Below are 54,538 nucleotides of genomic sequence, written 5' to 3'. Positions count from 1 at the left end.
CGCGCGGGCCTCGGGCCCGGCGTAGTCGTCATCGGAATCGACGCTAAAGAACTCGGCCAGGCGCAGAATCTGGTTGTTGCCCCGACGCGGCGGCAGGTTTGTGCCGGTCAGCCCGACACGCTCGCCGCCCCGGACCAGCAGGATCGCGATCGCCAAGGACAGCACGCGGGCGCGTTCGATCTTTTCCGGCAGCTCTTTGCCCGACGCGAACCGCATCGAGGCCGCCTGATCCACCCACAGCATGACGCTCTGCGCGATCTGCCATTCGCGTTCACGCACATATTGCGCATCACCGCGCGCAGACCGGCGCCAGTCGATCATCCGGCGGCTATCGCCCGGCTGCACCGGCCGGTATTGCCAGAAATCATCGCCCAGACCCGAACGACGTCGGCCATGTTCACCCAACAGCACGGTCCCCGCCAGATGCTCGGCCCGCGCCAAAAGCGGTGGCAGGCGCGCGGCCTGATCCTCGGCCCGCGCACGAAGATGCTGAGGCGTGCTCACGCAGCGGCCTCCACCCGGGTGATCCGGGTGGCGGTGGTGTCGATCAGATCGGCCAGGCTGTCGCCCCGCGCCCGCGAGGCAAAGTTCAGCGCCATCCGGTGGGACAGGACAGGGCGCGCCATGGCCCGCACATCCTCGATCGAGGGGGCAAGACGCCCTTGCAGCATCGCCCGCGCGCGCACCGTCAGCATCAGCGCCTGCGCTGCACGCGGCCCCGGACCCCAGGCGACGGTCTGCTTGACGCGCTCATCGGCGCTGTCGTCATCAGGGCGGAAGGCGCGCACCAGATCCAAAATCGCCTCGACCACGCTGTCGCCCACCGGCATCCGACGCAGCAGATCCTGCGCCTCCAGCAACTCGGCAGCGGTGAAAACCTCGTGCGCGGCGTCCTCGGACACCCCGGTGGTGGCCAGCAGGATATCGCGTTCGGTCTGACGATCCGGATAGCTCACATCGATCTGCACCAGGAACCGGTCCAGCTGAGCCTCGGGCAGCGGATAGGTGCCCTCTTGTTCAATCGGGTTCTGCGTGGCCAAAACGTGAAAGGGCGTGCCCAGCACACGATCCTCGCCTGCCACGGTAATGTGTTTTTCCTGCATCGCCTGCAACAGCGCCGATTGCGTCCGCGGGCTGGCACGGTTGATCTCGTCGGCCATCAAAAGCTGACAAAACACCGGCCCTGGCACAAACCGGAACGAGCGTTTGCCATCCTCATCCGAATCCAGCACCTCAGAGCCCAGAATATCCGCAGGCATCAGATCAGGCGTGAATTGAATGCGGTTGCCATGCAGCCCCATCACCGTGCTCAGCGTGTCTACCAGCCGTGTCTTGCCCAGCCCCGGCAGACCGATCAGCAACCCATGCCCGCCACACAACAGGGCCGACAGCGTCAGGTCCACCACCTGCTCTTGCCCGATGAACCGCCGCGTGATCGAGCCCTTGGCCTCGGCCAGCTTTTCCTCGACGCTTTCAATCTTGGCCACCAGCTCGGCGTGATCGGTCATGGCAAAACTCCTGCGCAAACTATATCGTTTAATCAGAGTGTATCGCGCTGACGGGAAATGGCAAAAACAATGAGCGAACAAATGATCGTGAAACCATCGGCAAATAGTCTTGTTGCATCCGCCAAGGCAGCCAGCAAGGGCAAGGGCCTGCCCCCCGTCCATTTGTGGAATCCCCCGTTTTGTGGCGATCTGGACATTCGTATCGCCCGCGATGGCACCTGGTACTACCTGGGCACCCCGTTTGGCCGCCCCGAACTGGTGCGCCTGTTCTCGACCATTCTGCGCAAGGATGATGACAAGTATTTCCTGGTCACCCCCGTGGAAAAAGTGGGCATCACCGTCGAGGACGCCCCTTTCCTGGCTGTCGACTTCGATGTCACAGGCGAGGGCGAGACACAGACCCTGACCTTTCACACCAATGTGGGCGATCAAACCACCGCCGGGCCCGACGCTCCCATCCGTGTCACCCGCGATCCTGAAACCGGCGAACCCTCCCCCTATGTCCTCGTTCGTGCCAACCTCGAGGCCCTGATCGACCGCAAAAGCTTCTACCGCCTGGTCGATCTGGGCGCACATAACCCTATCAACGGAACCGACTGGTTCGGCCTCTGGTCGGGCGGTCAGTTCTTCCCCATCATTCCATCCGCTGACCTGTCCTGACCGCCCATCGCCCCCCGAGGGCAGCAGGGTGGGCGGGCGGGCGCTGCCCGAGGGGGGCGATCCCCCACTTCCAAACATGCCGAACTTCGCCGCAAATCTGACCCTGCTCTTCACCGAACACCCGCTACTCGAGCGGTTCCAGGCCGCCCGCCGCGCCGGCTTCGACGCCGTCGAACTTCTGATCCCCTACGCGGCCCCCGCTCAAACCCTTGCCACAGCCCTCACCGAATCCGATCTCGAACTTGCGCTGATCAACACCCCGGCCCCCGACTGGGCCGCAGGTGATCGCGGCCTTGCTGCCTTGCCCAACCGCCAACAGGATTTCCAATCCTCCTTCGAAACCGCACTGCACTACGCCGCCCAGCTCAACCCGGACCACATCCATATCATGGCCGGCCTCGCCCAGGGTCCAGCCGCCCACGCCACCTATATCGAAAACCTGCGCTGGGCAGCCAAACGCGCCCCCGGCCAATCTCTGCTGATCGAGCCGATCAATTCGCAAGACATGCCCGGCTACTTCCTGAATGATTTCGACCAGGCCGCCGCCATTCTGGACCAGATCAACGCCCCCAACCTGGCCCTGCAATTTGACGCCTACCATGCCCACAAAATCACCGGGGATATGCCCGCCGCATGGGCGAAACATGGCCACCGCGCGCGTCATATTCAGGTCGCCAGCGCCGAAGGGCGGCACGAACCCAACAAGAGCGCCATCGACTATCCGGCCTTCTTCGCGCAGCTGGACGCCGAAGGCTATGACGGCCATGTCAGCGGTGAATATTTCCCCGCCCAGCGCACCGAGGACGGGCTGGACTGGATAAAATCGCCCACGCTCAAATCCTCCTGACAGTATGCTGTCAGCAGGGGTATGACATACCGGCTTCATCAACAAACTGATGGAGCATTTACAATGACCTTTACCCCCAAAGACGCCGTCGTCTGGTCTGAAATCCGCGTGAGCAATCTGGAAAAAGCCACCGCCTTTTATGCCGAGGTGCTGCAAAACGGCATGCAGATCACCACTGACATGGGCCCCGAACCAATGGCCGTGTTCGGCTATGCGGGCGATCCGGGCGTGGCGGGCCACCTGGTGCAGGGCACCCCTGCCGCCGCCGGAACCGGCAATGTCATCCACTTTCTCGTGCCCGATACGCTTGCGGCCACGCGCGCCCGTCTGACGGCTGCGGGCGGCACTGTCCAAAGCCCGGATATTGAAATTCCGACCGGCGCGTATTTCTATGCGACCGATCCCGACGGAAACACCATCGGGCTGTTTGCATTCAAGGACTAAGCCATGCGTCGCGCCGACCGCCTGTTTCAGATTGTTCAATATCTTCGGGGCGGTCGGCTGCTGACAGCCGCGCAACTGGCCGAACGGCTGGAGGTCACGCCACGCACGATCTATCGCGATATCGCGGATCTGATCGGCTCGGGCGTCCCGATCGAGGGCGAGGCCGGTGTCGGCTATCTGATGCGCGAAGGCTATGATCTGCCACCGCTGATGTTTACGCAGGATGAAATCGTGGCCCTTGTGGCCGGGGCCCGGATGATCAAGGCCTGGGGTGGGGCCAACATGGCCGCCGCCGCCGAAGAGGCGCTGGTCAAAATCAACGCCGTGCTGCCCGATGACGCTCGCGCCCGCGTGGACGAGGTCCATGTTCATGCGTTCGATTTGTCGCTGATGTCCGATCAAGAGCGCGCGCGGCTGGATCAGGTCGAACGTGCCACCAACGCCCATATTAGCCTGGATCTGACCTATTTGGACCTGTCAGACAAACTCAGCACCCGCCGCATCCGGCCCTTGGGCGCATGGTATTGGGGCAAGGTCTGGACGCTGACCGGTTGGTGCGAGCTGCGGCAGGATTTCCGATCTTTCCGGCTGGATCGGATCACGGAAATGGCCGAAGGGCCGCATTTCAAACCCCAGCGCGGCCAGACGCTGAGGGATTTCTACGCCGCGCGCAGACGCGAAGGGCTTTTGCCACCGGGGGCGGGCGGGCGCTAGGCTTTGAACTCGATATTGCGCACCAGGCCTTCTTGCGCGGTCGAGGCCACAAGCCGCCCATCCTGCGTGAAGACCTGACCCCGGTTGAACCCGCGCGCACCGCCCGACCAGGGTGAATCCATCACATAGAGCAGCCACTCATCCATGCGGAATTCATCATGGAACCAAACCGCGTGATCCAGGCTGGCGAATTGCATTTCAGGGTCCGTAAACGTTTTGCCAAAGGGCAACATACAGGTCGTCAGCAGCCCGTAATCCGAAGTATAGGCCAGAGCCGCGCGATGCATGGCCGGATCATCACCAAAACTGCCGCGCAAGCGCATCCACATCGCGTGCTCGGGCGCTCGTTTTTCCCGCGTAAAGGGCGGACGCAGCCCCACGGGACGCATCTCGATCGGGCGCGGAGAGCGCAGCCATTTCAGAAACTCGGGCGGCAGATCATCGGCCAATTCCTCGCCCACTTCGGCATCGGCCTTCAAATCGTCCGGGGCGGGGACATCGGGCATTTCATACTGGTGATGATGGCCGGGTTCCTTGCAATGAAAGCTGGCCGCAAGGTTCAGAATCGGTTTGCCCGCCTGTACCGCGATCACCCGACGGGTGGCAAAGCTGCGGCCATCGCGGTCACGTTCAACCTGATACAAAACCGGCTGGGTCGCGTCCCCGGGGCGCATAAAATAGGCGTGCAACGAGTGTACGGGTCGATCATCCCCAACGGTGCGGATCGCCGACATCAACGCCTGCCCGATCACCTGCCCGCCAAAGGACCGCCCCCGCCCCTGAGGCGTCGCGATCCCGCGGAAGTAATCTTGCTCGATCTGTTCAACATCCAGCACGTCGTCCAGCCACTGGCCGGGAAGGCGATCTTGCGCGTTGCTCATTTGGCGATCCTACTCTGTCCTTCGGCCCCTCAGTCAGAGCCAAATCGCGCCCAAGTGCAAGCGCAAACCGGTTCTAATGCCCCACGACCTTTTCATTGGCGCTTTGGAAGCCTTTGACTTCCAGCTCTAGAACCGAATGAGCAACCTCAAAGCGATCCCACAGCAGCGCTTTGACCGCGAGTTTCACGTCTTCTGGTTCAACGGTTCCGTCCATGACCACATGCGCCTCGAGCGCCGTTTCATGTTCCTGCATCCGCCACAGATGTACGTGGTGAACGCTGTCGACGCCGTTTGCCTGCTGCAAAGCCTCTATGACGTCGTTCAGATCAGTGTCTTCGGGCGCGCCCAGCATCAGGATGCGGATGACGGGCACCACGCCCTGCCACGACATCCACAGGATATAGCCCGCGATCATCAAAGTGACGATCGGATCCACCAAGCGCCAGTCATACAGCAGGATCAACGTGCCACCGATGATCACCGCGATCGATCCCATGGCATCCGCAAGGTTATGCAAGAACGCGGCGCGCATATTGGCGCTGTCCTTGCTCAGGCGCATGATCAACAGGGCGGTGACCGTATCAATCACCAAGGCCAATCCCGCAATGACCACGACGATCCAGCCCTCGACCTGCTGAGGGTTCAGCAGCCGTTCGACCCCCTCGGCGGCCAGGAAAAAAGCCACCACAATCAGCGTGGTATAATTCGCCAGCGCGGCGACCACCTCGGCGCGACCATAGCCAAAGGTCATGTGCTCATCCGCGGGGCGTCGCCCAATCCGGCGCGCGGCAAAGGCAATCACCAACGACAGCGCATCCGACAGGTTATGAATCGCATCCGCAATCAGCGCCAACGAGCCCGAGACAATTCCCGCCGCGATCTGCGCAATCGTCAGGGCGATATTCACGACCACGGCCCAAACAACGCGCTTGTCGCCGCTGTCCAGATTGGTCTGAGGGTGATCGTGCGGCATAATGCGGTTCTACCTGCTGCGGGTCAGTTCCAGGAACACGTCCTCCAGGTCGGCTTCTTCGGTTTTGACATCCCGGATTCGGATACCAGCCGAGCGAACGGCCTCGAGCACCTGTTCAGCGCTGGTTTGATTGGCATGATAGCTAAGCGCGATGGCGCCGTCAGCCCGTTTGCTGATCTCGATCCCGTCGGCCTGAGGCAAAGCATTTGGCGTGTCTTCGGGCTGAATCACCATGGTTTTGGCATCAATGCTGCCCAACAGATTGGCGGTGCTGTCGCGCGCCACCAACTCGCCCTGGTTGATGATGGCGATCTGGTCGCACATCTCTTCGGCCTCTTCCAGGTAATGCGTTGTCAGGATGATGGTCATGCCCTGCTGGTTCAGCTTGCGCACGTTTTCCCACAGCATCTGGCGCAGTTCGATATCCACACCGGCCGTGGGTTCATCCAGCACCAGAATATGCGGGTGATGGACCAGAGCCTTGCCCAGCAGCAACCGCCGCCGCATCCCGCCCGACAGGGTGCGGGCATAGGCCTCGGCCTTGTCCTCAAGCCCCACCAGTCTCAGAATTTCGTCGCTACGGCGCTGAGACTTGGGCACACCGTACAGGCCTGCCTGCACCTCCAATGCGCCGCGCGGGGTAAAGAACGGGTCCAGATTCAGCTCTTGCGGCATCACCCCGATCGACGCGCGACTTTGGCGCGGGTTCACGTCCTGATCAAAGCCCCAGATTTTCACTGACCCTTCGGTCTTAACCACCAGCCCAGCCAAAATGTTGATCATGGTGGATTTGCCAGCGCCATTCGGCCCCAACAGCCCGAACACAGACCCCTGCGGGATGTCCAGATCGACCCCCTTCAGCGCCTCTTTGCGCGGCTGCCCTTTGGCACCGCCATAAACCTTGCGCAAACCGCGGATTTCGATTGCGTTGCCACCCATGGTGCTCTTGCCCCTGCTCGCCCTATCGCTCATAACTGGACTAGTTGTTTTGCAGCCAAAAGGAAACAGCCCCAATGACGACGCAAGCGCCCGAAACCAAGATTGTCGAGACCACTAAGATCGCCTGCGATGGCGGCGAAGGTGCTTTGGGCCATCCCCGCGTCTGGCTGACCATTCCTGCCGATATCGGGTATGTCGAATGCCCCTATTGCGACGCAAAATACGTGCTGAAGGGCAGCAACGCCGCCTGATCCCAATAGCGCTGCGCCCGTTGAGGCGTGTGAATTTGGGTATTTTTCCAAGAAGAAGCCGAAGCCTGGGCGCTATCCAACCGGTATTGGGTTCGACCCGCGAGGCAGCTTGGCGCCTATGGTACCTTTGGGCGTCAGGTAGCGCAGCACGTTTTGCCCGCTCCAGATACGGATTGCGCGGCCGTCGCTGGTAGAGCCGCGGCCGATCGCCGTCCCTGTCAAATTGTCCATGTAGTAGTAGATCACCTTTGCAGTCACGCCGTCCTGGCAAATTAGTTTCGCAAGGCCAAATCCAAAAGGGCCACGCGCCGTCCATTGTCCGGAACAGGCCGTGCCATCGTCCAGTTGGCCTGCTACCGTCCCGGTGTCCCAGCCTTTGGCTCGCCCATCAAAATACGAACCTTTCTTACCGACGCAGGCCAATACTCTTGCGCAATTGTTTTGGTCTTGGGTCTGTAGGCAGGGGGGCTCGGCTTTCGCAGCGAAGGGGGCAAACAGACAAAGAGCAACTAGAAGACACCGGCGGAACATGGCACAACCTCATACAGAACAAACGCGACTGGTCGAGGGGTACAACATGAGCGCGAATTTTGGCAAGGGATGCCACCTCCACCTGATCGATGGCTCGGCCTTTATCTTTCGGGCCTATCACGCGCTGCCCCCGCTGACGCGTAAATCGGATGGATTGCCGATTGGAGCTGTCGCGGGTTTTTGCAACATGATCCACAAATATGTCGAGGCCAACACCGGCCCCGATGCCCCCACCCATGTGGCGGTGATCTTTGACTATTCCGGCAAAAGCTTTCGCAACGATCTGTATGATCAGTACAAGGCCAACCGCCCCCCTGCCCCCGAGGACCTGGTGCCTCAGTTCCCGCTGACACGCCGCGCCACCGAGGCCTTCAACATCGCCTGCAAGGAAATCGAAGGGTTCGAGGCCGATGACATCATCGCCACCTTGTCCTGTCAGGCCCGTGATGCTGGTGGGCGGGTGACCATCATCAGCAGCGACAAGGACCTGATGCAGCTGGTCGGCGGCGGCGTGGAAATGCTGGACGCGATGAAGAACAAGCGCATCGATTCTGACGGCGTGGTCGAAAAATTCGGGGTGGGCCCGGACCGCGTGGTGGACGTGCAAGCGCTGGCCGGGGACAGCGTGGATAACGTGCCCGGTGCGCCCGGCATCGGGATCAAAACCGCCGCATTACTGATCAACGAATACGGCGATCTGGAAACCCTGCTGGACCGCGCAGAAGAGATCAAGCAGCCCAAACGCCGCCAGACTCTGATCGAAAAACGCGACCAGATCGAGCTGTCCAAGCGCCTTGTGCAGCTGGAATGCGAGATGCAGCTGGATTTCACCCTGGATGATCTGGAGGTCCGCGCCCCCGAAGCCGACGTGCTGCTGCCCTTCCTGGCCGAAATGGAATTCCGCACGCTGGTCAAACGCGTGGCCGATCAACTGGGCGCCGAGGCACCTGTGATCGCCGACACTGATCCGGCCGGGGCTGAACCCGGCACGGCGGACACGCCCGCTGCCGTGCCCTTCAAACCCGAGGATTACGAATGCGTCAGCGACGCAGCGGCCCTGCAAAAATGGATTGATCGCGCTTATGAACGTGGCCATGTCGCCGTGGACACCGAAACCACCGGCCTCGATGAAATGCGCGTCGATCTGGTGGGAATCTCGCTGTGCGTCGATGCCGGGCAGGCGTGCTATATTCCCCTGACGCACAAGGATGGCTCGGACGATCTGTTCGGCTCTGACAACCTGGCCGAGGGGCAGATGCCCCTGCAACAGGCCCTGGACCTGCTGGGGCCGCTGCTGGCCGATCCCTCTGTGATCAAAATCGGCCAGAACATGAAATACGACGCCAAGATTTTCGCGCGCTATGGCGTCACCGTCACGCCCTATGACGACACGATGCTGATGTCCTATGCGATGAACGCGGGTCTGCACGGGCACGGGATGGACGCGCTGGCCGAACGGTATCTGTCGCACACGCCGATCTCGATCAAGTCGCTGCTCGGCACAGGAAAATCCGCGATCACCTTTGACCGCGTGCCTGTGGATGACGCGGTAAAATACGCGGCCGAAGACGCCGACATCACCCTGCGCCTGTGGCAGCTGTTCAAACCGCAGCTGCACCAGACCCAGGTGACCACCGTCTATGAAACGCTGGAACGGCCCCTGTCGCCCGTACTGGCCCGGATGGAGATGCACGGCATCAAGGTGGATCGCGATACGCTGTCGCGCATGTCCAACGCCTTTGCCCAGAAAATGGCCGGGTACGAGGCCGAGCTGTACGAACTGGCGGGCCACGAATTCAACGTCCAGTCCCCCGCTCAGGTCGGCAAAATCCTGTTCGAGGAAATGGGTCTGGAAGGCGGCAAAAAAACCAAGACCGGCCAATGGTCCACCCCCGCCAATGTCCTGGAGGACTTGGCAACCGAACACGATTTCGCCGCCCGCGTGCTGGATTATCGCCAGCTGCAAAAGCTGAAATCCACCTACACGGACGCGCTGCAGGATCATATCAACCCAGACACTGGCCGCGTGCACACGTCCTATGTGCAGACGGGTGCGAATACGGGGCGCTTGGCCTCGACCGATCCGAACCTACAAAACATCCCCGTCCGCACCGAGGAAGGGCGCCGCATCCGCGAGGCCTTTGTAGCCGACGAGGGCAAGGTGCTGCTGAGCCTGGACTATAGCCAGATCGAGCTGCGCATTCTGGCCGAAATGGCCGGGATCGACGCGCTGAAGCAGGCGTTCAAGGATGGGCTGGACATCCACGCGATGACGGCCAGCGAAATGTTCGACGTGCCGCTGGAGGACATGACCCCCGACATCCGCCGTCAGGCCAAGGCGATCAACTTTGGTGTGATCTACGGCATCTCGGGGTTTGGTCTGGCGCGTAACCTGCGCATTCCCCGATCCGAGGCGCAGGGCTTTATCGACCGGTATTTCGAACGCTTCCCCGGCATCCGCGCCTACATGGACGAAACCACGCAATTCGCCAAAGACAACGGCTATGTCCAGACGATGTTCGGCCGCAAGATCCACACGCCCGAGATCAACGCCAAGGGCCCCGGCGCCGGGTTCGCCAAACGTGCGGCGATCAACGCTCCGATCCAGGGCACGGCCGCGGATGTGATCCGTCGCGCGATGATCCGGATGGAGGATGCCATCGCCGATCTGCCCGCCAAAATGCTGCTACAAGTGCATGATGAATTGCTGTTCGAGGTCGACGCAGACCGCGCAGATGACGTGATCACCCGCGCCCGCGATGTGATGGAAAATGCAGCAGCCCCGGCCCTGCATTTGACGGTGCCGCTGACCGTGGACGCCGGCCAGGGCCAGAACTGGGCCGAGGCCCACTAGTCGTCAAACAACTGCCGGATCGAGGTGATTTCCTCGGCCAATTCGGGTGAGATGCTCAGAAATTCGGCCAGGACCAGGGCGTTTTCCTTTGGCTCAGAGCTTTGGCGCATGCGCCCATAGTTTTCAAACCCGGCATCCCTGATCCGATCGCTTTCGAACACGATATCGCTGCGGATGGTGGGCAACAGACGTTCCCAGGTTTCCTCGGACGTGTGATCCCCCGCCAGACCAATCCGCTTGGCATGACCGGTCAGATATTCGTCGGTCATGTCGCACTCGATTTCCAGCAAACGGGTGACCGAGCGATCCCCCGTCAGGTCCTTGAGCAGCTCGATATTGGCAGGATCAATGCACAGGATCATGCGATCTGTTGCGAAATAGTCAAACAACAGCCGCATCAAGGCCCGCCGGTGGCGCGTGCGCTTGGCAAGAGTGCTTTGAATACCGCCAAGATCAGGAAGGGGCGTGTCCTCTTCATTAAACATGTATTCAATCGTGGGGATGTTGGTTTTCTGTTGGACAAAGGCCAGCAACCGCTTGGCGACATGCCATTTTTTACAGATCACGATCAAAAGCTCGCGCTCGCGGCCCAGCGTTGTCTCGGTCTCCCAGAATTGCATTCCAAAGCGGCGCCCGATCCGCCCGCGTTCCGTCAGAAACTGGTACAGGCTGCGACCTTCATTCGAGATCTTGAACTCGGCCCCCTGAGCCGCATAGAGCTGGGCGAGGCGGTCCTTTAACTCATGAGCTTCGCTGCTGATCTTGCGCGCAAACAAGAAGTCCTGACTGAGCAGCAAATCGTAGTGATCATTATAAAAATTCACCGGCATCCCGTAATCCGAGAACATCAGGAAAGTCAGCGTTCGCGAACGAATCTCGGCCTCGGGCACCAGGTGGCGCACCAGAGTCTGAAAAAATGTCTCGTCTGGAATCCAGGTCGTTCGAAAAAAGCGCACCACGTCGGGGCGGTCCGCAACGAATTCACGAATCCACTCGATCGTCAGACGGCGCAGACACCACCATTGGCTGCCGATCTGCACCTGGATGTCCTCGGGGATGGCGCGTTTCAGGCCCAGTTTGCGTTGTGCCTGAAGCATCCAGTAAAACAGCTTCTTGTGCTTCCGTTCGTTCAGATAGTGGCGATAGATCAGCCGGTCTTCTTTCATCCCGGTTTTGATCCAGTTACTTTCGAAAAAGTCCAAGCTTTCGATATAGTCGCAATCGTCCGCCTCCAGAAAATCATGGGCGTACTCGGCCGACTTAATCGCCATGCAGTCCCCCGACACCATCATGAAATGGGTCGCGCGGGGGAACGCCTCGAGCGCGCTATCCAGCGCGTTCAGGGTCGCTTGCACAAGGCTCCATTCCCCCCAGCCACAGCGTACGCGCTTGGCAAAAACCACGTTGGGATTGCCGGCAAGCCCTTCCTTGATGCGGGCAAAATCCTTGTCACTGGCCGACCCGTCAAAATGGATCGCCATGTGATCACCAGCGGCGGTCAAGCTTTGTGCCTGTTGCACGACGGCGTCCGGGTCCTTGTGACACAGAAGAATGAAAGCGATGGTCGCCATTCGGAAAAGCGCCTGTCCAAACAAATACGATACGGGCACTTTAGGCCCCAACCGCCCCCAATGAAACAGGCCAGCGGGAATTTCACGCAACACGCGCGATCAAGATGCCCCGGGACGGATTGACCCTGCGTCCGATGTCTTATTATCTAAACATGTTGAAAACGAATGAATAAACTCGGGCATCGTTCCGGGATGGAGGCAGCAATATGGGTTTTCCCGGCACCTGGATGACCGAAACCGAAAGTGTGCTGTACCGCGTGGTGCCCAAATGTGCGTGCTCGTCCATTGGGCAGATCATGTTCTATTCGGACCATGGGGAATTCTACGACGGGGATATCCACGATGCCGAGTCCGGCATGCACAAATGGGCCTTTGAATACAGCCAGCCTCTGATTGAAAAAGCCGTTACCGGCCACACGACCTATGCGTTTACCTGCGTGCGCAACCCCTATACGCGGGTGCTGAGCTCGTTCTTTGATAAGATTTGCGGCATTCAGCGCAATGGGCGCCGGTATCGCGGCAATCTGGTGCCTCTGTTGATCCAGAAATACGGGATCGAGGTCGGCGGACCAGACGGCCAAGAGGACTTCGACCAAATCCGCAGTTTCCGCCGGTTCCTGTTGTTCGTGCGCGATACTATCCGGTTTGGAAAACCGATGGGGCCAGATATTCACTGGTCCTCGGTGTCTGGCCATGTGTCGACCTTCATCCGCAATGGCGGAAAATACGATCACATTTTCTGGACCGAGCAATTCAACGATGGCATGCAGACGGTGCTGGACAATATCGACACCCGCCACAAGGTCGATCTGTCACAAATTCCGCGTTTCAATGAATCCGAAGGCCACGGCCCAAAACGCGCGCACCCCGTCGCAGACTATTTCGACGATCTGTCCATGCATCTGATCTATGAGATCTTCAAACCCGATTTCAATCTGTTCCGGTACGATTTCGAAAACCCGGGAAACAAGCTGCCAATTGGCGAGATTGATCTGGACGAGGTCCATGCCAAACTGGGCGACTGACCCCGTCTGACAAAGATCCAGCCAGGGCAGCTGCCTTAGCGCATTCGCGTCACCTGGTAGGAGGCGCCAACGCTTAGCGGTCCCTGGATCGAGGTTTCCTCTCCATTCGGCCACAGGATATGCAGCGCTTTGGCCTGCGAGGCGCCTGCCAGCCCGATATGGGCGATTGGCGGATCAAAGGACATGAAGCCTCCGCCCAGTTGGATTTCCCGAACCTGTTTGTTCCCCTCCAAAGTCGTCAGGATCACAACCGCACCGATGCCGTCCGAGTTGCCGGCGTGGTCGACCAGCTTGGTGTCCCAGCTCCAACCGCCGATCTCGAGTCCCAAGGAACCGGCATGGTCCTGATAGCTCTGCCCATCCCATTGCAGCAAAACGTTCGACCGCAGAACCTGCTGAATTGACGCCTCGGCCTGAGTAAAGGTGCGGGCAGGCTGGAAATGGATGTCGCAATAGGCGCGCGGAACCGGTTGGCTGGCAGGGATCAACTCTCAAATCGAGGCATCGCGGCGCTGGATCGCCAGATCCTTGACCAACATCGCCTTGCATTCGGCCTGATACCGCCCGCTCAGCTGTTGGCAGTTCTTGGCATAGGTCGGATCAAAGTTGTTGCCGGACTTGTACCAGGACTTGATCTGCATGTTCTTTTGACACGCCGCCAGATCTTCGGATTCTGCACAACATCGCAGTATTTTTCCAGGGGCTGCATCTTCAGCGTCTTCGACACCCCAGACGAGCGACCAGCGCAACAAGGCGGCTTAGCTTACTGAGTGCCATTCTGCCGCCCCTGATCCTGGAGATGCGCGGGATCATTCTGACGGGCGGCCCTGGACTGACCGCTTGCGGCTGCAATGTTCGGCCAGGCATGGGCACGAACATAGTCTTGCTCCACCCCGACCCGAACAGAGGTAAAATCACCGCGCAACCAGGCCTGTTCGATCGCGGCCATGTCCGGCAGTTCTTGGGCCTGTTGCGCCAACGCCAATGGCGCTTGCAAAGACAAAAAGACAAGCGCCGCAGCACCTAAACAATGTTTTGGTCGAAAGGAGAGCATAGATGTGTTTCTGAAAAACCTGGGGCCAGTTCGCGGTTTGCGCGAGTGCACCCAAGGCGGATCACCGGACAAGATCAACGGAATCACATCATTGGCAGTGCGAAGGCCCGCATGACCCACAACACCGCCGCGGCGCCACAGAGTGCGGCCCCGAAAGGTAGTGCGCGGTATGCAACGGGCCCGCGACGGCGGGACGGTCGAACAATCTGAACGACCAGAGCCGCCAGCAACGCCCCTAGGGCCGCGATCAACACCAATAGCGGCAAATCCCAAGGTCCGGCCCAGGCCCCGAGACCGGCCATCAGCTTGACATCGCCCAGGCCCAACCCTTCGCGGCCGCGCAATGCGCGATACCCCCAACGCAGCGCCGCAAAGCTGCTTACGCCAGCGATCGCACCAACCAATGCCGACCACAGCCCAACGCCCCCGGGCAAAACCGCCAGGATCAGGGTGCATAGAAACAGCATCAGCGTCAGTGGATCAGGCAAGCGATAGCGTGTCAGGTCACAGGCGGCCAGCACCAGCAACACCCATAAAAAACCCGCCCAGATCCAAGCAGTTATCGGCCCAGGCGCTGCGAATATCGCCATCACGGCCGCGCCCGTTGCTGAGAGCTCGAGATACAGGATCCATGGTGCAATCGGCGCGTTGCAATGCCGGCAGGCACCACGCAGCCATATATAAGACAGAATGGGCACCAGATCGGGCACCCTCAGCGCGGTCTTGCATCGCGGGCATCTGGAGCGCCCCCAAACAACGCTTTCTCCTCGGGGCAGGCGGTCAGCCAGCACCCCCAGAAAAGACCCCACAAAGGGGCCGACAAGCAGCAAAAGCAGAAGAAGCGGATCAGACAAGTTCATCCCAGGCCAGTCAAAGGGTTTCCCGTTTTTATTGACCACCCCAATGGGTTTTGTCCATTGTATCGGCTCAGCGGCGTCGACAATGCATCGCTAGACGCGTTCTTGAACCGAGACTATCATTCCGATGCACAGTCAGGATTTTTTGATGACCCAAATTGATTGCCCCCCCAAAAAAGACCGTGACGCTGGCTTCTCTTTGCTTGAACTGATGGTTGTAGTTGTCATCCTATCGGTTTTGGCGCTTGTCATCGTTCCGCGTGTGATTGATCGCCCCGACCAGGCGCGCGTGGCCCGTGCACAATCGGACCTGGCTGCGATCGCCAGTGCAGTTCAGTTGTACCGGCTGGACAACTTTCGGTACCCGACAACCGAGCAGGGGCTGGCGGCTCTGGTCAGCAAGCCTTCTTTGGACCCAGCGCCCTCGAACTGGACTCAGTATATGGATCGCCTTCCGGTTGATCCCTGGGGGCAGCCCTATCAGTATCTTGTCCCCGGCGTGCACGGCGATTTCGACATCTTCACCTATGGTGCGGATGCTGCCCCCGGAGGAGAGGGCGCAAACGCGGATATCGGAACATGGAGCACCCAGTAATCGCGTCAGGCCCCTCGCGCGGCTTTACGATGATAGAACTTCTGGTGGTCATAGCGATTATCTCTGCGCTGTCTGTCGGGGCGCCCCTTGCTATTGGGCGTTCGGACCGGGCCGGAGTGTTAGACCGGGCGCTGTTCACCAATACGCATGACCGATTGCGCCGTCTGGCCGTGTCCGGCCAGCAGATCCGAGGCCTGCTGATCAAGCCTCGTGGAATGTTCACGGCCTAACACGCGCCGCAGGGCCGGAGCGTTACATAAAATCGTATCAGTTGGGCTGGACGCGTTGCGCTGGTCGAACTTGTGTCTTCCATGGCCATTTTCGCGCTGGTCCCAGTCATGGAGGTTCAGGCGATGTCGGGGATGCTGCGACAGCGGGATGGCTTGTTGACCCGCCCATAGCGCGCCCAGACCTTGGAATTTGCATCCAGCCTGTTGCGGGCCGATATCGCCGCTGCGATCCCCATGTTGTTTTACCCTCCGGGCCAGACCGCACCGCAATCCGCTGCGTTGCAGACCTCTGATGGGTTCGCCTTGTCTGTGGTTGGTCAACCGCGTCTGGATTTGCGCCCGGACCCGGGATTTCACCGTGTTCTCTATCGTCTGGACCAAAACACCGGCCAGCTTTGGCGTCGCAGCTGGCCCAGTTTGATGCCCGCGCGGCAGGCGGCCTTGCAGCCCGAAATTCTGGTGATCGAAGGCGTATCCGGCATCGATTTGCGCAGCCATTGGGGCCCCGAGGGATGGCGGCCCGGATTGTCGATTGCCCAATTGCCTGATGCCGCGGACAGCGCCGTGGATTCCGATGGCGGTATCGCCGCGCCTGAACTGTATTCCAGCGCGCTGCCGCTGGCCATCGAAGTCACGCTGCACCTGGACGGTTTGGGCTCGATCCGATTGCTGGAGAGCCTGCAATGACGCGATCAAACCACGGTTTCGTTCTGATCAACGCCTTGATTTTGATTGCGGCCCTGGCCTCGGTGGCAACGCTTTTGCTGACGGTGGCCGATGCGGGGCGACAACGTCTGACCCAAAGTCGGCTGGCGACGCAACTTGAGTTGAACCTTGATGCGTTCGAGGCCTTCGCCATCACCACCTTGATTGAGAGCGCCGATTCCGAGCTGCCGCCTCGCCAACAAAACCTGCCCCACGAGGTTCCGCTGGCGCGGTTCCGTGTCGGGACAGATCCTCGACCTGCAGGGGCATTTCAACATCAACTGGCTGACGTCACCGTCATTCAGCGCGTCCCACGCAGCCCTGGATCGCCTGCTGCAAAGATTGGGAGTGTCGGATCGGGATGAACAAATCCTGCGCGATTTCCTGCGCGTGGGTGGTCCGCTGAACAAACAACCCTTTCTTAGCCTTGATCCCCCCGAAAACCCGGTCGGCGGAGCACTGTTGATGATCGAGCAACTGGACCGCCTGCCCGGCCTGTCAGATCGCGGACGAGAGCGGATGCGCCCCTTTCTGACGGCCTTGCCGGGTGACAGCAAACTGAACGTGAACACCGCAAATCCTCAGGTTCTTGCGGCGTTTTTACCAGATCTTTCTGCCGCCGCGTTGGATCAGATCTTGGTCGCGCGCCGTCAACAGCCCTTTGGCTCGGTCCAGGCGTTTCTGGTGCTAGCGGGACTCAGCGCGGAAGACAGCCCCGTTCAGGACCCCGGCGCGCTCAACCCAAAAGGCATCTGTATGTCAGATCTGAATGGTTCGAGGCCCGGATTTCGGTGACCCTAAGGTCAGGCCTCATAGCCAGTAAATACCGAGTGCTGCGAGGGCGATTGCCGACAGGAAGACCTTTGGGCATCTGTCATATTGCGTTGCGATGCGCCTCCAGTCCTTGAGTTTGCCGAACATGATCTCGCATCACAGCCCGGCAGACCGGCCATCATCCGAGCAAAGATGCCCTTTTCACTCCACCGCTTCCAACGGTTATTGAGGGTCTGGTGTGGGCCATATTCCTTGGGTGCATCACGCCATCGTAACCCATTGCGATCAATGAAGATAATCCCGATTTGCACACGCCGGTCATCCCCTCTCGGGACATCGCTGCGCAATACCCTGCCGGGCAGTGAACGCGCGGCTTGCCGTGGGACTTGGGGAAGAAAGGCGCCAGACGGCCCATCTGCGGGTCCGTAAGCCAGAAAAGATCAGACATATTCACCGCCCGTTTTCGAACCGTGAATCACGACGAAACGCGGAAATCAATGGGTCCTGAGCCTAGCTCCAACACCGACAGGAACACTTCGTACAGTTCAGCATTGGTCAGTTCATCAGGCACCAAAACAGTGACCTGTCCGCGCACATCCGGATCCAGCACGAAGCGTCGGCCTGTGGCCTCTGACACGATTTCAACGAAAGCTTTCAGATCCGCGTCGCGTAAATTCAAAGAGACCTGGGCCTGAGCCGGGGATGGCGCAAGCATCAAACCGGGCCCGACCCCGAATGTCAGGACCAGCCCCACCACAGCCATCACGGGCCGAAGAGGGGAACGAAAAATCATGACCTGCTCTCTACCTTTGGACTGTCGAGCCGCCTGTTACCTGCGATCTCCGTCCTGCCTGTTTTTCGCGACCATACACGATACACGATCACGCAAAAAAGGCAGAGTTTTCCGCAATGCGCCCGTGTTTTGGTCGCTCAGACGTGCTTTCACCGCGACACTGACCAATTGGGCGGGCCGCTAGACCAGACCCGCCTGGCGAAACAGGTCCTTCAGATTGGATTCGGGACGCGCGCCCATATGGCTGATCACCTCGGCGGCGGCCACACATCCCATGCGCCCCGCGACATCCAAGGACGCGCCCGTGGCATAGCCGTACAAGAAGCCAGCGGCGAACTGATCGCCTGCGCCGGTCGCATCGACAGGCGTGATTTCGGTCACGGGCACCACGGCCTCTTCGTCGCCGCGCACCAGCACCACATCATGACCCGAGCGCGTACACACCACAGTCCCTGCATCCAGCGCCGCCTGTTCCAGCGCGCTGCTAAGGTCGGTCTGGTACAGCGATTCCCATTCGTGCTGGTTGCCGATCACATAGTCCAAGTCTTTGACCAGACGGCGGAAATCATCGCGGTGACGTTCCACGCAGAACGGATCGGACAGGGCGATGCCCGCCTTGCCCCCGGCGTCACGACACAGTTTGGCGGCGCGCTCGAAGGCCTCTTTGCCTTTGGGTTTGTCATACAGGTAACCCTCGAGGAACAGCACCTCGGCCTGGCCTGCCACGTCGTCGGACACATCATCCGGCCCCAGTTCCGAGGAAATCCCCAGATAGGTGTTCATGGACCGTTCACCATCCGGCGACACAAAGATCATCGAACGCGAGGTCGGCAGCTCGCCCCCCGGCACCGGGTCATTCACAAAATCAGTGCCACCGTCGGCCAGAGAATCTGCATAAAACCGGCCCAGCGCGTCGTCTTGCACACGTCCGATAAACCCGGTCTTCAGCCCCAGATTGCCCAGTCCCGCCAGCGTGTTCGCGACCGAGCCCCCCGGCGCCTGCACCCGGTTCGTCATCGCGCCATACAGCATTTCACCGCGCTCACGCTCGACCAGTTGCATGATGCCTTTTTGGATGCCCATCAGATCCAAAAAGCTGTCATCAGCCTGGCTCAGCACATCAACGACGGCGTTTCCGATGCCGACGACCTGGTATTTCTTCATGGTGTCTTTTCCTCGAACATGCACAGATCACGGATCAGGCAAGCGTTACATTTGGGTTTGCGGGCGACACAGGTATAGCGCCCGTGCAGGATCATCCAATGGTGGGCGTGCTGCTGGAAATCGACCGGGATGTGGTCCTCGATCGCGCGTTCCACGGCTACCACGTCCTTGCCCGGACACACGCCCGAGCGGTTGCCGAAGCGAAAGATATGGGTATCCACGGCCTGCGCGGGATAGTGCCACCACATGTTCAGCACCACGTTGGCGGTTTTGCGCCCCACACCGGGCAGAGATTCCAGGGCGGCACGCGAACAGGGCACCTCGCCGCCGTAATCCTCGACCAGAATGCGGGCCATTTTGATGACGTTCTTGGCCTTGTTGCGATACAGGCCAATGGTCTTGATATGTTCGATCAGCTGCTCTTCGCCCAGATCCAGCATTTTCTGCGGGGTGTCGGCGATTTTGAACAGCTCGGCCGTGGCCTTGTTCACGCCCTTATCTGTCGCTTGCGCCGACAGGGCCACCGCCACCACCAGCGTATAGGCGTTGACGTGGTCCAGCTCGCCCTTGGGTTCGGGTTCGCTGTCTTGAAAGCGGGTAAAGACCTCGCGGATCGTGTGATAATCAAGCTGCTTTGCCATGCGCCCACCTATGCCCCGACCTTGCGCGCCGCTCAACCCTTTCCCGCAAGTTTCGGGTCGATATGGGCCGGGCGCGGCGGTATCGTCACGCCAAAGGAAAGGGCACCACATGACGGATATGGAAGCGGGCTATCATTACCAGGTTATGCGTCGCGCGTTAGAGCTGATCGACGCCGAACCGGGCCTGTCGCTGGCCGATCTGGCCGCGCGGATGGATATGAGCCCCTCGCATTTTCAGCGCTTGTTTTCGCAATGGGTTGGCGTGTCGCCCAAGCGCTATCAGCAATATCTGACACTGGATCACGCAAAGGCGCTGTTGCAGCAGAATATGACCACGCTACAGGTCAGCCATTCCGTCGGGCTGTCGGGCAATGGCCGCCTGCATGACCTGTTCATCCGGTGGGAGGCCATGAGCCCCGGCGACTATGCCCGCGCGGGGGACGGGGTGACGGTATATTGGGGCTGGTATGACAGCCCGTTTGATTTGGCGCTGGTGATGGGCACCGACAAGGGCCTGTGCGGGCTGGCCTTTGCCGCTGAAACCGGAACCGAGGCCGCGATGCAAGACATGGTCAGCCGCTGGCCCAAGGCCACCTTTGTCGAAGACCCGATGCGCCTGAAGCCCTGGGTCGATGCGGCCTTTGCCCAGAAAGGCGAAACCCAGCTGCACATGATCGGCGCACCGTTCCAGATCAAAGTGTGGGAGGCGCTGCTGCAAATCCCCTCGGGGCACGTCACCACCTATTCCGAGATCGCGCAATCCATCGGCAATCCCAAGGCCGTCCGCGCGGTTGGCACCGCCGTGGGGCGCAACCCCGTTAGTTGGCTGATCCCTTGCCACCGGGCGCTGCGCAAATCGGGCGGATTGGGCGGCTATCACTGGGGTCTGCCGGTCAAGCGCGCGCTCCTGGCCTATGAATCCGCGCGGGCCGAGGCTGGCTGAACGGGGAATAACATGGGCGATTTCCCGCCCACCGTTACGCAAACGTGTCTTGGGCGTGGGCAAAGCGCCCCGTATACTGCCCTCAATCCGACTGATCGGAGACCAAGAACGAGGCATCGAAATATGATCCGAGCAAACAAAGCCGTGATGATCCTGTCCGGCACCGCCCTGTTGCTGACCACCGCCTGTACGGCACCGGCCCATCTGGGCGGCGAAGACCCGAACAAAAAAGCCAAAGAAGGCGCCCTGCTGGGCGGCATTCTGGGCGCTGTTTCTGGCGCTTTGGTCGCCAAGGACAAGAAAAAAGGCATCCTTTTGGGTGGTGCGGCGGGTGCTGCTGCGGGGGCCGCGATTGGCTCTAGCCTGGACAAACAAGAGGCCGAACTGCGCGAAAACCTGGATGGCCGCGTCCGTATTATCAACCAAGGTGATCGCCTAGTCGTGACCCTGCCCCAGGACATCCTGTTCGCCACCGACAGCACCTATGTCCAATCCGTTCTGCGCGACGATCTGCGAGCCGTTGCCGAAAGCCTGAACCGTTATCCTGACACCACGGTGCAGGTCATTGGCCACACCGACAACACCGGATCGGCCGCATATAACCAGGATCTCAGCCGGGGCCGCGCGGCCGCCGTTGCGGACATCCTGATCAGCAATGGCGTGTCGGGCGGTCGCGTTCTGACTGTAGGCCGGGGCGAGGACGATCCTGTTGCCTCGAACCTGACCGCAGAAGGGCGTGCACAAAACCGCCGGGTCGAGATTGTCATTCTGGCAAACTGATCCATTATTGGGCCAAGTCCACGAAACGCCCCGCGTCCCACCGGACCGGGGCGTTTTTCCATCTGATGAAAGGCCCCCATGTCTGACCCCAAATTGCTGACCATCTGCGGATCGCTGCGCGCCGGTTCGTTCAATCGCAAACTTCTGGCCGAGGCCGTCACTCAGTTTGGACCGGCAGACCTGTCCGACGCGAACCTGCGCCTGCCGCTGTTCGATGGCGATCTGCAAGCCGAGCACGGCATCCCTGACGAGGTCGAAACCCTGGCGCAACAAATCCGCGATGCCGATGGGATCATCATCTCGTCACCCGAATACAACAAAGGTATCACGGGCGTGCTGAAGAACGCTCTGGATTGGATCAGCCGCGTTGAAGGCGCTGTTTTCAAAGACAAACCGGTTGCGCTGATGTCTGCGGCGAATGGCCGATCGGGTGGCGAAACGGCGCAGTATATGACCCGCGCCTGCCTGATTCCGCTGCAACCGCGCTTGATCAACGGGAACTTCGTTCTGATCGCCGCTGCCTCGCGGGAATTCGAAAACGGCGCCTTGGAAAACGAGCGGTATCTGGCGAATGTCCAGGCCCTGATGCAGAGCCTGCGGACCGAAATCAACCGGACCTAAGACTGTTGTGACCGATCGCTTGGCGCGGTGTCAGGCGTTTTGCCGCTCTCGCCAGAATGTAAACAAACCCGCAGCAACGATCAGCGCTGCGCCCAGAACCACGTTCAACCGGATCGCCTCGTTGAACGCCACCACGCCCAGCGCCGAGGCAAACACCAGTTGCAAAAACGCAAAGGGCTGGACCGAGCTTGCCTCGGCCACCTCATAGCAGCGGATCAGCAGGAAATGCCCCAGCGCGCCGGTCACGCACAAAACGGCCATCCAAATCCAGTCCTGCCCCACCATGGGTTCCCAAAACCAGATGCCAACGACGGTCATAGCCACCATCCCCGTTGTCCCCGTCCAGAAAAAGCTGGTCGCCGCGCTGTCCTTGCGCGCCGCAAACCTGGTGGCCAAACCGTAAATGGCAAACATCAACGCCGAGACCAGCGGAATGATCGCCTTGGGGTCAAATACGCCGATACCCGGCCGCAGGATAATCAGGATGCCGATAAAACCAACCGAGATCGCCGCCCAGCGCCGCCAGCCCACACGCTCGCCCAGCACGGGGCCCGAGAGGGCCGCGATCAACAAAGGATAGCAGGCAAATATCGCGTGGCTTTCGACCAACCCCAACAGGGTGAAAGCCCAAATGGCCACGCAAATCTCGGCCACCAGCCACACCCCCCGAAAGGTTTGCAGCCAAGGCTGCGAGGTCGCCGCTGCCTGGCGTATTCCTCCGGCTTGCCGCGCGCCCACGGCCACCACGAATGCCGCAAAAAACCAGTAGCGGATCATCACGATCATCAGCGTGTTATATTCGCCCGCCAAATGACGCGAGATCCCGTCCTGCATCGCGAATACGAAGGTCGTCGCGACCATCAGCAGAATACCAAGACGGGTGTTGCGCTCCATCTAATCTGGCCTTTGCGCGCAGGTCATGTGGCGCTTGCGACCATAGCCCGAACGACGCTCGACCAGGAACCCGGCCTCGGACAACCCACGCCGCACAAAGCCCGCCGCCGTATAGGTCGCCGCCGTTCCCCCGGGGGCCGTGTGGTCATGGACCGCCTGCATCAGCTCTGACGACCAGAGTTCAGGGTTCTTGGCCGGCGAAAACCCATCCAGGAACCAAGCATCCGCTGCCCCCTGCCACATGGGCAAGGTCTGACGCGCGTCCCCGGTAATCATGCGAAAATCTAGCCCCGGCATAGACAGCCGGGTCGCGGGCCAATGAGGCGCGAATTCCTGCGGCAAACCTCCAAGCTCGACAAAGGCCTCTTGCGCCCGGATCATTTCGGGGCCGGTCATCGGATAGGCCTCGAACGTTGTGAAATGCAGCGTGCCACCCTGACCGCTGTCGCGCCACAGCTTGACCGCAGCCAACAGGTTCAGCCCCGTGCCAAAGCCCAGCTCGGCAATATGAAACCCGTCGCGAAACCGATCCGGCAGCCCATTGCCATCCAGAAAAACATGGTTGGTCTCGGCCAATCCGTTCTCGAGACTGAAATACGGATCGTCAAACCGGGTCGAGACGGGAATACCGCCCTCCCGCCATTCCAATTCGGCGCGCTGGTCTTGCATCCGCTGATCCCTTAGAAAGCCGGTGAAAACGCGCCGAGAATGCAGACAGCCGAAGGAAATGGCAATGGTGGATGTGACCGTATATGGGGCAGGAATTTTCGGGCTATCCATCGCCTGGTCCTGCGTTCAGCAAGGCGCCAAAGTCCAGGTGATCGACCCGAACGGCCCCGGCGCCGGCAGCAGCGGCGGCCTGGTCGGCGCATTGGCCCCTCATGTGCCGGAAAACTGGAACGACAAGAAACAGTTCCAGTTCGAAAGCCTGATGATGGCCGAAACCTTCTGGTCTGAAATCGAAACAGCCGGAGGGAAATCCGCCGGATATGCCCGCCTGGGACGATTGCAACCGATCGCGGACGATCGCACCCTGGATCTGGCCCGCGCTCGCTCCGAAACCGCCGCAAACCTGTGGCAAGGCCGCGCCGACTGGAAGGTTGTGCACGCCGACGCCTATGGCGACTGGGCACCACACAGCCCCTCTGGCTGGTTGATTCACGACACGCTTAGTGCACGGATGCATCCCCGAATGGCCTGCGCAGCGCTGGTCGCAGCGCTTGCAAGCCAAGGCGCTCCGATCCTGACCGACGCCCCTGCGCGCGGCCGCATCGTTTGGGCCACCGGCATCGCCGATCTAGAGCGCATCTCGGCCACCCGACCCCGCGCCTTTGGAAATGGCGTCAAGGGCCAGGCCGCCCTGCTGCACCTGGATCGGCGCGACCTGCCGCAGCTATATGCCGACTCGGTGCACATTGTTCCGCACGCCGATGGCACCGTCGCGATCGGATCTACCAGCGAGCGTGACTACACCGATCCAAGCTCCACCGACGACCAGTTGGACGATGTCCTGACCCGCGCCACTGCAGCTGTTCCCAGCCTCAGCGACGCCAGGATCATCGAACGCTGGGCCGGTGTCCGCCCTCGTGCCCGCTCGCGCGCACCAGTGCTGGGCTTTCATCCGCTAAACCCGGACCATTTCATTGCCAATGGCGGCTTCAAAATCGGGTTCGGCATGGCGCCCAAAATCGCACAGGTCATGACCGCCCTGATCCTGCACAATCGCGACACGATCCCCGAAGGATTTAAACCCAACGCCAGCTTCTGAGTCCGAAAGCGCCCCAACCCAAGGCCGGTCGAACACGCGTCGATGCTTACCTTTGGGCGGGGCGGCTTTTCCTTGGGCGGTCAACGGCTCCCCAGCCTGTACCGCTTCAATAAGAAACCCCGATTCTGGTTAACGAATCCTTGCTTTTTCTTGGTCCAAATACCCCCGCCGGAGGCTCCCTCCAGCGCGTCACGGTTTAACGCACAGGAATGCTCGCGCCGATCAATTCCGCGCTGAACGGCACCGGATGAGGATCCTTTCCCAACCGCGCGCGATAGACCGGCAGCGATTCCGCCACGCGCATCACATAGTTCTGGGTCTCGGTGAAGGGAATCTTCTCGATCCAGTCAACCACATCCACAGCGCCCGCGCGCGGATCCCCAAACCGCTCCATCCAGCGCTCGGGGCGACTGGGGCCAGCGTTGTACCCGGCCGAGATCATGACGATGTTCCCATCAAATGCCTGCGCCAGTTCTTGCAAATAGGCGCTGCCCAGCACGGCGTTATAGCCCCAATCGCTCAGCACTTTGGCGGGCTCGTGCTCGACTCCCAAACCCCGCGCAACCTGACGCGCGGTGCCGGGCATCAGACTGCATCAACCCCTGCGCTCCGGCACCACTGATCACGCTACTGTCGAATTCACTTTCCCGGCGGGCGATGGACAAGGCCAGCTCCATCGGAACAGGCAAATCCAGCCCCTGCATCGGGTGCAGCGCATAGTAAGGGCCTGGTAAGGTCACCCCCGATTGCGCCGCGGTTTTGGCAATCATGACCTGCAGATGCGGTTCCTTCAGGTCCATCGCCATCTGGCCCAGTTGCCCCAGGCCCTGCGCGTCCAGCCCCGCAGCCAAATGCCGGAAAAATTGCTCGGCCAGGGACAGCTCGCCCGCATTCAGCGCCAGAATTCCGGCCTTGAATACATCGGTTTGCGCAAAAGGTGCCTGCCGCCAATCGGGAAAACTTTGGGCCCCCGCCAAAGAGGCATCAAACGCCACGCCGCCCCGCTCCGCGGCCAGCAAACCATAGAAGCTGGTCTGATATTGCGCCCCCTCGGCATAGGCGATCTGTGCCGCCTCGACATCGCCCAGCGCCTCTTGCGCGCGGCCGATCCAATACCCGGCACGCCCCAGGGAAATCGGCGTGGCCACCGCCGCGCGGAAGCGTTGGAAATGATCCAGGGCGCGCTCGGGCGCGTTCAGATATCGCAGCGACAGATAGCCGGACAGCCACTCCAGATCGGCATAGCCATAGCCATCTTGCGCCGTCATGAAATGAGCATGTGCGACGCGATAGGCATCGTCATAAGCACCATCCCGCATCAAATCGCGCACCAGATACCGCCGCCACCCGGCCCAACGCGCGGGCTGCCCCAGTGCCTTGGCAGAGCGGCTTTGCGCGATGATCAGCTCGGTTGCGGCTGTCGTGCGCCCCTTGCGAACACGCCATTGGAACCTTTCATAGGCCAGCCCCGGATCATCCTGCAAACGCGCCGGAACCGCGGCGATCAGCGCGTCCACCCCTTTGGCCTGTTTGCGCAAGCCCATCCGCGCCTTGGCCAGCGCCTGCCATCCGCTGTCCACCAGCGGCAGCATCAACGTGGCATCGCCACGCAGGTTGCGCCACAGGGCCATGTCCAGCCGCGCGATGTGATGGGGGCGCAAAATATCACCATACGCGGCCACGAGCGCCTTGTGCGATTCCGCATCCAGATCCATGTCCTGCCAGGCACGCACTAACATCGCCTTGGCGGATTGCCCCTGGGCCTGTTGTGCCCGCGCCAAGGCCAGCACGCCCGCCCCGGTCTGAGGCGGCTGGGCCCCGAAGAACCGCAGGACTTCGCTGGCGGGCGCGTCCTTTAACCCCGCCTCGGCGCGTTTGCGCATCAGGGCCAGCCCCGGCCAGTCCGGATGGGCAGACAGAAAGCGCAAGACTTCGCTCAGATCACCCTCGCCCGCGCGCAATCTGGTCCAGGTGATCAGGGCCTCGGCAACGGGCCCGGCGCGCGCTGCGATTCCATCCGCGTTTTCCCAATTGCCCGCCCGCGCAGCCGACAAGGCGCTGGCGACCGGCTTGGGGCCAGTGGCAACAGCCGCCTTGGCTGACAGGCAAACGGCTAAAAACAGGGCGAAAACACGGAACATCTCTTGCCTTTGCAAAGGAACAGAGGATAGACAACCCAAGCTTAATCCCGCGCCACACCGCCTGCAAATCACGAAGATGGCAAATTCCCGGTAGAGGCGAGCGATTGCCTGTTTTTTCTCCGGGTCTCTACCCGCCTCAACGCGAAAGGAGCGTGTCATGTTTAAAGGGTCATTTCCTGCCCTGGTCACGCCGTTCAAGAACGGCGAGCTGGATCTGGAGACACTCAAGAAGCTGATCGAGTGGCATATCGGCGAGGGCACCAACGGATTCGTGCCCGTCGGCACCACCGGCGAAAGCCCCACCCTGACCCACCGCGAGCACGAGATCGTGGTCGAAGAAGTGGTCAAGGCCTCGGCTGGCCGCGTGCCCGTGATTGCCGGCGCTGGCAGCAACAACACGCTGGAAGGCATCCGCCTGATCCAGCACGCAGAAAAGGTTGGCGCTGACGCCGCCCTGGTCGTGACGCCCTATTACAACAAGCCCACGCAACGGGGTTTGATCGCGCATTACACCGCGCTGCATGACTGCTGCGCGCTGCCGATCGTGATCTACAACATCCCTGGGCGCTCGGTCATCGACATGACCCCGGAAACCATGGGCGAACTGGCCAAGCTGCCTCGGATCGTGGGGGTCAAAGATGCCACCGGTGATCTGAACCGCGTCAGTCAGCAGCGCCGCACCTGTGGCCCCGATTTTTGTCAGATGTCTGGCGAAGACGGCACCGCTCTGGGGTTCAACGCCCATGGCGGCGTCGGTTGTATCTCGGTGACCGCGAATGTCGCGCCGCGTCTGTGCGCAGAATTCCAGGCGGCTACTCTGGCGGGCGACTATACCAAAGCGCTGGAATATCAGGACAAACTGATGCCTCTGCACGAAGCGATCTTTGTCGAGCCCGGCCTGGTCGGCGTGAAATACGCCATGTCCAAGCTGGATCTGTGCAGCGAAGAGGTCCGCCTGCCGCTGACCGGATTGCTGGACAGCACCAAGGCGCAGATTGACGCCGCAATGGAACATGCCGGCCTGATCTAAGCTGGCGCATATCCCAAACAAAAAACGCGGCCCACTGGGCCGCGTTTTCGTTTCAGCACTGTGGCTGGATCACTCGGCCGACAGATTGATCGCCGATTCACGGCCGTCGCGGCCTTCTTGCAGATCAAAGCTGACTTTCTGTCCGTCTTGCAGACCGGTCAGACCCGAACGCTCGACTGCCGAGATGTGCACGAACACATCTTTGCTGCCGCCATCGGGTGCAATAAAGCCGTAGCCTTTGGTGGTGTTGAACCATTTTACGGTGCCAGTGGCCATTCCGTAGTCTCCTGTAATGATGCAGCCCGCGTAGGTGCGACTGCCCGGCGTAGTCGGTCTGTATCGAAGACTGAACGCCGCTGAAGCAGGAAACAGTAGGTCGAGATAGATAACGTAAGCCCAGCAGATATGGGGTCATCCCCTCATAACATCAAGCTTAAAGACAAAGAGCGGGCGCTATGGCCCGCTCTTTTCATAGAAGTTTTAAAAACTTAGGCGTTGGCTTCGTGCAGCGCCTTGGCCAGAATTGGCACCGTGTTGGTGTTCAGGCCCGCGATGTTGATACGAGAATCACCAACGGCATAGATCGCATGATCATCGCGCAGTTTGCCCACAACCTCGGGCGACACACCCAGACGCGAGAACATGCCACGGTGCTGCGCGATAAAGCCGAACTGGTCCGACCCGGTCAGTTTTTGCAGCTCGTCCGACAATTGCTGACGCAGACCCAGCATGGACAGGCGCACCTCTTCCAGCTCGGCGGCCCAATCGGCGCGCAGGGTTTCGTCGTTCAAGATCATGGTCACCAGACGCGCGCCGTGATCCGGCGGGAACGAGTAGTTCTGCCGGTTCAGATAGCTGAGCGTGCCCTGGGTCAGGGTGCTCAGGCTCTTGTCAGCGGTGATCGCCATCAGGATGCCGGTACGCTCGCGGTAGACACCGAAGTTTTTCGAGCAGCTGGCCGCGATCAGCATTTCGGGCACGGAGGCCGCCACCAAACGGGTTGCTGCGGCGTCTTCTTCCAGACCGTCGCCAAAACCCTGATAGGCGATATCGATCATCGGGGTCGCGCCGGTTTTCAGCAGCACATCCACCACGGCCTGCCATTGCGTCAGGTTCAGGTTGGCGCCCGTCGGGTTGTGACAGCAGCCATGCAGCAACACCAGATCGCCCGCTTTGGCTTGTGCCAGATCTTCCAGCATGCCTTCAAAGTCCACGCCACGCGATTCGTTATCGAAGTAGCGGTATGTGACGGTTTCGATACCCAGATGCTTGAGGATCGACAGGTGGTTCGGCCAGGTCGGATTCGACACGAACACACGCACATCGGGGTTGGCCATGCGGGCCATTTCGAACGCCTGACGGCAGGCACCGGTGCCGCCGGGGGTCGCCGCGGCGGAAACGTTCTCGCGTGCAACCGCATCGCCCAGAACCAGGTTGATCATCGCATCCGAAAAATCAGGGGCCCCGGCCAGCGCCACGTAGGACTTGCTGGTTTCCTGTTCCCACAGCTGTTTTTCCGCAGCTTTTACGGCACGCATGATGGGGGTGTGCCCCTCGGCGTTTTTGTACACACCAACGCCCAAGTCGATCTTGGTCGGGCGCGGGTCATCCTTGAACAGCTGCATCAGCATCAGGATTTTGTCAGCGGGTTGGGATTTCAGGTTGCCGAACATTTCAGGCCTCTCCGGTTGCGACGGGCAGAGTGGGGAACGCCCCCCATTCAGACCACGACCCGTCATAAATCGCGTAATCGCTTTTTCCCATGCGCTCCAGCGCAAGGCACAGCACGGCGGCAGTCACGCCGGACCCGCACGAGGTGATCACTGGTTTGCCCAGATCAACGCCAGCGGCCTGGAACAGGGCGCGGCATTCCTCGGGGGATTTCATGGTTTTGTCTTCGTTCAGAAGATCCGCGTAATAGACATTGCGCGCGCCGGGGATATGCCCCGACCGCAGACCGGCGCGGGGTTCTTCGGCCTCGCCCTTGAACCGGGCAGGCGAGCGCGCATCCACAATCACATAATCCCCCAGCTTCGAGGCCGAGGATACCTGCGTGACATCCTTCACCAGATGAGACTGGCGGCGCACGGTCATATGCCGATCACGGATCACAGGCGGCAAGTCTTCGATCTCGCGGCCCTCGGCGATCCATTTGGGCAGGCCACCGTCCAGCACGGCGATGTTTTCCTGCCCCATCAGCTTGAACATCCACCACACCCGCGGGGCCGAGAAAATGCCCTGGCTGTCATAGACAACAACCTGGTGGCCATCGCCCACACCCATCGCCCGCAGGCGCGACATGAACTTTTCCACGGGGGGCGCCATATGCGGCAGATCCGACCGATGGTCGCTGACATCATCAATGTCAAAGAAACGCGCGTTGGGGATATGCTGCTGGTCGTATTCCGCCTTGGCATCGCGATCCGTGCCGGGCAGGAACATCGAGGCATCCAGAATCCGCAGATCGGGATCCTTGTGATGCGCCGCCAGCCAGTCGGTCGAAACGAGTGTTTTGGGATCGTCCTGTGCCATTTGGCCCCCCATTTTCCGCTCTGACCTGCCTACAATGCAGGGGGGCCTTAGGCAAGCCCGGCACACCCCCTCAATAGGCCGCACCGGGCATGTTTTTCATAGAAATGTTGCGCGTTGATTGACGGGCGCGGATTACTTGGCCAGTGCCTTTTTCAGCAATCCGATCACGACCATCACCACACCGCCGCCGACACCGCCCGAGGCAACCTGTCCGATGATCGCGCCGATATCCAGCCCGCCTGCGCTGCCGGCCATTCCGGCCATGCTGCCAGCACCCAGCATCGACAGAATCTGCCCCCCCAGGCCACCGCCCAGGATACCTGCCAAAGAGTTGCCCAGCGTGCCCAGGCTCGCGTTTTTCATCACGCCGCCCGCGACATTGCCGCCAACTGCGCCGGCGATCAGGCTGATCAGAAGTTCCATGAGATTTCCTTCCATGCGGGCGGAATATGTTTTGGTTTCGGGCCACCCTTACCCAGATGGTCGAACGCTACCCGCAGCCGCAGGGCATTGGTCAGGGGAAAAATCGGCGAAAGACGTCAGTGATCTTTCAGCAGGCGCTGTTTCTGACGGTTCCAGTCGCGCTTGGCCTCGGTCGCACGTTTGTCGTGGTTCTTTTTACCCTTGGCGATGCCGATCTTCAGCTTGGCCAGACCCTTGTGGTTGAAATACAGCACCAGCGGCACCAAGGTCATGCCCTTGCGCTGGGTTGCGTTCCACAGGCGCGACAGCTCTTTCTTTGAGACCAGAAGCTTGCGCTTGCGGCGCTCTTCGTGTTTCCAGGTTTTGGCCTGCTCATAAGGAGCGATATAGCTGTTGATCAGCCACAGTTCGCCATCCTCGACCGAAGCATAGCTTTCCGCGATATTGGCCGAGTTTTCCCGCAGGGATTTGACCTCGGACCCCTTCAGGATAACGCCGCATTCCAGATCTTCATCAATGGCATAGTCAAAGCGCGCGCGCCGGTTTTCGGCGACGATCTTATAGTTGGGGTCTGATTTTTGCTTTTGCTTGGCCATGCGCTTCTCCTATCGCGCCAGCGGAGCACTGTCCATATTGGGGCGCACAGATTGGCCACACAGGATACGCCCCTTTTGCAGGCAGTTACAAACTGCACGCCCGCTGGATAGGCAACCCGTTGCCCGCATCGGCCCGTGAAAGTGTTTCAAAATTTTCTTGAAAATGGTCCGGCACTTTTCTGCCTTACAACAATTTGCATACGAACCAAGGGCCGTCACACTGCCCCCTATGGGGCTGCGCGCCCCGAAAATCCAGAGTCCCCGGCCAACAAGGGGACCGACCTGAACAAGGAGTGAGGGATGACCGACACTACACTAGGAACGCCGGATCAGTTGAAGGATCCGAATTATACGCCACCACTGGCCAAGGCCGTACCGTTGGGCATCCAGCACGTTCTGGCCATGTTCGCCAGCAACGTCACCCCCGCCATTATCGTGGCTGGCGCGGCCGGTTTCGGATTTGGCTCGAACAGCCCCGAGTTTCCAAACCTGATCTACATGATCCAGATGTCGATGCTGTTTGCGGGCATCGCAACGCTGTTCCAATCCATCGGCATGGGCCCCGTGGGGGCGCGTCTGCCGATTGTGCAAGGGACCTCGTTCGCGTTCCTGCCGGTGATGATCCCCGCCGTCGCGGGTCAGGGCACTGCCGGGCTGGCAGGCTTGATGACCGGTATCGTGATTGGCGGCATCTTCCATTTCCTGCTGGGGACGGTGATCGGCAAGATCCGTTTCGCCCTGCCTCCGCTGGTTACCGGCCTGATCGTGCTGATGATCGGCCTGTCGCTGGTCAAGGTTGGCATTCAATATGCTGCGGGCGGTGTGCCGCTGATGGGCAAGCCCGAGTTTGGATCGTTGGCGATGTGGATTCCCGCCTTGGTCGTTATCGCCGTGACGCTGGGCTTCAAGTTCTTCACCAAGGGCCTGACCTCGGTCGCGGCCGTTCTGATTGGTCTGATTGCAGGCTATCTGGTGGCAATGGCCATGGGTCAGGTGAACTTTGGCAACGTGGGCCGCGCGTCGATCTTTGCGCTGCCAATGCCCTTTAAATGGGGGATCGAGTTCAACTCGGCCATCATCATCGGCATGTTCTTCATGGCCTTCATCTCGGCTATCGAGACCGTGGGCGACGTCAGCGGTATCGCCAAGGGCGGCGCTGGCCGCGAGGCAACCGACAAGGAAATCGCTGGTGCGACCTATGCCGACGGTCTGGGCTCGGCCATTGCGGGTGTGTTTGGCGGGCTGCCCAACACCTCGTTCAGCCAGAACGTGGGCCTGATCAGCATCACCGGCGTCATGAGCCGCCACGTCGTGACCATCGGCGCGATCTTCCTGATCCTGTGTGGCCTGATCCCCAAGTTCGGCGCCATCGTGTCCACCGTGCCGATCAACGTGCTGGGCGGAGGCGTGATCGTCATGTTCGGCATGGTCGCCGCGGCCGGTATCAACATGCTGTCCGAGGTCAACTGGAACCGCCGCAACATGGTGATTTTCGCGATCTCTCTGTCGGTTGGGTTTGGCCTGCAACTGGTGCCGACGGCGCTGCAACACCTGCCTAAGACGGCTCAGATTTTGCTGACCAGCGGCTTGCTGCCCGCTGCTGCGATTTCGATCGTGCTGAACCTGGTGCTGCCGGAAGAGCTGGACTAAACACCCCCTCAATCCACAACGAAAGGGTCCGCTGTTCTGGCGGGCCCTTTTCTTTTGGGATTTTCTTCGCTGGCCGGGCTAGAATCTGGCACAGGGTCATTGAAATATACATTCACAATAATCTATATGTCTTTCAACGCGCCCTGATGCCCAAGAAGGACCCTGTCCCATGGACCCCAAGAAAATCTCTGACGAGCTTTCCGTCGCCCCGCAGATTCACCCCGAGGACATCCCCGCACTGGCTGAGGCGGGTTTTCGCTCGATCATCTGCAACCGCCCTGATGGCGAGGCCGCGGACCAACCCACCTTTGACGAGATCGACGCCGCCGCTCAGGCCGCCGGTTTGCAGACCCGCTATTTGCCGATCGTGTCCGGCAAGGTGCAGGACGAAGACGCCACCGATTTCGGCAAGGCGCTGATCGAGCTGCCCGGCCCGACGCTAGCCTATTGCCGCACGGGCACGCGTTCGACAACGTTGTGGTCACTGGCCGTGGCAAAGGACAAAACCGCCGCCGAGATTCTACAGGCCACCAAGGCCGCAGGCTATGACATGGCGGGTGTGGTGCGTCGCATCGTGAACGGGGGCAAGACCCCGACCGACACCGGGGACGCCAAGTTTGACGTGGTGATCGTGGGGGGCGGGGCTGCGGGCATTGCCGTGGCCGCCAGCCTCAAGGCGCGCAAATCCGATCTGGACATCGCTATTCTGGACCCGGCCGACATCCACTACTACCAGCCCGGCTGGACCATGGTTGGAGGCGGTGTATTCGACGCCCAGACCACCTCGAAAACCATGGGCAGCCTGATCCCCGCAGGCGTCCACTGGATCAAATCCGCCGTCGCCGCGTTCGAGCCTGCGGACAATGCCGTGGTTCTGGATGGCTGCCGCGTTGTGAAATACGACCGCCTTGTCGTTTGCCCCGGCCTGAAACTGGACTGGAACAAAGTCGAAGGCCTGGTGGAAACGCTGGGCAAGAATGGCGTGACCTCGAACTATCGCTATGATTTGGCGCCTTATACGTGGGAGCTGGTCAAAGGCCTGAAATCCGGCCGCGCTCTGTTCACGCAGCCCCCCATGCCGATCAAATGCGCCGGTGCCCCGCAAAAGGCGATGTACCTGTCCAGCGATCACTGGTTCAAGAACGGCGCGCTGGGCAATATCGACGTGAACTTCATGAATGCGGGGGGCGTTCTGTTCGGGGTCAAAGACTACGTCCCCGCGCTGGAGCAATACATTCAGAAATACGACGCCAAGCTGAACTTCTTTCACAATCTGGTCGCCGTGGATGGCCCTGCGAAAAAGGCCTGGTTCGACGTGGCCAAGCCGGACACCCCGGTGGAACGCATCGAGGTTGAGTTTGACATGATGCATGTCTGCCCGCCGCAGGTCGCGCCCGATTTCATCCGGGTCTCGCCGTTGGCTGACGCTGCCGGATGGGTGGATGTGGACCAGTCGACCCTGCGCCACACCGAATATGAAAACATCTGGTCGCTGGGCGATGTGATGAACGCTCCGAACGCGAAAACCGCCGCCGCCGCGCGGATGCAGGCGCCGATCGTGGCCGAAAACCTGATCGATGACATCGACGGCAAATCGCCTACCGCGATCTACAACGGTTATGGCTCGTGCCCGCTGACGGTCGAGCGCGGCAAGATCGTTCTGGCTGAATTTGGCTATGGTGGGGCACTGCTGCCCTCGTTCCCGAAATGGCTGCTGGACGGCACCAAACCGACCCGCGCCGCCTGGATGCTGAAAGAGCAAATCCTGCCACCCGTCTATTGGAAGGCCATGTTGCGCGGCAAGGAATGGCTGGCCAAACCCGAAAAAGTTCAGGCCCGCTAAGCGCCATACCAAAGGACACGCCCATGCGTCTGCCCAAGCTAACCCGCACCCAGATGGAACGGCACCTGCCGATCCTTCAATGGTCGAAAACCTATGACAAGGACACAGCCACCAGCGATCTGGTGGCCGCAGTCATCGTGACCATCATGTTGATCCCGCAGTCGCTGGCCTATGCGCTGCTGGCGGGGTTGCCAGCCGAGATGGGGCTCTATGCCTCGATCCTGCCGCTGGTGGCCTATGCCATTTTCGGCACCAGCCGTGCGCTGGCCGTTGGGCCGGTGGCCGTGGTGTCGCTGATGACCGCTGCCGCCGTGGGCAATCTGGCGCTGCAAGGCACGGCCGAGTATGCCATGGCCGCGATCACGCTGGCCTTTATCTCGGGTGTGATGCTGCTGGTGATGGGCGTGTTCCGGCTGGGGTTTTTGGCCAATTTCCTGTCGCATCCGGTGATTGCCGGGTTCATCACGGCCTCGGGCGTGCTGATCGCCAGTTCGCAGCTGAAACACGTGATCGGGGTCGAGGCCCATGGACACACGCTGATTTCCATCTGGGGCGACCTGTTCCGCAATCAAGATCTGGTGAATCCCTATACGCTGACCATCGGCCTTGGATCGGTCGCGTTCCTGTTCTGGGTGCGCAAGGGTCTGAAACCGCTGCTGCTGAGCCTGGGGCTAAAGCCGCGCCTGGCCGATATCCTGGCCAAAGCTGGCCCCGTCGGCGCCGTGGCCGTCACCATCCTGGTGACCTGGGGCTTCGGTTTGCAGGACAAGGGTGTCGCCATCGTAGGCGAGGTTCCCATGGGCGTGCCCCCGCTGACCCTGCCTTCGTTCAGCCCCGACCTGTGGTCACAGCTGTTCATGTCGGCCGTGCTGATATCCATCATCGGCTTTGTGGAATCCGTGTCCGTGGCGCAGACGCTGGCCGCCAAGAAACGTCAGCGCATCGTGCCTGATCAGGAACTTGTGGGGCTTGGCGCGTCGAACATCGCGGCGGCCATGTCGGGCGGGTATCCTGTAACGGGCGGGTTTGCGCGCTCGGTCGTGAACTTTGACGCCGGTGCCGAAACGCCTGCCGCCGGTGCCTTTACTGCCGTCGGCATCTTGCTGGCCGCGATGCTGCTGACGCCTTTGTTGTTCTTCCTGCCCAAGGCGACGCTGGCCGCCACCATCATCGTAGCCGTGCTGTCGTTGGTCGATTTCACCATCCTGCAAAAGACCTGGACCTATTCCAAGGTCGATTTCGTGGCCGTCGCCGCCACCATTTTCCTGACGCTGGGCTTTGGCGTGGAGATGGGTGTCTCGGCCGGGGTGATCCTGTCGATCGGGCTGTTCCTGTACAAAACCTCGCGCCCCCACGTGGCCGAGGTCGGGCTGGTCCCCGGCACGCAGCATTTCCGCAACATCCTGCGCCACGAGGTGACAACCCACCCTGAAATCGTGACCCTGCGCATCGACGAAAGCCTGTATTTCGCCAATGCCCGTTTCCTCGAGGATTACATTTTTGATCGCATCGCCTGCGAAGAGCCGATCAAACACGTGGTGCTGATGTGCTCGGCCGTGAACGAGATCGACATGTCCGCGTTGGAAAGCCTGGAAGAGATCAACCAGCGCCTGGATGATCTGGACATTACGCTGCACCTGACCGAGGTCAAAGGCCCTGTCATGGACCGCCTGAAGCGCAGCCATTTCCTGGATGCGCTGACCGGCGAGGTCTTCCTGGCGCAGTACGACGCCGTGGTGAAACTGACCAAGCCACAGCCGGTGGCCGCGCAATAATTGACCCCTTGCCCCGCACAGCGTATCTGCGGGGCATGAATGATTGGATCGGCATCATCGAAGACAAGACCGGCGCCCGTGGGTGGCGGTTTTCAACGGACAGCATCACCAAAGCCGAGGGCCCGACCTCCGAGTCGATCCTGACGCAACTGGGCGAGGCGGACGTGTTCATTGTCGGCCCAGCCAAGGCCACGCAGAAGGTGCCCGCCAAACTGCTGCCCGAAAGCGCTTTTCTGGACATCACAGATGGGCCCTCGCGCCTGCCCGCGCCTTTGCGGCTGCAATTGCTGGGGTTTCAGGACGAACACCCCGATTGGGATGGAGTCGTGCTGCTGCTGACGGGCTCGCATTCCTATTGGTGCCTGCTGTCCGCCCGCGAGCTGGTTGGGTTTCAGGCCTTTTTGACCCCGCGCTTGATCGCCGCCCTTGAGGCGCCCGCATCCGCAGACACCGACGCCATCGCTGAAACACTGTCACGTCCGGAACGGCTGGCGGCGCATCTGGCGGCCTCGGAAACCGCGCCCGCCGCCCAAACCGGCCACCTGATCGGCGCCGAATTGGGGGCCGCCCGCGCATGGTGGCTGGGCCAGCAGGTTGCCTTGATCGGACCGAAGGCCTTGGCGCACTCCTATGGCGCTGGCCTGTCTGCCCAAGCCGTGCCCTGTACCCATCACGACGATCCCAGCGCGCGGGGCCTGTACGTGTTGCGCGCGGCCCAAACCTGACCCAACGCGCCGCCTTGTCAGCGCCCTCGACCCGTGCCACCCTGCCCCGGAAACCGTAACGGGAGGCAACGGTGCAGACCGACACCCAGCTGATGCAAACGCACCTGCCGCAGGTGACCGAACCGCGCAATCCGGGCATGGATCTGGATCTGGAGTGGGTCCGGTCCGCGCAGGCCAATACCTCGGCCATCGAGCGCCGCGCCGCAACACTGGGCACCCGCCGCAGCGTAAAAAAAGACTTTCAGGCCGCGTGGCTGTGCAAGGCGATCACCTGCATCGACCTGACCACCCTGTCCGGCGATGATACCGAGGGCCGCGTGGCCCGCCTGTGCGCCAAAGCCCGCCAGCCCGTCCGCCCCGACCTGCTGAGCGCGCTGGGAATGCAGGGGCTGACCACCGGGGCCATCTGCGTTTACCACGAAATGGTCGCCCCCGCCGTCGCCGCACTGGAGGGGTCGGGCATCCCGGTCGCCGCTGTGTCCACCGGGTTTCCGGCTGGGCTGTCCCCACTGAACCTACGCATCGAAGAGATCAAGCAAAGCGTCGCCGCCGGCGCGCATGAAATCGACATCGTGATCTCGCGTCGCCATGTCCTGACCGGCAATTGGCAGGCGCTCTATGACGAGATGCAGGCCTTTCGCGCGGCCTGTGGGGACGCCCATGTCAAAGCCATTCTGGCCACCGGAGAGCTGGGCAGCCTGCGCAATGTCGCCCGCGCCAGTCTGGTCTGCATGATGGCGGGCGCTGATTTCATCAAGACCTCGACCGGCAAGGAAAGCGTCAATGCCACCCTCCCCGTCAGTCTGGTGATGATCCGCGCCATTCGCGACTATTACCAGCGCACCGGCATCCGCGTGGGGTACAAACCCGCGGGCGGAATCTCCAAGGCCAAGGACGCGCTGACCTACCTGTCGCTGATCAAAGAAGAGCTGGGCAATCGCTGGCTGCAACCCGATCTGTTCCGCTTTGGCGCCTCGTCCCTGCTGGGCGATATCGAGCGTCAGCTGGAACACCACGTCACTGGCGCCTACTCCGCCTCGTATCGTCATCCAATGGGCTAAGCACATGACCATCAAAGATATTTTCGAAAGCATGGATTATGGCCCCGCCCCCGAAAGAGCAGCCGACGCACTGGCGTGGTTGATTGATCAGGGCGACCGGTTTGGTCATTTCATTGACGGCGCTTTTACGGAACCGGGCGATGGTTTTCTGTCCAAGAACCCCGCCACGGGCGAAACGCTGGCCACGCTGACCCAGGCCACGCAGGCAGATGTGGATGCCGCCGTTTTCGCTGCCCGCAAGGCGCAGGGCAAATGGGCCAAACTGGGCGGGCATGGGCGCGCAAAGCACCTCTATGCTCTGGCCCGGCTGCTGCAAAAACACGCCCGCCTGTTCGCCGTGCTGGAAACCCTGGACAACGGCAAACCGATCCGCGAGGCACGCGATATCGACATCCCTCTGGCGCAGCGGCATTTCTATTACCACGCGGGCATGGCCCAGCTGATGGAGGACGAGCTGCCCGACCGTCAGGCGCTGGGTGTGTGCGGCCAGATCATCCCGTGGAATTTCCCCTTGCTGATGCTGGCATGGAAGGTCGCGCCCGCGCTGGCCATGGGCAACACGGTGGTGCTGAAACCGGCCGAGTACACCTCTTTGACCGCACTTTTGTTCGCCGACATCTGCCGTCAAGCGGGGCTGCCCAAGGGCGTGGTGAATATCGTCACCGGCGACGGCGCGGTTGGGCAGATGATCACCGCGCATCCCGATATCGACAAAATCGCCTTCACCGGCTCGACCGAGGTAGGTCGCCAGATTCGCACCGCCACGGCGGGCAGCGGCAAGGCCCTGACGTTGGAACTGGGTGGGAAGTCCCCCTATATCGTGTTCGATGACGCGGATATCGACTCGGCGATCGAGGGGTTGGTGGACGCGATCTGGTTCAATCAGGGTCAGGTCTGCTGTGCGGGCTCGCGCCTGCTGGTCCAGGAAGGCATCGCCGAGCGGTTCCACGTCAAACTCCGCGCCCGCATGGCCACGCTGCGCATCGGCAACCCGCTGGACAAATCCATCGACGTGGGCGCCGTGGTGGACCCCGTGCAGTTGCAAACAATCACGGACATGGTGGACAGCTGCGAGGGCGGAGAGATTTTCCGCGCCGACTCGGACCTGCCCGAGGGCTGCTTCTATCCGCCGACGCTGATCACCGGCCTGACCCCTGCGCATCCGCTGATGCAGGACGAGATTTTCGGCCCGGTTCTGGTGTCTTGCACCTTCCGCACCCCGTCCGAAGCTGTGCAACTGGCCAACAACACGCGCTATGGGCTGGCCGCGACGGTCTGGACGGAAAACGTGAACCTGGCACTGGATATCGCGCCCAAGCTGGCCGCTGGCGTGGTCTGGGTGAACGCCACCAACCTGTTCGATGCGGCGGCCGGTTTTGGTGGGGTCCGTGAAAGCGGCTTTGGCCGTGAAGGCGGCTGGGAGGGTCTGCGCGCCTACACCAAACCTGTCCGCAAACCCAAGGTGCTGGTCCCTATTCTGCCGCACGAAGGCAGCGCTGGCCCCGAGGGGCTGGACCGCACGCCTAAGCTCTATATCGGGGGCAAACAGGCGAGGCCCGATGGGGGCTATTCCAAGTCAGTGTACGCGAAATCCGGGAAACTGCTGGGTCAGGTTCCGATTGCCAGCCGCAAGGACGTGCGCAACGCGGTCGAGGCCGCGCGCGGGGCCGCTGGTTGGGCCAAGGCTACGGCGCATCTGCGCGCTCAGTTTCTGTACTATATCGGCGAAAACCTCAGCGCCCGTGCCGATGAGTTCGCCGCCCGGATCGACGCGATGGTCGGCGGGCGCCAGGGCCACAAAGAGGTCGACGCGGCCATCGACCGCCTGTTCACCTATGCCGCCTGGGCCGACAAATTCGATGGGGCCGTCAAGCCCGTACCGATGCGAGGCGCGGCCATGGCGATGCGTGAATTTGTGAGTGTGATCGGGGTGATCTGCCCGGACGAGGCCCCGCTGCTGGGGTTGGTATCCACCATGGCACCGGCAATTGCGATGGGCAACCGCGTGGTACTGTGCGCCAGCAACGCCTATCCACTGTCCGCGACCGATTTCTATCAGGTGCTGGACACGTCGGATGTGCCTGCCGGCGTGGTCAACATCCTGACCGGGCCCGCCGAAGAGCTGGCGGACACGCTGGCGAAACACATGGATGTAGATGCGGTGTGGAGTTTTTCTTCGGCCGATCTGTCCGCCCAGATCGAGGCCGCGAGCGCCGGAAACCTAAAACGCACCTGGGTCAATAACGGCCAGGCGCGGGATTGGGGCCAGGCTGAGGCGCGCACCTTCCTGAACGCCGCGACCGAGATCAAAACCATCTGGGTGCCCTACGGCGAAGGATAAAGCCAGCCCGTTTCGGGGCTGGCTTCGGTGTTCGTAGCAACGGCGCTTAGACGTCGGACAGTTCTTTTTTGTGCATCCAATCGGCGTGTTTGGGGGCCTTTTTGGTCTTGGACCATTCTTCCAGCATCTCCCATTTCACCTCGTTCAGGCGCTCCAGCATCGCGTCTTCTTCGGGATCGGGGCAGGCCAGTTCAATGCGGTGACCGTTGGGATCGAAGAAATAGATCGAGTGGAAGATCGAGTGGTCGGTCACGCCCAGAACCTCGACGCCTTTGGCCTCCAGGTTTTCTTTGAAGGCGACCAGCTCTTCGCGGTCTTTCACCTTAAAGGCAATGTGCTGCACCCAGATCGGGGTGTTCTCGTCACGGCCCATTTCGGGCTTGGTGGGCAGTTCAAAGAACGCCAGAACGTTGCCCTTACCGGCATCAAGAAAGACGTGCATGTACGGATCGGGTTCGTGGGTCGAGGGCACGTGATCCTCGGCGATTGCCAGGATGAAATCCATGTTCAGCATATCGCGATACCATTCGACGGTCTCTTTTGCGTCCTTGCAGCGATACGCGACGTGGTGGATTTGTTCGATTTTCATGTGGCCTCTCCTCGGGGTCTGGTGACTGTTGAGGACGGGGATAATTGTTACATTTGTAACCATCAACGCATTTTTTTAGATTCCCCGGAAACGGAAAAAATGCCCTAGAGCGGATCTGTGCGGAAAAGACGGACCTTCAGACCCCCATGCGCGATTGGCGGACCGGGGGGCACAAAGGGCAGCGCCGTCGCCTTGGCCAGAGCATTATCCGAGGTCACAATGCCCACGCGCCAGCCTTTGAACCGCTCTTTCAGCACCGCACCCATCGCCCCATACAGGCCAAACAGAGGCTTCTTATTTCCGATCCGCGCGCCATAGGGCGGGTTCACGATCACCAGCCCCGCTGGCCCGTCAGGCGGTGTGATGTCGCCGATCGGCTTCATCTGGAAATCGGTCCAGTCAGCCACCCCGGCGCGGTCTGCATTGGCCTGGCTCATACGAATCGCGCCGGCATCCCGGTCAGAGCCGTGATAGCGCAGCAATGGATCGGTGGGGTCAGACGTGGCCTGCGCCTTCATCCGGGTCCAGGCCGATGCGTCAAAGCTGGCCAGCTGTTCAAAAGCAAAGCTGCGCGTGCGCCCCGGGGCCAGACCGGCGGCCATCTCGGCGGCCTCGATCACGAACGTGCCCGACCCACACATCGGGTCCAGCACGGGTTCGCCTTCGGAATAGCCGCATTCGCGCAGGATCATCGCCGCCATGGTTTCGCGCATAGGGGCCTTGTTCACCGCTTCCTTGTGGCCGCGTTTGTGCAGACTATCGCCCGAGGTATCGACGCTGAAGGTCACCAGGTTGTCGTCAATCCGGGTTTTGATCACCATCTTCGCGTCCGGCGCCACGGTCAGGCCAGCGGCGCTCAACCCGCCCTCGATCCGCTGAGCCGCGGCCCCCGCGTGGTAGATCTTGGACTTCTTGCAGGTTACCTCGACCCGCACCGGCACGTCCGGGCGCAGCACTGCGGCCCAATCGAATTTCTTGGACCGTTTGTCCAGCTGCGCCAAATGGAACGCCCGAAACGAGCCGATCCGCGCCAGCACCCGTGTGGCCCCGCGCAACATCAGGTTCGCCCGCCATACCTCGGGCCAGCCGCCATGCAAAGTCACGCCGCCGGGCACGATGCTGGCATCGGCGAACCCCAGCTCTTGGGCTTCGGCACAAAGCGGCGCCTCCAATCCCGGGGTGGCGACAAGGAAAATCTCGAAACGGTCAGTCATGGCCCAGCCATAGACCATTCCCCCAGCCGCAGCGACCGGTTTTTGCCCCGTTAGTTCGCCATCAAGCCTTTGGGCTGCCCCACCACGACAAAGGTCAGCGCTTCGGGGTCCAGCAAACGCTTGGCGACGCGGTTCACGTCCTCAAGCGTTACGGCGTTCACCTTTTCGTTCCGCGTGGCGATGTAATCAATCGGCATCCCATCAGTCTGCATCGCGACCATGATGTTGGCGATGGTGCCATTGCCATCAAACCGCAAGGGATAGGCCCCGGTCAGATAGGTTTTGGCGTCTTTCAGCTCTTGCGCGCTGACGCCATCATCGACCAGTTTCTGCCATTCGCCCTGAATGACCTCGATCGCCTGCGCAATCCGGTCATTGCCCGAGGCAACAGACCCCATCCACAGCTGCGCGGCCTCTTTGTCGACCAGATAGCTGTAAACGCCATAGGTCAGGCCCCGTTTCTCGCGCACTTCGGTCATCAGACGGCTGTCGAACGACCCGCCACCCAGGATCAGGTCCAAAATAAAGGCCGGGAAAAAATCGGGGTCTTCACGATCCAACCCCGGTTGCACGAAAAGGGCCACAGATTGAGGGGTCTCAAAGGGTTCGACATGGGCGCCACCGGGAAAATTCAGTTGCGCTGCTTTCGGCAGGGCAGGTCCGGTTTTGGGCAAATCCATGAACAGTTCGTCCATCAGCGCCGACAGCTGCTCAGGCGTGATATCCCCGACCGCCGACACATACAGCCGATCCTGAACCAAGGCGTTCTGGTGGGCGGTCAGCATGTCATCGCGGCTGAGCGCGCTGACACTGTCGATGGTCCCATCCTTGACCTGCCCATAGGGATGATCGCCATAGATCAGACGCCGTAGCGCCTGACTGGCCAGATCGCTTGGGCTTTTCTGATCCGAGCGGATACCGGACAGCACCTGCTGGCGGACCCGTTCAACGGCGTCCTCGTCAAACCGAGGGGAGATCAGGCTGTCGCGCAAAAGCGCCAGCGCCTGATCCTTGTTTTCGCTCAGAAACTTGGCCGAGACACTGACGAAATCATCCGACACGCTATAGGAAAAACGCGCGGCCAGGCGTTCGGTTGCGGCCGCAAATTCGCGCGCGTCCAGATCCCCGGCGCCTTCCTCGAGCAGGCCAACCATCAGGTTGGTTGCGCCTTTCTTACCGGGTTCATCCAGCACGGCACCACCGCGAAACCGCAGCTCCAGTGCGGTGAAGGGGATTGAATGATCTTCGACCAGCCAGGCGGTAAAACCCCCATCAGAGCGCACCTCTTGGATATCCACTTCGGCCCATGCGGGCAGGGCTATCACACTGACAACAAGGGTGAAAATCGCGCGCAGGATCATTGACCCACCTCCTCGTTCATCAGCCAGCCGGTGACGGATTGTTTGCGATCAAAAACCATGCGGGCGGCCGACAGCACGTCCTTGGAGGTGACCTCTTGCAGGATATGTGGCCAATCCTGCACGTCCTGAATGGTCAGCCCCTGGCTGATCGCACGACCATAGCGGTTGGCCAGACCTTCGGTATTGTCCAACGCATAGATTTGCGAGGCCCGGATCTGCATTTTCACGCGCTCCAGTCGTTCTTCGTCGATCCCGTTTTCCATCAGCTCCACCAGCACCTCGTCCAGAGCATCCTCGGCCTGTTGCAGGGTGACACCGGGGGCCGGGACAACGATCAAATCAAAGGTCGTGTCATCCAGCGATCCACCCCGATAATAGGCGGCCGTGTAGATCGCCGTTTTGGCGTCGTGTTGCAGTTTTTCCGTCAGGATCGAGGTCGTCGACCCGCCCAGAACCTCGGACAGAATGGTCAGAGCCGCCGCGTCGTATTGCGCATCAGCGTCCCGTTCGGGGGCCATGTAGGACCGGCTGACATAGGGTTGCGCGACGCGTGGATCCCGAAAGGTCAGGCGCCGTTCCGCGATCTGCGGGGGCTCGGCGGTGCGGTCCCGGGGCGTCAGCGCGGGATTGGCGGGGATGGCTCCATAGTATTCCTGGGCCAGGGCCAGAACCTCTTGGGGCTGCACGTCACCGGCCACGACCAGAGTGGCGTTATTGGGCGCATAAAAGGTTTCGTAAAAGGACAGCGCGTCCTGCAGGCTGAGCTGTTCCATCTCGTGCATCCAGCCGATCACCGGGATCCCATAGTGATGGTTCAGATACTGCGCCGCGTCCTTTTGTTCGCGAAACAAGGCTGCGGGGTTGTTTTCGACCCTTTGGTTGCGCTCTTCCAGGATCACGTCGCGCTCGGTCAGGACTTCGGCGTCAGTCAGACGCAGGTTTTGCATCCGGTCGGCCTCCATTCGCATCATCAGGGGCAGACGATCCGCTGCGACGCGCTGGTAATAAGCCGTATAGTCATAGCTGGTGAAGGCATTGTCCGTACCGCCATTGCGCGCCACAGTGGACGAGAATTCCCCGGGTTCCAGCGTTTCGGTGCCTTTGAACATCAGGTGTTCCAGGAAATGCGCGATGCCCGATTTGCCTGCTGGCTCGTCTGCCGATCCAACCCGATACCAGACCATATGGACCACGACGGGCGCGCGATGATCCTCGATCACCACCACCTGCATTCCATTGTCCAGCATATAGTCCGTCACCTGTCCTGCTGCGCGCAGGGGGGACGTCATTACCAGGGTTGCCAGAACGGCAACGGCAAGACGGATCATGAGCGTTCTCCTGTTGGTTTCACAGCAAGATACGCCCCTTCTGATGGGCTTCAAGCCCTATGACGGGCTCAATGACAGGGATGTGAGGCTTAGCGACTGCTATAGGGGGCCGAGGGCGTGGGAACGCCGACGGCTCGCCAGCGCGCGGCCTCTTTCTGAGCATCCAAACGATGACGGCGATAGGCTTGGTTATAGCGGTCAACACGCACCAGACGAATATTGGTGAAACGGGCCTGCCGCTTGCGGAACGCAGCGTCTTCCTCGGCCAGATCCGTCCGAATCGTCGCGGAAACACCGTTGCGGCTGACATGGTTCACCAAAGCACCATCCGCCGCAGGAACACCGCTTGCGTTCAAAGCCGAGCGTTTGCCACCAAGCGCGGCCACGGCATCGGCCTGGGGCTTCTGATCGGTCAGATTGGACCCGCCGGGGGTTGGGGCGGGCAGATCGGTATAGCTTTTGGGCTGGGTCAGCTCTTTGCCAGGGACCACGCTAAATTCATCGGGGCCACCGGTAAACGAGCGCAGGTCGCGCAGCTTGCCATCGTTGCTGCAGCCCGCAAGGCCCAGAATTGCCACCAAGATCACCGCGCGCGACAGTCGCATCGCCACCCTCCAGTTCGTTCCGCCTCAGCATTAGCCGATCCTGGCGCCAAGGTCACGAGGGCTTTTTCGACCCGCCCCACAGGATCAGCCCAAAAGCGCCGATAAAGATCGCGATATCGGCCACGTTGAACGCATAGGGGTTTTCAAACCCACAGCACGACATGTTCAGGAAATCCGCAACAGCGCCATACAGGAACCGATCCACGACGTTGCCCAAGGCCCCGCCGATCAGCAGCCCGGCCGCGATCATGCCCTTTTTGTTCGGCGGATCGCGAAACACCCACCAGACAACCGAGACCGAGATCACCAGCGCCAGCGCGATCAGCACCCAGCGCACCGCGTCCGCATTGCCCGAAAACAGGCCAAAGTTGATGCCGGTGTTCCACGCCATCCGCAGGTTCAACAGCGGCGGGATCACGTCCAGCTCGCCCAGCGTGCGCAGGTCCAGCATGTGCACGACCAGGTATTTGCTGGCCTGATCCAATAGAAATGTCCAGAAGCCTGCCCAGAAAACCAGCCTCATATGCCTGCCCTATTCTGCCCCGTTGCGGGCCCGTTTATCGGACCTCGGAAACGTATTTCCGGCGAGCCTAGCATGAACTCGCCGGAATAGTTAGTGTGGATACGCTTTCGTGAAATCCGCTTAGTGGCGGAAGTGGCGCATGCCGGTAAAGACCATCGCCAAACCACGTTCGTTGGCGGCGTCGATGACCTCTTGGTCGCGCATCGAGCCACCGGGCTGGATGATGGCGGTGGCGCCAGCCTCGGCCGCGGTGATCAGACCATCGGCAAATGGGAAGAACGCATCCGATGCCACAACCGAGCCCTTGGTCAGCGGGGCGTCCAGGCCCATGGCTTCGGCCATATCCTCGGCTTTGCGGGCGGCGATACGGGTGCTGTCAACGCGGCTCATCTGGCCTGCGCCGACACCCACGGTGGCGCCGTCTTTGACATAGATGATGGCGTTGGATTTGACGTGCTTGGCCACTTTCCAGGCGAACAGCAGGTCGGTCAGTTCCTGTTGGGTGGGCTGGCGTTCGGTCACGACCTTGAGATCATCCAGGGTGATCGCGCCGTTATCCTTGCCTTGCACCAGGAAACCGCCCGCGACCTGACGATAGGTGGTGATCACCGACTTCGGCTCGGGCAGTGCGCCGGTGGTCAGCAGACGCAGGTTTTTCTTGGCGGCGAAGACGGCCTTGGCCTCGTCCGTGGCCTCGGGGGCGATGACGACCTCGGTGAAGATCTTGCTGATCTCCTCGGCGGTGGCGCCATCCAGGGTCTGGTTCAGCGCGATGATGCCACCGAAGGCCGAGGTGCGGTCACAGTCAAACGCACGGCTGTATGCTTCGGCCAGGGTCGCGCCGGAGGCCACGCCGCAGGGGTTGGCGTGCTTGATGATCGCACAGGCGGGCGCATCAGCGCCGAATTCCGCGACCAGTTCGAACGCCGCGTCGGTGTCGTTGATGTTGTTGTAGGACAGTTCCTTGCCCTGATGCTGCTGCGCGGTGGACACGCCGGCGCGGCTGCTGCCGTCCTTGTAGAACGAGGCCGACTGGTGGGGGTTCTCACCATAGCGCAGGGTCTGGGCCAGCTCGCCAGCAAAGACGCGACGGCGCGGGGTGTCCTGACCGATGGCACCGGCCATCCAGGTGGACACAGCCGCGTCATAGGCACCGGTGCGGGCATAGGCGATTTGCGCCATCTTCTGACGGAACGCATAAGAGGTCTGGCCGTCGTTGGCGTCCAGTTCGGCCAGCAGAGCGTCGTAATCCTCGACATCCACGACGGTGGTGACGAAGCCGTGGTTTTTGGCCGAGGCGCGGATCATGGCAGGGCCACCAATGTCGATGTTTTCGATCATCTCGGCGTAATCAGCGCCACGGGCCAGCGCGGCCTCGAACGGGTAAAGGTTCACAACCAGCAGGTCGATGCCGCCGATGTCATGTTCGTCCATTGCGGCGACGTGATCGTCATTGTCGCGCAGCGCCAGCAGGCCGCCGTGCACTTTGGGGTGCAGGGTCTTTACGCGCCCGTCCATCATTTCGGGGAAGCCGGTGACATCCGCCACATCACGCACCTCAAGCCCGGCATCGCGCAGCGCCTTGGCCGAGCCGCCGGTCGACAGCAGTTCCACACCGCGCGCGGCCAGCGCCTGGCCCAGCTCGGTCAGGCCGGTCTTGTCGGAAACGGAAATCAACGCGCGGCGCACGGGATAGAGGTCGGTCATGGGGCAGCTCTTTGGTTCAGTTCAGGTCAGGTCCGGGTCGTCCCGGTTCAGGTCACGGATACTGATCGGGGTATCCTGTGCCTTGGCCAGGGACCAACGGATGCGCGTCGCATAGTCCATCGCGCGCCCAGATAAAACGATTTGTTTGGTCGCACGGGGCCGTAAACGGCCTTTTTCCAGATAAACCGAGGGTTCCAGCGTCATTTCGGCCACGCCTTCGTGCCGAAACAGCCAAAGCTCGCCGCTTTTTAGCGCCAACGAGATGGACGCACCACCCATGTCGACAGTGGCGTCCACCTCGGGGTGCAGGTGGAATCGGATCTGAAACGGGATGCCTTTCAGCGCGACGATCTGTGGGGACTTGTCGAACTTGCGCTTGGCGGCTTCGTTCACCGTCAGCAGCAGATCCTCGCCTGCCATGCCCCGACCATCAAACGTCAGTTCCAGTTTGCGGGCATGGGTCAGGCCGTAGGGTTTCAGGTATCCATCATGCCCGCCTTCGAACCGCACCCCATCCGGCGCCTGGCTGACCTCGATGGGAACATCTTTGGGGATATCGGTCAGCAGATCGGATTTGCCGCGCCGCCCGCCCAAACGCGCGCTGGAAAAACCATCCAGGCACAGGGTCGAATGGCTGGGCGTCGCGCGCCCGGCCCGTCGCCACTTGGCCCCGAATATGGCCCCTGACCCGCAATTCACGATCAACGGACGCCGGCCCGAAGTCAGCTCGAACGCCAGGGTCGAGGCATGAGCATTATACGACGCACGCCCGGCGGGCGGGGCGCTGGCATCCACAACAACCGAAGTCCGCCCCGCCGACAGCCGTGCATAGCCCATCGCCAACCCGTCCGCCGAGCGGGTTTTCACACCCGAGGCCGCAAGCGCCGTGTCCAGACGCCCTTCTAGACCGCGGCCACCACCGTGGAACCGGGCCAACCCGCCATCCGCGTGGCGCAGGGTGCGCAAAGTCGGCGCAATCCGCTCGATCGCGGATTGCAATTCCGGGGGCACCGCGCGCCCCGCCTCAAGCAGCGCAGCCGCTGCCCAGGTCAGCAGCGTGAATACCTCTAACAGCTCTTCGGGATTGCGCGTGAGGATGCCGCCTTGTGCATCCACCTGCGCAACACAATCTTTGGCCAGTGTCCGCACGGCCGTATCCACGTGCTTGTGCATGCCCTCCAGCGACAGGCTGGCATAGATCAGACCGGTCAGGGCCTCGAATCTGGGCAATCCGGGCGAACAGGTGTGCCAGCGCCGCGACAGAAAGACCGTTTGGCGCGAGAGCGAGCGGAAAAACCCGTCAGATTGGTCCTTATCCGCGCCGCGCAGCACGAACAATGCATGGTGAATCCATCGAATGATGCGCCGCCCGGTCAGATCGGGGCTCCAACCGGCGCCTTTGCCGGTGCCATAGCGATCAATCCATTCAAACAACCAGGTCTGCGCCCGTTCGCGCGTGGTGTGATCGGCAACGGCGGCCAGATCGTCCAGCCAGACGAACCCGTGCAGCTCTTCTTCGAACGGAAGGTCTGGCAGCTCGATTTCCCACAACATTGTATTCGGGGCTTCGACCAGATGACCGGCGAACAGGAAGTTCCCGGCGACAAGCTGACGGCCACGGGCAAAGCTGCCAATGGTGCGGGGTTCCGGCTGGCTGACAAAGCCGGTGGCAGGACGCGAAAACCCGCCCAGCCGCGCGTGCAGCCGGTGCATCCAGCGCGTGGTGCGCGCTGTCATCCGATCGGGTTTGAACATGCTCTGCCTCTCTCGCTCTGACGGCGGGATGGGGGCAGGATAGCTTTAGGAACGCGCCCTGTCACCGATGAATGGCGGCGCTGGCGTGAAATCGCAATACCAGGTCACGCTTTGCGCAGACAGGCGACATAGAACCCATCCATGCCCCCCAGTTTGCGCCAGTATCCGGGCAACAGACGCAGGCCGCCCTCGGGGGTTTTCCATTCAGGTTCAATTCCCGGCAAATCAAGAGCTTCTGTATCGATGGTCAGGCCTTCATAACGGCCTAGAACATCCTCGATCTGGCACTCACCTTCGTCAGGCAGCAGGGAACAGGTTGCGTAAACCAAACGCCCACCGGGCTTCAGAAGGCTAAGCGCGTGGTCCAGCATTTGCGCCTGCAGCTGGAACAATTGCCAGAAATCCGAGCCATCCTTGGCGTGGGGCAGGTCGGGATGGCGGCGAATCGTTCCGGTGGCGGAACAGGGCGCATCCAGCAGGATGGCGTTGTATTGACCGGTATGTTCCAGCGCGTCGCCAGTGACCAAGCTCGCCTGCAATCCGGTGCGGATCAGGTTTTCCTGAACACGCTCCATCCGGCTGGCGGACACGTCCAGCGCCGTCACATCCGCCCCGGCCGCAGCCAGCTGCATGGTTTTGCCACCGGGGGCCGCGCACATATCCAGAACCGATTCACCAGGCTGCGCGTTTAGCACCTTCGCGGGGATCGCGGCGGCGGCATCCTGCACCCACCAATCCCCGGCCTCGAAGCCAGCCAAGGCGGACACCTGCCCGGCCTCGGACAAACGAATGGAGCCTGTCGGCAGCAGCTCTCCATTCACAGCATCGCACACGGCCTGCGGGTCGGATTTGGCGGTGATGTCCAGCGGGGCGCCAGCGAAATGGGCCTGTTCCATCCGGGCGACATCATCGGGGCCGTAGCCTTCGACCAGCGGATCGCGCAGCCAACGCGGCAAGCGAGGCGCGCGCAGTTTATTCCAATCCTCGGGCGCGGTGTCGGCCACTTTGCGCAACACGGCGTTCACCATGCCTTTCATCGACTGGATTCGCTTGTTGCGGGCGGTCATGTTGACGGCCTCGTTCACCACACCATGCGCGTCCCCGCCCAGCGACAGCTCAACCGCGCCCAGCCGCAGAATGTTACGCACCGCCATTGGCGGGTTTTTCTTCAGGTGGCGCGACAGCAGTTTGTCCGCGCGTTCCAGCCCGCGCAACGTGTCCACGGCCAGCCGCTGCGCACGCGCGCGATCTGCCGGATCCAGTTTGGCCAGGGTGTGGCCCACCACCTCGGAAATCATCCGGTGTTCGATCAGAACCTGGTTCAGCAGGCTCAAAGCGGCCATGCGCGGGGTCTGTTTGGGCCGAGACGTCATCCGAATTCCTTGCGATTGGGCTGCGGGGGCGTATATCAACAGGCAGCCGCATAAGGAAGAGACCATGAGCGAGCCCGAAAAAGACCTGCCCCCTGCCGCCATCCGCGCCCTGGCCGAAGCCGAAGAGCGCCGCAAGAAGGCGGAGGCCGAGGCAAAAGCCCTGCCCAAGGAATTGGGCGGCCGTGATGGCCCCGAACCCGTCCGCTATGGCGATTGGGAAAAGAAGGGCATCGCGATCGATTTTTGATCGCTAGCGCAGTTTCAGATCCGCTGAATCTCCGTGTCCCCGGTCCGAGGTGAACCGCAAGGCATCTCCGTTCTGGCGCACAGTCTGGCAGTTGTAGGCCAGCGCCAAGTCCCTCCACTGCATGTCGCGACAAAAAAACTGGTCCTGCCAAATCCAGTTCCCTGTAACAGGGCGGCCCATCGCGCTGCCTATGATTCGGCCGTCCGAATGAACATTCAGCCGAATCCCCAGGCGCCGCAGCTCTTTGCCTTCGATCAGGGCAAGAAAGGTCGCGCGCTCTGTGATCGGCCGCAGATCCTGCGCCAGGACCAGCGCAGGCGTGACAGCTGCTAGCAGAAAAACCAAAGCCCGAAACATTGTCGCCACCTCGTATCCAATGAGATGGATACGAGGCCGGGACTTGGTTGGATCACTAGGGGTTTACAGCCCCAGCACGTCCATCATGTCGTATTCACCGGGCTTCTGGCCCTGTCCCCACAGCGCGGCCTTCACCGCCCCTCGGGCAAAGATCGCGCGATCCGTGGCCAGGTGGCGCAGCACGATCCGTTCACCAGCGGCAGCGAACAGCACGTCATGTTCACCCACGATGTCGCCACCCCGAATGGCGCTGAACCCGATATCACCCTGTTTGCGCGCGCCGGTGATGCCATCGCGTCCCCGATCCGAGGCGGCCTCCAGCGACACACCGCGCCCTTCGGCGGCGGCCTCGCCCAGCATCAGCGCGGTGCCCGAGGGCGCATCGACCTTTTTGTTGTGATGCGCCTCGATGATCTCGATGTCGAAATCTTCGTCCAGCGCGGCGGCGACCTGTTTGGTCAGCTGCACCAACAGGTTCACACCCAGCGACATGTTCCCGGCCCGTACCACGGTGGCATGGCGGGCCGCGGCGGCGACCTTGGCCAGATCCGCGTCCGTCATGCCGGTGGTGCCGATCACATGCACGATCCGCGCCTGCGCGGCGATGGCGGCAAATTCAACGGTGGCGGCGGGGGCGGTGAAGTCAATCACGGCCTGCGCGTGCAGGAACGTCTCCAGAGGGTCATCGGACACAACCACACCAACAGCAGTGCCACCCATACATTCGCCCACATCGCGGCCGACCCAATCGTGGCCCTTGCGTTCGACCGCGCCCACAAGCTTGCACTTGTCGCTGTCCAAAATGGTGCGCATCAGCATCTGGCCCATACGGCCCGAGGCTCCGGTCACGACAATTCCGGGCAGGTTGGTCATCGGTCTTACTCCAAGAAAACTGCGGTCCCGCCCTCTTAGCCCGTCGCGTTGCGCTTGGCAAAGCCCTTACGAAGGCGTAGATGCAGGCCATGGCCAAAGGTAACAACTCTTTCGGTTCCGGACCCGGTATGCGTCAGCTGCGGGTGGGGGAACAAATCCGCCGGACGATGTCCGAAATCCTGATGCGTGGGGAAATCCACGATCCGGACCTGAACCGCATGTCGATCACCGTGGGCGAGGTGCGCCTGTCCGCCGATCTGCGCGTCGCCACCGTGTTCGTGCTGCCGCTAGGCGGCGAGGGCAAAGACGAGGCGGTCAAGCTGCTGGCCAAGCACCAGTGGGAACTGCGCCGCATGATCGGCAAGAAATGCGGGCTGAAACACGCGCCCGAGCTGCGGTTCCGCCTGGACGACACCTTTGACCGGATGGAAGAAACCCGCCGTCTGCTGAATCAGGACGAGGTACGCCGCGACCTGGACCGCGATCCAAACCAGGACGACGAATGATCCGCCATTGGGTCAATCTATGGGTCAGCCTGTGCCTGTTGGCCCTGCTGCCCGGCGCAGCGCAGGCGGTCGAGTGCCGCAACCTACAGCTGGACTACAACCGGTTCACGATTTGCGAGGTCAATGCCGCCGAAGACCTGCGCCTGTTCCTGCGTGATTCCTCGGGCGAGGTTCTGGGCCAGTTCTCGGCCGTTCAGGACAGCCTGCCCGACGGGCAAACCCTGCAATTCGCCATGAACGCAGGGATGTATCACGATGATCGCGCGCCTGTGGGTCTGTACATTCAGGACGGCCAGCAGGAAATGCGCGTGGTATCAAATGCTGGTCCCGGGAACTTCGGCCTGCTGCCCAACGGGGTGTTTTGCATCCGTCCGGGCCGCGCGGATGTGATCGAGACCCTGCGGTTCATCAAGGAAAAACCCACCTGCCGCGACGCGACCCAATCCGGGCCAATGCTGGTGATTGATGGAGAATTGCATCCGCGTTTCCTGCCCGACAGCAGCTCGCGGTATGTGCGAAACGGGGTGGGCACGTCCGCCGATGGCAAGCGCGTGGTCTTTGCGATCTCGCGCAACCCGGTGACGTTTCACGAATTTGGCAGCCTGTTCCGCGATACGCTGGACCTGCCCAACGCGCTGTACTTTGATGGCAAGGTCTCGCGGATGTACGCGCCTGCGATTGGGCGGGACGATCCGGGGTTTCGGCTGGGGCCGATCGTGGGCGTGGTTGCGCCCGCAAATTGACAGCGCGCGCCGCATGTTCTAACCCGCGCGCTCGGATTGCTATAGGATCAGTAAATCATGGGACGTAGACGCAAGGGACGCGACATTTCCGGCTGGCTGGTGGTGGACAAGCCTGCGGGCATGACCTCGACCGCCGTTGTGAACAAGGTGAAATGGGCGTTCAACGCGAATAAGGCGGGCCATGCGGGCACGCTGGACCCTGATGCCACCGGTGTTCTGGCCG

The 54,538-nt window shown here is 61.2% G+C and carries 60 protein-coding genes and 2 pseudogenes (2 of these 62 only partly in view); 27 read left to right on the top strand and 35 right to left on the bottom strand.

Annotated features, from left to right (window positions below):
• Both ACXADQ_RS07610 and ACXADQ_RS07605 read right to left on the bottom strand, forming a co-directional pair.
• Positions 1–504 carry the 5' portion of a DUF58 domain-containing protein gene (locus ACXADQ_RS07610; protein ID WP_475318066.1) on the bottom strand. 372 nt of this gene lie to the left of the window's left edge, so the window shows 504 of its 876 coding nt (coding positions 1–504); its start codon is at positions 502–504; its stop codon lies beyond the left edge, outside the window.
• A complete protein-coding gene (locus ACXADQ_RS07605) occupies positions 501–1,508 on the bottom strand; it encodes an AAA family ATPase (RefSeq protein ID WP_475318062.1) in 1,008 nt (335 codons plus the stop codon). The genes ACXADQ_RS07610 and ACXADQ_RS07605 overlap by 4 nt, the downstream gene beginning before the upstream one ends.
• 69 nt (positions 1,509–1,577) lie before the next feature.
• Here ACXADQ_RS07605 and ACXADQ_RS07600 point away from each other — a divergent pair, with 69 nt between their 5' ends.
• From ACXADQ_RS07600 to ACXADQ_RS07585, 4 genes are all read left to right on the top strand, one after another.
• On the top strand, positions 1,578–2,168 hold the full coding sequence (locus ACXADQ_RS07600; RefSeq protein WP_475318056.1) for a DUF1285 domain-containing protein: 591 nt from the start codon (positions 1,578–1,580) through the stop codon (positions 2,166–2,168).
• A 28-nt stretch (positions 2,169–2,196) separates the two neighbouring features.
• Complete coding sequence (locus ACXADQ_RS07595; protein ID WP_475318051.1) at positions 2,197–3,015, top strand: hydroxypyruvate isomerase family protein; 819 nt, start codon at positions 2,197–2,199, stop codon at positions 3,013–3,015.
• 63 nt (positions 3,016–3,078) lie between these two features.
• Positions 3,079–3,459: a VOC family protein gene (locus tag ACXADQ_RS07590; protein ID WP_475318047.1), complete on the top strand. Its 381-nt coding sequence runs from the start codon at positions 3,079–3,081 to the stop codon at positions 3,457–3,459.
• A gap of 3 nt (positions 3,460–3,462) precedes the next feature.
• Positions 3,463–4,173, top strand: a complete 711-nt coding sequence (locus ACXADQ_RS07585; RefSeq protein ID WP_475318042.1) for a helix-turn-helix transcriptional regulator — start codon at positions 3,463–3,465, stop codon at positions 4,171–4,173.
• Here the strand turns inward: ACXADQ_RS07585 and ACXADQ_RS07580 are convergent.
• The 3 genes from ACXADQ_RS07580 to ACXADQ_RS07570 form a co-directional block, all read right to left on the bottom strand.
• Entirely contained in the window at positions 4,170–5,054 is an 885-nt protein-coding gene (locus ACXADQ_RS07580; protein ID WP_475318036.1) for an acyl-CoA thioesterase, read from the bottom strand. The two genes, ACXADQ_RS07585 and ACXADQ_RS07580, sit on opposite strands and share 4 nt — an antisense overlap.
• Positions 5,055–5,127: 73 nt before the next feature.
• Positions 5,128–6,027 (bottom strand): cation diffusion facilitator family transporter, encoded by a 900-nt coding sequence (locus tag ACXADQ_RS07575; protein ID WP_475318032.1) that lies wholly within the window; start codon positions 6,025–6,027, stop codon positions 5,128–5,130.
• A 9-nt stretch (positions 6,028–6,036) separates the two neighbouring features.
• Positions 6,037–6,966: an ABC transporter ATP-binding protein gene (locus ACXADQ_RS07570; protein ID WP_475318028.1), complete on the bottom strand. Its 930-nt coding sequence runs from the start codon at positions 6,964–6,966 to the stop codon at positions 6,037–6,039.
• Positions 6,967–7,040: 74 nt separating this feature from the next.
• Between ACXADQ_RS07570 and ACXADQ_RS07565 the strand changes: the two genes are divergently transcribed.
• Positions 7,041–7,217, top strand: a complete 177-nt coding sequence (locus tag ACXADQ_RS07565) for a zinc-finger domain-containing protein (protein WP_475318021.1) — start codon at positions 7,041–7,043, stop codon at positions 7,215–7,217.
• Positions 7,218–7,794: 577 nt separating this feature from the next.
• Entirely contained in the window at positions 7,795–10,602 is a 2,808-nt protein-coding gene (gene polA, locus ACXADQ_RS07560) for a DNA polymerase I (protein ID WP_475318016.1), read from the top strand.
• Here the strand turns inward: polA and ACXADQ_RS07555 are convergent.
• On the bottom strand, positions 10,599–12,173 hold the full coding sequence (locus ACXADQ_RS07555; RefSeq protein WP_475318013.1) for a DUF5928 domain-containing protein: 1,575 nt from the start codon (positions 12,171–12,173) through the stop codon (positions 10,599–10,601). The two genes, polA and ACXADQ_RS07555, sit on opposite strands and share 4 nt — an antisense overlap.
• A gap of 206 nt (positions 12,174–12,379) precedes the next feature.
• Between ACXADQ_RS07555 and ACXADQ_RS07550 the strand changes: the two genes are divergently transcribed.
• Positions 12,380–13,198 (top strand): sulfotransferase family protein, encoded by an 819-nt coding sequence (locus ACXADQ_RS07550; RefSeq protein ID WP_475318009.1) that lies wholly within the window; start codon positions 12,380–12,382, stop codon positions 13,196–13,198.
• A gap of 35 nt (positions 13,199–13,233) precedes the next feature.
• Here the strand turns inward: ACXADQ_RS07550 and ACXADQ_RS07545 are convergent, their stop codons facing one another.
• From ACXADQ_RS07545 to ACXADQ_RS07525, 5 genes and pseudogenes are all read right to left on the bottom strand, one after another.
• Positions 13,234–13,686 (bottom strand): ASPIC/UnbV domain-containing protein, encoded by a 453-nt coding sequence (locus ACXADQ_RS07545; protein WP_475318006.1) that lies wholly within the window; start codon positions 13,684–13,686, stop codon positions 13,234–13,236.
• 3 nt (positions 13,687–13,689) lie between these two features.
• Positions 13,690–13,839: a hypothetical protein gene (locus tag ACXADQ_RS07540; RefSeq protein ID WP_475318004.1), complete on the bottom strand. Its 150-nt coding sequence runs from the start codon at positions 13,837–13,839 to the stop codon at positions 13,690–13,692.
• Positions 13,840–13,961: 122 nt separating this feature from the next.
• The gene (locus ACXADQ_RS07535; protein WP_475317999.1) at positions 13,962–14,201 is read right to left on the bottom strand and encodes a hypothetical protein; all 240 of its coding nucleotides are present in this window, start codon (positions 14,199–14,201) and stop codon (positions 13,962–13,964) included.
• A gap of 134 nt (positions 14,202–14,335) precedes the next feature.
• On the bottom strand, positions 14,336–14,842 hold the full coding sequence (locus tag ACXADQ_RS07530; RefSeq protein WP_475326047.1) for a prepilin peptidase: 507 nt from the start codon (positions 14,840–14,842) through the stop codon (positions 14,336–14,338).
• 6 nt (positions 14,843–14,848) lie between these two features.
• A pseudogene (locus ACXADQ_RS07525) lies at positions 14,849–15,112 on the bottom strand (prepilin peptidase); the annotation flags it as partial.
• Positions 15,113–15,257: 145 nt separating this feature from the next.
• On the opposite strand from ACXADQ_RS07525, the gene gspG reads away from it, so the two are divergent.
• The 5 genes from gspG to ACXADQ_RS07500 all read left to right on the top strand — a co-directional run bounded on the left by gspG (position 15,258) and on the right by ACXADQ_RS07500 (position 17,434).
• Positions 15,258–15,704, top strand: a complete 447-nt coding sequence (gene gspG / locus ACXADQ_RS07520) for a type II secretion system major pseudopilin GspG (RefSeq protein ID WP_475317995.1) — start codon at positions 15,258–15,260, stop codon at positions 15,702–15,704.
• Positions 15,689–15,934 carry a prepilin-type N-terminal cleavage/methylation domain-containing protein gene (locus ACXADQ_RS07515; protein ID WP_475317991.1) on the top strand — a complete coding sequence of 82 codons (246 nt, stop codon included), beginning with the start codon at positions 15,689–15,691 and terminating at the stop codon, positions 15,932–15,934. Before gspG ends, ACXADQ_RS07515 begins: the two co-directional genes overlap by 16 nt.
• A gap of 183 nt (positions 15,935–16,117) precedes the next feature.
• Positions 16,118–16,621 carry a type II secretion system protein GspJ gene (locus ACXADQ_RS07510; protein ID WP_475317989.1) on the top strand — a complete coding sequence of 168 codons (504 nt, stop codon included), beginning with the start codon at positions 16,118–16,120 and terminating at the stop codon, positions 16,619–16,621.
• The gene (locus tag ACXADQ_RS07505) at positions 16,618–17,004 is read left to right on the top strand and encodes a hypothetical protein (RefSeq protein WP_475326117.1); all 387 of its coding nucleotides are present in this window, start codon (positions 16,618–16,620) and stop codon (positions 17,002–17,004) included. Before ACXADQ_RS07510 ends, ACXADQ_RS07505 begins: the two co-directional genes overlap by 4 nt.
• Entirely contained in the window at positions 16,889–17,434 is a 546-nt protein-coding gene (locus ACXADQ_RS07500; RefSeq protein ID WP_475326046.1) for a type II secretion system minor pseudopilin, read from the top strand. Before ACXADQ_RS07505 ends, ACXADQ_RS07500 begins: the two co-directional genes overlap by 116 nt.
• Positions 17,435–17,580: 146 nt before the next feature.
• Here ACXADQ_RS07500 and ACXADQ_RS07495 read toward each other — a convergent pair.
• The 4 genes and pseudogenes from ACXADQ_RS07495 to nth form a co-directional block, all read right to left on the bottom strand.
• A pseudogene (locus ACXADQ_RS07495) lies at positions 17,581–17,861 on the bottom strand (transposase); the annotation flags it as partial.
• Positions 17,862–17,888: 27 nt separating this feature from the next.
• Complete coding sequence (locus tag ACXADQ_RS07490) at positions 17,889–18,206, bottom strand: hypothetical protein (RefSeq protein ID WP_475317986.1); 318 nt, start codon at positions 18,204–18,206, stop codon at positions 17,889–17,891.
• A 180-nt stretch (positions 18,207–18,386) separates the two neighbouring features.
• Positions 18,387–19,370, bottom strand: a complete 984-nt coding sequence (locus tag ACXADQ_RS07485; protein WP_475317983.1) for an adenosine kinase — start codon at positions 19,368–19,370, stop codon at positions 18,387–18,389.
• On the bottom strand, positions 19,367–20,011 hold the full coding sequence (nth, locus tag ACXADQ_RS07480; RefSeq protein WP_475317981.1) for an endonuclease III: 645 nt from the start codon (positions 20,009–20,011) through the stop codon (positions 19,367–19,369). Before nth ends, ACXADQ_RS07485 begins: the two co-directional genes overlap by 4 nt.
• A 109-nt stretch (positions 20,012–20,120) precedes the next feature.
• On the opposite strand from nth, the gene ACXADQ_RS07475 reads away from it, so the two are divergent.
• The 3 genes from ACXADQ_RS07475 (at position 20,121) to ACXADQ_RS07465 (ending at position 22,355) form a co-directional block, all read left to right on the top strand.
• Positions 20,121–20,954 carry a bifunctional helix-turn-helix domain-containing protein/methylated-DNA--[protein]-cysteine S-methyltransferase gene (locus ACXADQ_RS07475; protein WP_475317979.1) on the top strand — a complete coding sequence of 278 codons (834 nt, stop codon included), beginning with the start codon at positions 20,121–20,123 and terminating at the stop codon, positions 20,952–20,954.
• A gap of 123 nt (positions 20,955–21,077) precedes the next feature.
• The gene (locus ACXADQ_RS07470) at positions 21,078–21,734 is read left to right on the top strand and encodes a YiaD family glycine zipper/OmpA-like lipoprotein (RefSeq protein ID WP_475317972.1); all 657 of its coding nucleotides are present in this window, start codon (positions 21,078–21,080) and stop codon (positions 21,732–21,734) included.
• Between the two features lie 78 nt (positions 21,735–21,812).
• Positions 21,813–22,355 carry an NADPH-dependent FMN reductase gene (locus ACXADQ_RS07465; protein ID WP_475317967.1) on the top strand — a complete coding sequence of 181 codons (543 nt, stop codon included), beginning with the start codon at positions 21,813–21,815 and terminating at the stop codon, positions 22,353–22,355.
• 30 nt (positions 22,356–22,385) lie between these two features.
• Here the strand turns inward: ACXADQ_RS07465 and ACXADQ_RS07460 are convergent, their stop codons facing one another.
• Together ACXADQ_RS07460 and mnmC2 are read right to left on the bottom strand one after the other, a co-directional pair.
• The gene (locus ACXADQ_RS07460) at positions 22,386–23,249 is read right to left on the bottom strand and encodes a DMT family transporter (protein ID WP_475317963.1); all 864 of its coding nucleotides are present in this window, start codon (positions 23,247–23,249) and stop codon (positions 22,386–22,388) included.
• Positions 23,250–23,918, bottom strand: a complete 669-nt coding sequence (mnmC2, locus tag ACXADQ_RS07455; RefSeq protein ID WP_475317957.1) for a tRNA (5-methylaminomethyl-2-thiouridine)(34)-methyltransferase MnmC2 — start codon at positions 23,916–23,918, stop codon at positions 23,250–23,252. It lies immediately after the preceding gene.
• Positions 23,919–23,982: 64 nt separating this feature from the next.
• Between mnmC2 and ACXADQ_RS07450 the strand changes: the two genes are divergently transcribed.
• Positions 23,983–25,017 carry an NAD(P)/FAD-dependent oxidoreductase gene (locus ACXADQ_RS07450; RefSeq protein ID WP_475317952.1) on the top strand — a complete coding sequence of 345 codons (1,035 nt, stop codon included), beginning with the start codon at positions 23,983–23,985 and terminating at the stop codon, positions 25,015–25,017.
• A 196-nt stretch (positions 25,018–25,213) separates the two neighbouring features.
• Here ACXADQ_RS07450 and ACXADQ_RS07445 read toward each other — a convergent pair whose 3' ends face one another.
• Both ACXADQ_RS07445 and ACXADQ_RS07440 read right to left on the bottom strand, forming a co-directional pair.
• A complete protein-coding gene (locus ACXADQ_RS07445; protein WP_475317947.1) occupies positions 25,214–25,603 on the bottom strand; it encodes a lytic transglycosylase domain-containing protein in 390 nt (129 codons plus the stop codon).
• The gene (locus tag ACXADQ_RS07440) at positions 25,521–27,158 is read right to left on the bottom strand and encodes a transglycosylase SLT domain-containing protein (protein ID WP_475317941.1); all 1,638 of its coding nucleotides are present in this window, start codon (positions 27,156–27,158) and stop codon (positions 25,521–25,523) included. The genes ACXADQ_RS07445 and ACXADQ_RS07440 overlap by 83 nt, the downstream gene beginning before the upstream one ends.
• A gap of 157 nt (positions 27,159–27,315) precedes the next feature.
• Between ACXADQ_RS07440 and dapA the strand changes: the two genes are divergently transcribed.
• Positions 27,316–28,188, top strand: a complete 873-nt coding sequence (gene dapA / locus ACXADQ_RS07435) for a 4-hydroxy-tetrahydrodipicolinate synthase (protein ID WP_475317936.1) — start codon at positions 27,316–27,318, stop codon at positions 28,186–28,188.
• A gap of 69 nt (positions 28,189–28,257) precedes the next feature.
• Here dapA and ACXADQ_RS07430 read toward each other — a convergent pair whose 3' ends face one another.
• The 5 genes from ACXADQ_RS07430 to smpB all read right to left on the bottom strand — a co-directional run bounded on the left by ACXADQ_RS07430 (position 28,258) and on the right by smpB (position 31,739).
• On the bottom strand, positions 28,258–28,464 hold the full coding sequence (locus ACXADQ_RS07430) for a cold-shock protein (protein ID WP_475317932.1): 207 nt from the start codon (positions 28,462–28,464) through the stop codon (positions 28,258–28,260).
• Positions 28,465–28,676: 212 nt separating this feature from the next.
• Positions 28,677–29,861, bottom strand: a complete 1,185-nt coding sequence (locus tag ACXADQ_RS07425) for an amino acid aminotransferase (protein WP_475317930.1) — start codon at positions 29,859–29,861, stop codon at positions 28,677–28,679.
• Between the two features lies 1 nt (position 29,862).
• Complete coding sequence (gene sseA / locus ACXADQ_RS07420; protein WP_475317928.1) at positions 29,863–30,720, bottom strand: 3-mercaptopyruvate sulfurtransferase; 858 nt, start codon at positions 30,718–30,720, stop codon at positions 29,863–29,865.
• Between the two features lie 132 nt (positions 30,721–30,852).
• On the bottom strand, positions 30,853–31,143 hold the full coding sequence (locus ACXADQ_RS07415) for a hypothetical protein (RefSeq protein WP_425095045.1): 291 nt from the start codon (positions 31,141–31,143) through the stop codon (positions 30,853–30,855).
• Positions 31,144–31,259: 116 nt separating this feature from the next.
• Entirely contained in the window at positions 31,260–31,739 is a 480-nt protein-coding gene (gene smpB, locus ACXADQ_RS07410; protein ID WP_475317916.1) for an SsrA-binding protein SmpB, read from the bottom strand.
• A gap of 300 nt (positions 31,740–32,039) precedes the next feature.
• On the opposite strand from smpB, the gene ACXADQ_RS07405 reads away from it, so the two are divergent.
• The 6 genes from ACXADQ_RS07405 to ACXADQ_RS07380 all read left to right on the top strand — a co-directional run bounded on the left by ACXADQ_RS07405 (position 32,040) and on the right by ACXADQ_RS07380 (position 41,134).
• The gene (locus ACXADQ_RS07405) at positions 32,040–33,389 is read left to right on the top strand and encodes a uracil-xanthine permease family protein (protein ID WP_475317909.1); all 1,350 of its coding nucleotides are present in this window, start codon (positions 32,040–32,042) and stop codon (positions 33,387–33,389) included.
• A gap of 169 nt (positions 33,390–33,558) precedes the next feature.
• Positions 33,559–35,232, top strand: coding sequence for a bifunctional protein tyrosine phosphatase family protein/NAD(P)/FAD-dependent oxidoreductase (locus ACXADQ_RS07400; protein ID WP_475317902.1), 1,674 nt, complete (start codon positions 33,559–33,561; stop codon positions 35,230–35,232).
• 23 nt (positions 35,233–35,255) lie between these two features.
• A complete protein-coding gene (locus ACXADQ_RS07395) occupies positions 35,256–37,007 on the top strand; it encodes a SulP family inorganic anion transporter (RefSeq protein ID WP_475317894.1) in 1,752 nt (583 codons plus the stop codon).
• 35 nt (positions 37,008–37,042) lie between these two features.
• Positions 37,043–37,732, top strand: a complete 690-nt coding sequence (locus ACXADQ_RS07390) for a 2-dehydro-3-deoxygalactonokinase (RefSeq protein WP_475317887.1) — start codon at positions 37,043–37,045, stop codon at positions 37,730–37,732.
• A gap of 92 nt (positions 37,733–37,824) precedes the next feature.
• Entirely contained in the window at positions 37,825–38,793 is a 969-nt protein-coding gene (gene deoC, locus ACXADQ_RS07385; RefSeq protein ID WP_475326045.1) for a deoxyribose-phosphate aldolase, read from the top strand.
• A 4-nt stretch (positions 38,794–38,797) separates the two neighbouring features.
• Entirely contained in the window at positions 38,798–41,134 is a 2,337-nt protein-coding gene (locus ACXADQ_RS07380; RefSeq protein ID WP_475317883.1) for an aldehyde dehydrogenase family protein, read from the top strand.
• A 46-nt stretch (positions 41,135–41,180) separates the two neighbouring features.
• Here ACXADQ_RS07380 and ACXADQ_RS07375 read toward each other — a convergent pair whose 3' ends face one another.
• The 9 genes from ACXADQ_RS07375 to ACXADQ_RS07335 all read right to left on the bottom strand — a co-directional run bounded on the left by ACXADQ_RS07375 (position 41,181) and on the right by ACXADQ_RS07335 (position 51,589).
• Positions 41,181–41,723 carry a VOC family protein gene (locus ACXADQ_RS07375; protein WP_475317880.1) on the bottom strand — a complete coding sequence of 181 codons (543 nt, stop codon included), beginning with the start codon at positions 41,721–41,723 and terminating at the stop codon, positions 41,181–41,183.
• Positions 41,724–41,827: 104 nt separating this feature from the next.
• Entirely contained in the window at positions 41,828–42,937 is a 1,110-nt protein-coding gene (locus ACXADQ_RS07370) for a THUMP domain-containing class I SAM-dependent RNA methyltransferase (protein ID WP_475317875.1), read from the bottom strand.
• 50 nt (positions 42,938–42,987) lie between these two features.
• Positions 42,988–44,298: a M16 family metallopeptidase gene (locus ACXADQ_RS07365; RefSeq protein ID WP_475317867.1), complete on the bottom strand. Its 1,311-nt coding sequence runs from the start codon at positions 44,296–44,298 to the stop codon at positions 42,988–42,990.
• Complete coding sequence (locus tag ACXADQ_RS07360; RefSeq protein ID WP_475317861.1) at positions 44,295–45,626, bottom strand: M16 family metallopeptidase; 1,332 nt, start codon at positions 45,624–45,626, stop codon at positions 44,295–44,297. The genes ACXADQ_RS07365 and ACXADQ_RS07360 overlap by 4 nt, the downstream gene beginning before the upstream one ends.
• A gap of 89 nt (positions 45,627–45,715) precedes the next feature.
• Complete coding sequence (locus ACXADQ_RS07355) at positions 45,716–46,231, bottom strand: DUF3035 domain-containing protein (protein WP_475317858.1); 516 nt, start codon at positions 46,229–46,231, stop codon at positions 45,716–45,718.
• 52 nt (positions 46,232–46,283) lie between these two features.
• Entirely contained in the window at positions 46,284–46,754 is a 471-nt protein-coding gene (gene lspA, locus ACXADQ_RS07350) for a signal peptidase II (RefSeq protein ID WP_475317854.1), read from the bottom strand.
• Between the two features lie 120 nt (positions 46,755–46,874).
• Positions 46,875–48,461, bottom strand: coding sequence for a bifunctional phosphoribosylaminoimidazolecarboxamide formyltransferase/IMP cyclohydrolase (gene purH / locus ACXADQ_RS07345; RefSeq protein WP_475317851.1), 1,587 nt, complete (start codon positions 48,459–48,461; stop codon positions 46,875–46,877).
• A gap of 21 nt (positions 48,462–48,482) precedes the next feature.
• Positions 48,483–50,216, bottom strand: coding sequence for a heparinase II/III family protein (locus ACXADQ_RS07340; protein ID WP_475317847.1), 1,734 nt, complete (start codon positions 50,214–50,216; stop codon positions 48,483–48,485).
• A gap of 104 nt (positions 50,217–50,320) precedes the next feature.
• Positions 50,321–51,589, bottom strand: a complete 1,269-nt coding sequence (locus ACXADQ_RS07335; protein WP_475317844.1) for an RsmB/NOP family class I SAM-dependent RNA methyltransferase — start codon at positions 51,587–51,589, stop codon at positions 50,321–50,323.
• 64 nt (positions 51,590–51,653) lie between these two features.
• Here ACXADQ_RS07335 and ACXADQ_RS07330 point away from each other — a divergent pair, with 64 nt between their 5' ends.
• Positions 51,654–51,836 carry a DUF1674 domain-containing protein gene (locus tag ACXADQ_RS07330; protein ID WP_475317841.1) on the top strand — a complete coding sequence of 61 codons (183 nt, stop codon included), beginning with the start codon at positions 51,654–51,656 and terminating at the stop codon, positions 51,834–51,836.
• 3 nt (positions 51,837–51,839) lie between these two features.
• Here the strand turns inward: ACXADQ_RS07330 and ACXADQ_RS07325 are convergent, their stop codons facing one another.
• Both ACXADQ_RS07325 and dapB read right to left on the bottom strand, forming a co-directional pair.
• Entirely contained in the window at positions 51,840–52,193 is a 354-nt protein-coding gene (locus tag ACXADQ_RS07325) for a dihydrodipicolinate reductase (protein ID WP_475317839.1), read from the bottom strand.
• A 63-nt stretch (positions 52,194–52,256) separates the two neighbouring features.
• Positions 52,257–53,066 (bottom strand): 4-hydroxy-tetrahydrodipicolinate reductase, encoded by an 810-nt coding sequence (gene dapB / locus ACXADQ_RS07320; protein ID WP_475317836.1) that lies wholly within the window; start codon positions 53,064–53,066, stop codon positions 52,257–52,259.
• An 89-nt stretch (positions 53,067–53,155) separates the two neighbouring features.
• On the opposite strand from dapB, the gene rbfA reads away from it, so the two are divergent.
• The 3 genes in view from rbfA to truB are tightly spaced (at most 57 nt apart) and all read left to right on the top strand, a layout consistent with a single transcriptional unit that may run on beyond the window.
• Positions 53,156–53,572, top strand: a complete 417-nt coding sequence (rbfA, locus tag ACXADQ_RS07315) for a 30S ribosome-binding factor RbfA (protein WP_475317833.1) — start codon at positions 53,156–53,158, stop codon at positions 53,570–53,572.
• Positions 53,569–54,315 carry a phosphodiester glycosidase family protein gene (locus tag ACXADQ_RS07310; RefSeq protein ID WP_475317830.1) on the top strand — a complete coding sequence of 249 codons (747 nt, stop codon included), beginning with the start codon at positions 53,569–53,571 and terminating at the stop codon, positions 54,313–54,315. The genes rbfA and ACXADQ_RS07310 overlap by 4 nt, the downstream gene beginning before the upstream one ends.
• A 57-nt stretch (positions 54,316–54,372) precedes the next feature.
• Positions 54,373–54,538, top strand: partial view of a tRNA pseudouridine(55) synthase TruB gene (gene truB / locus ACXADQ_RS07305; protein WP_475317824.1) — the beginning only. It continues 746 nt past the right edge of the window; the window shows 166 of its 912 coding nt (coding positions 1–166); its start codon is at positions 54,373–54,375; its stop codon lies off the right edge, out of view.

The sequence above is a fragment of the Thalassovita sp. ABM4_323 genome (assembly GCF_056158665.1).
The sequence above is the reverse complement of the archived record's forward strand: the minus strand, read 5'-3'. Positions and strand labels throughout refer to the sequence as shown.

Excerpts from the sequence above, each read along its gene's own strand:
- ACXADQ_RS07605 (WP_475318062.1), bottom strand. The coding sequence starts at position 1,508 with ATGACCGATCACGCCGAGCTGGTGGCCAAGATTGAAAGCGTCGAGGAA.
- ACXADQ_RS07600 (WP_475318056.1), top strand. The coding sequence starts at position 1,578 with ATGAGCGAACAAATGATCGTGAAACCATCGGCAAATAGTCTTGTTGCA.
- ACXADQ_RS07590 (WP_475318047.1), top strand. The coding sequence starts at position 3,079 with ATGACCTTTACCCCCAAAGACGCCGTCGTCTGGTCTGAAATCCGCGTG.
- ACXADQ_RS07585 (WP_475318042.1), top strand. The coding sequence starts at position 3,463 with ATGCGTCGCGCCGACCGCCTGTTTCAGATTGTTCAATATCTTCGGGGC.
- ACXADQ_RS07580 (WP_475318036.1), bottom strand. The coding sequence starts at position 5,054 with ATGAGCAACGCGCAAGATCGCCTTCCCGGCCAGTGGCTGGACGACGTG.
- ACXADQ_RS07575 (WP_475318032.1), bottom strand. The coding sequence starts at position 6,027 with ATGCCGCACGATCACCCTCAGACCAATCTGGACAGCGGCGACAAGCGC.
- ACXADQ_RS07570 (WP_475318028.1), bottom strand. The coding sequence starts at position 6,966 with ATGGGTGGCAACGCAATCGAAATCCGCGGTTTGCGCAAGGTTTATGGC.
- ACXADQ_RS07565 (WP_475318021.1), top strand. The coding sequence starts at position 7,041 with ATGACGACGCAAGCGCCCGAAACCAAGATTGTCGAGACCACTAAGATC.
- polA (WP_475318016.1), top strand. The coding sequence starts at position 7,795 with ATGAGCGCGAATTTTGGCAAGGGATGCCACCTCCACCTGATCGATGGC.
- ACXADQ_RS07555 (WP_475318013.1), bottom strand. The coding sequence starts at position 12,173 with ATGGCGACCATCGCTTTCATTCTTCTGTGTCACAAGGACCCGGACGCC.
- ACXADQ_RS07550 (WP_475318009.1), top strand. The coding sequence starts at position 12,380 with ATGGGTTTTCCCGGCACCTGGATGACCGAAACCGAAAGTGTGCTGTAC.
- ACXADQ_RS07540 (WP_475318004.1), bottom strand. The coding sequence starts at position 13,839 with ATGCAGATCAAGTCCTGGTACAAGTCCGGCAACAACTTTGATCCGACC.
- ACXADQ_RS07530 (WP_475326047.1), bottom strand. The coding sequence starts at position 14,842 with ATGGCGATATTCGCAGCGCCTGGGCCGATAACTGCTTGGATCTGGGCG.
- gspG (WP_475317995.1), top strand. The coding sequence starts at position 15,258 with ATGACCCAAATTGATTGCCCCCCCAAAAAAGACCGTGACGCTGGCTTC.
- ACXADQ_RS07515 (WP_475317991.1), top strand. The coding sequence starts at position 15,689 with ATGGAGCACCCAGTAATCGCGTCAGGCCCCTCGCGCGGCTTTACGATG.
- ACXADQ_RS07505 (WP_475326117.1), top strand. The coding sequence starts at position 16,618 with ATGACGCGATCAAACCACGGTTTCGTTCTGATCAACGCCTTGATTTTG.
- ACXADQ_RS07490 (WP_475317986.1), bottom strand. The coding sequence starts at position 18,206 with ATGATTTTTCGTTCCCCTCTTCGGCCCGTGATGGCTGTGGTGGGGCTG.
- ACXADQ_RS07485 (WP_475317983.1), bottom strand. The coding sequence starts at position 19,370 with ATGAAGAAATACCAGGTCGTCGGCATCGGAAACGCCGTCGTTGATGTG.
- nth (WP_475317981.1), bottom strand. The coding sequence starts at position 20,011 with ATGGCAAAGCAGCTTGATTATCACACGATCCGCGAGGTCTTTACCCGC.
- ACXADQ_RS07475 (WP_475317979.1), top strand. The coding sequence starts at position 20,121 with ATGACGGATATGGAAGCGGGCTATCATTACCAGGTTATGCGTCGCGCG.
- ACXADQ_RS07470 (WP_475317972.1), top strand. The coding sequence starts at position 21,078 with ATGATCCGAGCAAACAAAGCCGTGATGATCCTGTCCGGCACCGCCCTG.
- ACXADQ_RS07465 (WP_475317967.1), top strand. The coding sequence starts at position 21,813 with ATGTCTGACCCCAAATTGCTGACCATCTGCGGATCGCTGCGCGCCGGT.
- ACXADQ_RS07460 (WP_475317963.1), bottom strand. The coding sequence starts at position 23,249 with ATGGAGCGCAACACCCGTCTTGGTATTCTGCTGATGGTCGCGACGACC.
- mnmC2 (WP_475317957.1), bottom strand. The coding sequence starts at position 23,918 with ATGCAAGACCAGCGCGCCGAATTGGAATGGCGGGAGGGCGGTATTCCC.
- ACXADQ_RS07450 (WP_475317952.1), top strand. The coding sequence starts at position 23,983 with ATGGTGGATGTGACCGTATATGGGGCAGGAATTTTCGGGCTATCCATC.
- ACXADQ_RS07445 (WP_475317947.1), bottom strand. The coding sequence starts at position 25,603 with ATGCCCGGCACCGCGCGTCAGGTTGCGCGGGGTTTGGGAGTCGAGCAC.
- ACXADQ_RS07440 (WP_475317941.1), bottom strand. The coding sequence starts at position 27,158 with ATGTTCCGTGTTTTCGCCCTGTTTTTAGCCGTTTGCCTGTCAGCCAAG.
- dapA (WP_475317936.1), top strand. The coding sequence starts at position 27,316 with ATGTTTAAAGGGTCATTTCCTGCCCTGGTCACGCCGTTCAAGAACGGC.
- ACXADQ_RS07430 (WP_475317932.1), bottom strand. The coding sequence starts at position 28,464 with ATGGCCACTGGCACCGTAAAATGGTTCAACACCACCAAAGGCTACGGC.
- ACXADQ_RS07425 (WP_475317930.1), bottom strand. The coding sequence starts at position 29,861 with ATGTTCGGCAACCTGAAATCCCAACCCGCTGACAAAATCCTGATGCTG.
- sseA (WP_475317928.1), bottom strand. The coding sequence starts at position 30,720 with ATGGCACAGGACGATCCCAAAACACTCGTTTCGACCGACTGGCTGGCG.
- ACXADQ_RS07415 (WP_425095045.1), bottom strand. The coding sequence starts at position 31,143 with ATGGAACTTCTGATCAGCCTGATCGCCGGCGCAGTTGGCGGCAATGTC.
- smpB (WP_475317916.1), bottom strand. The coding sequence starts at position 31,739 with ATGGCCAAGCAAAAGCAAAAATCAGACCCCAACTATAAGATCGTCGCC.
- ACXADQ_RS07405 (WP_475317909.1), top strand. The coding sequence starts at position 32,040 with ATGACCGACACTACACTAGGAACGCCGGATCAGTTGAAGGATCCGAAT.
- ACXADQ_RS07400 (WP_475317902.1), top strand. The coding sequence starts at position 33,559 with ATGGACCCCAAGAAAATCTCTGACGAGCTTTCCGTCGCCCCGCAGATT.
- ACXADQ_RS07395 (WP_475317894.1), top strand. The coding sequence starts at position 35,256 with ATGCGTCTGCCCAAGCTAACCCGCACCCAGATGGAACGGCACCTGCCG.
- ACXADQ_RS07390 (WP_475317887.1), top strand. The coding sequence starts at position 37,043 with ATGAATGATTGGATCGGCATCATCGAAGACAAGACCGGCGCCCGTGGG.
- deoC (WP_475326045.1), top strand. The coding sequence starts at position 37,825 with ATGCAAACGCACCTGCCGCAGGTGACCGAACCGCGCAATCCGGGCATG.
- ACXADQ_RS07380 (WP_475317883.1), top strand. The coding sequence starts at position 38,798 with ATGACCATCAAAGATATTTTCGAAAGCATGGATTATGGCCCCGCCCCC.
- ACXADQ_RS07375 (WP_475317880.1), bottom strand. The coding sequence starts at position 41,723 with ATGAAAATCGAACAAATCCACCACGTCGCGTATCGCTGCAAGGACGCA.
- ACXADQ_RS07370 (WP_475317875.1), bottom strand. The coding sequence starts at position 42,937 with ATGACTGACCGTTTCGAGATTTTCCTTGTCGCCACCCCGGGATTGGAG.
- ACXADQ_RS07365 (WP_475317867.1), bottom strand. The coding sequence starts at position 44,298 with ATGATCCTGCGCGCGATTTTCACCCTTGTTGTCAGTGTGATAGCCCTG.
- ACXADQ_RS07360 (WP_475317861.1), bottom strand. The coding sequence starts at position 45,626 with ATGATCCGTCTTGCCGTTGCCGTTCTGGCAACCCTGGTAATGACGTCC.
- ACXADQ_RS07355 (WP_475317858.1), bottom strand. The coding sequence starts at position 46,231 with ATGCGACTGTCGCGCGCGGTGATCTTGGTGGCAATTCTGGGCCTTGCG.
- lspA (WP_475317854.1), bottom strand. The coding sequence starts at position 46,754 with ATGAGGCTGGTTTTCTGGGCAGGCTTCTGGACATTTCTATTGGATCAG.
- purH (WP_475317851.1), bottom strand. The coding sequence starts at position 48,461 with ATGACCGACCTCTATCCCGTGCGCCGCGCGTTGATTTCCGTTTCCGAC.
- ACXADQ_RS07340 (WP_475317847.1), bottom strand. The coding sequence starts at position 50,216 with ATGTTCAAACCCGATCGGATGACAGCGCGCACCACGCGCTGGATGCAC.
- ACXADQ_RS07335 (WP_475317844.1), bottom strand. The coding sequence starts at position 51,589 with ATGACGTCTCGGCCCAAACAGACCCCGCGCATGGCCGCTTTGAGCCTG.
- ACXADQ_RS07330 (WP_475317841.1), top strand. The coding sequence starts at position 51,654 with ATGAGCGAGCCCGAAAAAGACCTGCCCCCTGCCGCCATCCGCGCCCTG.
- ACXADQ_RS07325 (WP_475317839.1), bottom strand. The coding sequence starts at position 52,193 with ATGTTTCGGGCTTTGGTTTTTCTGCTAGCAGCTGTCACGCCTGCGCTG.
- dapB (WP_475317836.1), bottom strand. The coding sequence starts at position 53,066 with ATGACCAACCTGCCCGGAATTGTCGTGACCGGAGCCTCGGGCCGTATG.
- rbfA (WP_475317833.1), top strand. The coding sequence starts at position 53,156 with ATGGCCAAAGGTAACAACTCTTTCGGTTCCGGACCCGGTATGCGTCAG.
- ACXADQ_RS07310 (WP_475317830.1), top strand. The coding sequence starts at position 53,569 with ATGATCCGCCATTGGGTCAATCTATGGGTCAGCCTGTGCCTGTTGGCC.